Below are 56,059 nucleotides of genomic sequence, written 5' to 3'. Positions count from 1 at the left end.
CATCGCGCCGGTGAACTGGGCGCTAGGCGCGCTCGGCATCATCCTCAAGCTTGGTTTGTGGGAGACCATCGCAGTTATCGTGCTCGGCAATCTGGTCGGATGCGCGATCTTCGGCGCGTTCACGGTGATGGGACACAAGACCGGCGTAAACCAGATGGTCCTCAGCCGCTCTGCGTTCGGTGTCCGCGGCGCCTATCTGCCGAGCATCCTGATGTTCCTGATGACGCTGTGCTGGATCGGCGTGAACACCTATTTTCCGGTCAAGATCGCCGTCGCCATTCTCGGCCAGTTCGGTATTCCCGACACCTGGTTGGTCGAAATCGTCATCATCACACTGGTAATGGCGCTGCAGGTCGGAATCGGCGTGTACGGCTTCTATGCGATCCGGACCTTCGAGAAATACACCGTGCCGGTCACGATTGTGATCATGGTGTTGATGAGCGTTCTCGCCTGGACGCGTCCAGGCGTCGTCAATTGGGGCCTCACAAGTTCGCTGCCCCCGGGTGCACATCTGGCGATGATCACGCTGTTGATGACGGCGATCGGTGTGGGCTGGGGCATCTCCTGGGTGACCTGGGCGTCGGACTATTCGCGTTTCGTGCCGCGCAGCGTCTCGTCGAAATCCGTGTTCTGGTACAGCTATATCGGGATGTTCGTCCCGACCGTCTGGCTGGCCATCCTCGGCGCGACCATCGCCAGCACGACGCTCGACACCGATCCAGCCAAAATGGTCAGCGCGGTGTTCGGTGGAACCACCAGCATCCTTGTGCTGCTGCTGGTGCTGCACGGGCCGATCGCTTCCAATATTCTCAACGTTTACTCAGCAGCGCTCGCAGCGCTGAGCGCGGGCCTCAAGTTCTCGCGACTTGGCCTGGCGACAATCGTCGGCGTCGCCGGCTATCTGACGACACTGTACTTCATATTCGCTCCGTCGTTTGCCAAGGCGTTCGACAACTGGATGATCAGCCTTCTGCTTTGGATGAGCCCCTGGGCAGGCGTCGTGCTGGCCGACTTCTTCATCAAGCGAAAGGGCAAGATTGAGGTCGCGGAATTGTATAAGGGCGCGGAGACGAGCGTCTATGGCGATATCAACTGGGGTGCCATGATTGCATTCTTCCTGGGTCTTGCCGCCGGATGGTCGGTGGAGGACGGCCTCGTCGGTCCTTTGCAGGGCCCGATATCGCTCGGACTCCTCGGTGGCGCGGACCTGAGCTGGCTGTTCGGGATCGTCATATCTGGCAGCGTATATCTCATTCTCTCAAAACGCGTCACGGCGCCTGTCGCCATGGCGACTGGCACAGGCCGCTGACAGGATAACGACTTGGAGCAATCAGAAATTCCACGCACCGCCCTCCCCGAGGACCCACGGCAACGTTGGTCCTCGCTCGACCAGGCAGCCCGCGACGCGGCATATGACAACAACGCCGCCGTCGCGGTCAGCCAGCGCTGGATCGAACAGCGCAGTGGTGACTCCGCGAACTACCGGAAAACACACGACACAAAGCTCGATCTGCCTTACGCGGACGTTTCGGAGCGAACGGCGTTCGATCTTTATCCATCCGCTGAACCCACCGCGCCATGTCTGATCTTCCTTCATGGCGGCTACTGGCAACGCAACTCCCGCGAGGCGTTTGCTTGCGTCGCGGAAGGCCTCGGCGCCGCGGGATGGTCGGTTGCGATCCCCGGCTACTCGCTGGCCCCGCAGGCAAGCCTCAGTGAGATCATCGCGGAGATCGGCCTCGCGATCGATTGGCTCTCGGCACATGGCGCCGAGCACGGAATCAGCGGCCCTCTTATCCTCGCGGGATGGTCGGCCGGTGCGCAACTGGCGGCATTTCATCTCAACCACCCCGGGGTTGCGGCCGGGCTTGCCGTATCGGGCGTCTATAAATTGGCACCAATCCGCGACACAGGTCTGAACAAGGCGCTCCAGCTCAGCCATACGGAAATCGAGGCCCTGTCACCGTTGCGTCTTGAACCGGCGCGTAAGCCGCTCACAATTGCGTACGGCAGCAACGAACTGCCATCCCTCATTCATGACTCGCTCGCGCTGTTCGCCAAACGCAAAGCCGCCTGCGCTCCGGCATCGCTTCTCCCTGTTGCAGGTGCGGATCACTTCTCGATTCTGGGCGAGCTCTCGAAACCGGATGGCGCGCTGACCAAGGCCGCTATCGATTTGCTTTCCAGCCTTTAGGGATCGTTAACGGACCGCCCACGCCGGTCGCGACCATCCTAAAATCGACGAACGGAGTTGTGCAAATGAACAGGCGGGAATTCTTGCAATCAACGGCCGTAACCGGCTTCGCAACGCTAGTGGACGCTCCGGAGGTTCGCGCGCAATCCAGGCAGGATAGCCTCCTCGTCATCTCCGAGGGCGGTCCGAACACTCTTGACGTCCAAGGGGTCGGCGCCAACCGCCCCGCATACGAAGTTTCCTGGAATTGCTACGACCGTTTGGTCAGCTACGGGATCAAGACTCTGGCTGATGGCTCCCGGTCCTATGACCAGAAGACGATCGCACCAGAGCTGGCCGAGCGATGGGAGGTCGATGCGAAAGGCGTCACTTTCCACCTGCGCCGCAACGCGACCTTCCACGACGGCACGCCGGTCAAGGCCGCGGACGTGAAGTGGTCCTTTGATCGGGCCGTATCGGTCGGTGGATTTCCAACCAGCCAGATGGCGGCAGGCAGCCTGCTCAAGCCCGAGCAGTTCGAGGCGATCGGGGATAATGCGTTTCGGGTGAATTTCGTCCGGCCGGACGCCCTGACGCTGCCGGACATCGCCGTCGTGGTTCCCGCGATCTACAATTCGGAGCTGGTAAAGAAGAACGGCACCGACAAGGATCCGTGGGGCCTCGAGTTTACCAAGACGAATACTGCCGGCAGCGGTGCCTTCAAGGTCGAGAAATGGACCCCCGGCACGGAGGTTATCTACACACGCAACGACGATTGGAAATCCGGACCGCTTCCAAAACTGAAGCGCGTGATCTGGCGGCAGGTACCGTCGGCTGGCAACCGAAGGGCTTTGATCGAGCGCGGCGACGTCGATATTTCTTTCGATCTGCCGACCAAGGATTTCGCCGAGTTGAAAGCAAAAGACAGCGTCGCCGTCACATCGACGCCGATATCGAACGGAATGTGGTGCATCGAACTCAACGTAACAAAACCGCCATTCGACAATGTGAAGGTTCGTCAGGCTGTCGCCTATGCTGTGCCGTACCAGAAGATCATGGATGCCGTGCTGTTCGGCGAGGCCAAGCCGCTGTACGGGGCGGCGTCCAACACACCGACCGACTCGGCCTGGCCGAGCCCGACCAGCTACAAGACGGACATGGCGAGGGCAAAAGCGCTGCTGTCGGAGGCTGGAATGGCCGACGGCTTTGAGACGACGATCTCGCTCGACGCAGGTCAAGGCACGCTCAGCGAACCGATCGCGCTTCTCGTGCAGGAAAGTCTCGCAGCATTGAACATCAAGACGACAATCGACAAGATTCCGGGATCGAACTGGCGCGGCGAGATGCTGAAGAAGACTATGCCGCTCATGATCAATTTCTTCTCGGGCTGGCTCGACTATCCCGAGTATTTCTTCTTTTTCACCTACCACGGTCAAAATGCCGTCTTCAACACCATGGGCTACCGCAACCCGGACCTCGACCAACTCATCGAAGCGGCGCGAGGGCAGGCGGCAAGCGGAGATCAATCAGCCTATCAAGCGACCGTCGCTAGGATGATCACGCTTGGTTATGACCAGGCACCGCGGATACCGCTGTTTCAGCCGTTTCTGAGTGTCGCCTCGCAGAAGAGCATTGAGGGGTATGTCTACTGGTTTCACCGTCAGCTCGACTACCGCTCTCTGACGAAAATGGCATGATACCAAAAGGGCGCTGGGCAACGTTCAAACGTAAGCGCTTAGCCGGAACCCTTGCTTCGGGATCGGGATAGCTGTGCGAAGAAGCCTCCGGCTTGGACGGAGGTTTGGGATGGGATTGGACAGCAAAAAGGACGTCCATTTGGACGGCTCATCGGCGGGGGCGGTGAGCCGGCTGGAGGTTCTTGAAGGGCCATCGGGGCGCCGCGTGCGTTCGGAAGCTGAGAGAGCCCGGATCGTCGCCGAGAGTCTGCTACCCGGCGCCCAGGTGTCCGAGGTGGCGCGCAAGCACGGAGCGACGCGCTGGCAGATTTACGATTGGCGACGACGCTTTCGACAGCGAGGCATGTTGGCGCCGTGCGAGGTATCGCAGTCGACATTCGCACCGCTGGTCGTGGAAAGCGCGTTGAAGGAGCGTCACGTTCCGGCGATCAAGCTTGAGATCTCGATCGGTGATGTCGTGCTGCGGACGGACACAGCCATAGATGGCGAGCAGCTGTCCCGGGTGATCCGCGCAGTGCGAGCGTCACGATGATCGCGGCCGGTGCCGATCTGAAGATTTACATCGCGACGCGGCCGATCGACTTCCGCTGTGGCCACGATGGGCTTGCGGCGAAGGTGCAGGAGATGCTTCGTCTCGACCCGTTCAGCGGCGCAGCCTTCGTGTTCCGATCGAAACGAGCGGACCGGATCAAGATTTTGGTCTGGGATCGAACGGGCCTGGTGTTAGTGCACAAGCGTCTCGAAGGTTGCAGGTTCGTTTGGCCAACGATTGCAGACGGCGTGATGCGCATATCGCCGGCGATGTTCGCAGCCCTGTTCGAGGGGCTGGATTGGAGGTTGGTCCGCCCGGAAGAAGCGCGACGTCCCCAGGCGGCTGGATAGCTGCGGCAGAATGACTCGGCAGCTATTTTGAATGTGGCACGTGCGGCGGCGATGTGCTCGAAATAGCGCATGAGCATCGCGGCGCTGCGCGACGAAAATGAACAACTCAAAGCGCTTTTGGCGCAAACGCAGGCGGCGTTGAGCGAGCATCAGGGGGCGCTGGCGGCGTCGGAGGAAGCGCGGCGTCGGCTGGAGGTCATCCTCGGCGAATTGCGACGCGAGAAGTTCGGCGCGAAGTCCGAGAAGCTGCGGCCAGATCAGTATCACTTACCGCTGGAAGACGTAGAGATCGCGCAAGGCATCCTGGACGCCGCGCAGGAGAGAGCCGAGGCTGTGATCAAGGGCCGATCGCGGAGCGTGCCGGATCAAGGTTCTCATCGCAATCGCGGCTGCTTGCCTGCCCATTTGCCGCGGGTGGAACGGATCATCGAGCCTGCGAGCACGCTCTGTCCGTGCGGTTGCGGCGCCATGACGAAGATCGGCGAGGACGTCAGCAAACGCCTCGACGTGATCCCGGCGCAATGGCGGGTGTTGGTCACGCGCCGCCCGAAATACATCTGTCGCCGCTGCTCGGGCCCTGTCGTGCAGGCGCACGCACCGGAGCACGTCGTGCCCAGCGGGCTGCCGACCGAAGCGGCCATTGCGCACGTGATCGTCTCCAAGTTTGGCGACCATACGCCGTTTTACCGTCAGGCCGAGATCTATGCGCGCCAGGGGATCCGGCTTGATCGGGCAACACTGGGCAACTGGTCCGGCCGCGCCTGCTTCCATCTTCAGCCCATCGCGGACCACATGCGCCGCCGCCTGGCCATGGCGGATCGTCTGTTCATGGACGAAACCACGGCGCCGGTGCTCGATCCCGGGCGAGGCCAAACGAAGAAGGGCTACTTCTGGGCGATCGTCTCCGACGACCGCGGCCACAGCGGCCCAAGTCCGCCGATCGTGCTGTTCCGATATGCCCCCGGTCGCAGCGGTGCCTTCGCGGAGCAGTTCCTGGACGGCTTTGGCGGACGCTTCCTGCAATGCGATGCCTATGACGGTTATGACCGGCTGACCGAAGTCGCTCGACCGCAAGGGCCATGGACGCTCGTGCATTGCTGGAGCCATTTGCGCCGGCGCTTCGTTAAATTGGCCCGTAACAGCAAATCGCCGATCGCCGAGGCCGCCGTTCGGCACATCGCGCAGCTTTACGCCATTGAAGCCATGGTACGCGGTGCATCGCCGGACACGCGGCTGGCCGCCCGCAAGGAGCATTCGTCGCCCCTCATCGCTGCTTTAAAGCCGTGGTTTGAGAAACAGCTTTCTATGATCTCCAGCGGTTCGACGCTCGCCGAGGACATCCGCTACGCGCTCAATCACTGGCAAGGGCTGACCCGCTTCCTCGAAGACGGGCGCCTCGAGCTCGACACGAACCCTGTCGAGAACGCCATCCGGCCAGTCTGCCTGACCAGAAAAAATGCGCTCTTCGCGGGCCATGAAATTGGGGCTGAAAATTGGGCCTTGCTGGCGTCGATCGTTGCCACCTGCAAGCTCAACGACGTCAACCCGGCTGCCTACATCGCCGAAACACTCGAGGCGATCATCGACGGCCATCCCCATAGCAGAATCGAAGACCTCATGCCGTGGCGATTCCGCAAAACGTCAAGCCTGCCTCAATAGGGTCCCGGCTGAGCGCTTACGTTCAAACCTAGTGGTCCACCGCCGATCAGGAAGCTTGTCGAGGTGGCGGTCCTGAAGCTCGAAGCGAGAACAAGACTGTAAACTGTGGTGCAAATGGCGTTCGTTTCACAAGCCAAGCTCGCGAAGCTCCTCCTAAAGAAAAGCCGATGGCGCTTCCCCATCGCTCCGACCACGCTCGCCAGTTTGACGTACCGTTGAGCAGATCCGCCCAAATCGAGAGCCACTACGTTGGCTCTTTGGCCATCATAGGATTTTTTTAGACCTCCCGGTGCACACGTCGTGCACACGCCGCCCTCTAACCATTTGAAAAACTTAAACTCTCGCTCCAATCCATCATGGGCAAGTTTGGGCTAGCTCTGGCAAATCAAGTCCAATCTGCTACGGGTGAGCGCCAACACGCTGCGGCTCTGCACCGTACTGGATGAGCCCTCGACTGATCGGAAAGCCCGCACACCACTGCAGGGGATTGGAGTCAGAAGTCCGCTGCATCATGACACCGTTGAAAGCATGCAGATCGTCGAGCACGAAGCGGCTGCGACCCGCCTGGCATTGACCGCGGGTGACGCCCCGGTCGCTCACGCCGCGGCCTCACGCATCATCGCCTTCAGCATCTCCGCGAGCACGCTGGCGATCGCGCTCGTCCCGCGCTCGTGGCCGATCAGCATGAGCGTCTGCGTCTCGTGCGCCAACTCGCGCACCGGCACATAGACGAGACGGCCGACGCGGCGCTCGAACTCGATGTCGAACGGCGTAAGAAAGGTAATGCCATTATCAAGAATGGCAGCGTGGCGCATGATCTCGATGGCGTTGGTTTCGATGATCGGCAGCGGTTCCAGCGAAGCTTTCGCAAATGCCGAATCGAGGTACGGCCGAATCGCGGTCGACCCGTCGGCGATCACCAGCGGATAGTCGACGCAGTCGCTAAGCCGGATCTGGTTACGCTTGGCGAGCGGGTGGCTCGGCGCCATCACCGCGCCGAGCTTGCCGGCAGCGCGGGCCAGCACCTTCAGATGACTGCCGCGGGTGAAATCGAAGCCGATGCCGAGGTCGGCCTCGCCGCTGCCGACCGCGGATTGAATGTCCTCGCCCGTGGTCAGCAGCGTCAGGCAGAGCCGCACCCGGGGATTGGAGACGCGAAACTGCTTGACGGTGCCCGGCACGAGGTTCGAGGCGAGACCGCTCATCATCGCCACCGTGATCTCGCCCCGGCGCAAACCTTTCAGTTCCTCGATCTTGCCCTGGGCGCGGGTCAGCTCCTTGAGAGTCTGGCGAATGTGGCCGACCAGCACCTCACCCGCCGCAGTCAGGATCAGCTTGCGCGGCAGCCGTTGGAAAATCGGCGTGCCGAGCTCGGTCTCAAGCGCAAGAATCTGGCGACTGATGGCGGAGGCCGCAACGTTAAGATGGCTCGCAGCCTTGCGGATCGATCCGGTTCGCGCCACCTCGTCCACATAGGTCAACAGGCGGCTATGCAGCATCACTTTGCTCCTGCTCGAAAAAACGCATCGCCCCGGAGCATGCTGTCACGTTGCCTAAAAGGCAACAATGTTTGCGAAATAAAGCGCTTTTATGCAAGCCATGCGGCGTGCTGAATCCATCGTGGCTCGTCGCGCGCACGCCCCGCACCGTCGGACCGACCGCAATCAGGAGTTTCCTTCATGGCGTTCAGCGTCGAAAACCTCGCTCGGTCCAAGGCCTTCCGCATCTCGCCGACGGACACCAACTATTTCGTGATGCTGTTCGATCATGAGAGCGACCGGATCGACAACATCTTCGTCATCGAGATCTTCCGGCCGGGCGGCGCGACGCCGCCCAACGAGCATGCGGCCGCGCACGAATTCTTCCATGTGCTGCACGGCGAAGGCGTCGCACGCTGCGACGGCAAGACACTGCCGATCAGAAAGGGCGACTCGCTGCTGCTGCATCCGGGCTCCGAGCACGTGATCGAGAACACCGGGGCCGGCAAGCTGTATTGCCTGACGGTGATGACGCCGAACGAAGGCTTTGCCGAATTGATCCGCGGCGGCGAACCGGTCGAGGTGGAGGCCGACGATATCGCTGTGCTGCAGGGGCGCGACGTCGCGGTTCCGCGATGACCGACATCCGCCTTCAACCGGTCGACGATCTCACGCCACTCGGCGCCAGCCCGCGTAACCGCTGGTCGGTCTCGGCGACCCAGGCAAACCTTGTCCGGCCGCCGGTCGTGCCGCAGCCGGTGACGATCGATGCCGGCGCCAAGCTCGTGACGTTCGATCTCGCGCGCACCGCCATCATCGTCATCGATATGCAGAACGACTTCTGCCATCCGGACGGCTGGCTCGGCCATATCGGTGTCGACGTGACGCCGGCACGGGCGCCGATCGCGCCGCTGCAACGGCTGTTGCCGATGCTGCGCGGTCTCGACGTGCCGGTGATCTGGCTCAATTGGGGTAACCGGCCCGATCGGCTCAACCTCAGCCCAGCGTTGCTGCATGTCTACAAGCCGTCCGGCACGGGCGTCGGCCTGGGTGACCGGCTGCCGGGCTCCGGCGCGCCGGTGTTGGAACGCGGCAGCTGGTCGGCTTCGATTGTCGAGGAGCTGACCGTCGAGTCCACCGACATTCATGTCGCCAAGTATCGCATGTCAGGGTTCCAGGACACCGAGCTCGATAGCATCCTGCGCAACCTCAATGTCACGACCCTCTTGTTCGCCGGAGTCAATGCCGACCAGTGCGTGCTCTGCACGCTGCAAGATGCCAACTTCCATGGCTACGACTGCATGCTGCTGCGCGACTGCGCAGCCACCACCTCACCGGACTACTGCATGGCTGCGACCGTCTATAACGTGAACCAATGCTTCGGCTTCGTGCTGGAGTCTTCCTCCGTCCTTGCTGCCGCCCTCGCCGGTCGCGGGCCGCAATCGCCGAGGTCAAGCACGCCATGAACGATCTCGCCCCCTTTGACGTCGCATCCAACCGGCATCCGTCGACGGACAAACTCACATCGCTGCTCGCCGATCTCGGCGATATCCCGGTCGTGACTGATCCTACCATCGTGCGCCGGCGCTCGCGCGATTTCTTCTGGTACAGCCCGGTCCTCAACGACCAGCTCAACGGCAAGTCGGCGGATCTGATCGTCACGCCACGCGACGAGGCCGATATCATACGCGTTGCCGCGGTCTGCGCGCTTCATCGCGTGCCGCTGACAGTGCGGGCCGGTGGCACCGGCAATTATGGCCAGGCTGTACCGCTCGCCGGCGGCGTACTGCTCGACATCACCGCACTTGACACGATCGAATGGATCAGACCCGGGCAGATCCGTGTCGGCGCCGGCGCCAAAATGAATGCGATCGACGCCGCGACACAGCCTTCGGGCTATGAGCTGCGGATGCATCCCTCTACCAAGCGCACCGCGACCATTGGCGGCTTCGTCGCCGGCGGATCCGGCGGCATCGGCTCGATCAATTATGGCGGCTTGCGCGAACGCGGCAACATCCTCGCCGCGCGCGTCGTCACCATGGAGCCGGAGCCTCGCATTATCGAGCTACGCGGCGACGCGGCGCAGAAGATCAACCGTGCCTACGGCACCACGGGCATCATCACCGCGCTCGAGATGCCGCTGGCGCCGGCATGGCCATGGATCGACGTGGTGGTCGCTTTCGACGATTTCATGGCCGCGGTCGAATTCGGCCACGCGGCGGCGCTTGCCGATGGCATCGTCAAGAAGCTGCTGGCGCCTATTACATGGCCGCTGCCGTCCTATTTCGGTGCGCTGAAATCCTGCTGTCCCGAGGGCAAAAGCATCCTGATCGCGATGATTGCTGAGCCCTCGCTGGAAAGCTTCAGGAATCTCCTCGGCGGCCGCGGCACCATCACCCTGGAGATGCCGACCGACGACGGCCCCAGCAAGGTGCCACTGTACGAATACACCTGGAATCATACCACCCTGCAGGTGCTCAAGAGCGATCGCACCGTGACCTATCTGCAATGCCTGTACCCCCATGACCGGCTGCTCCAGAAGGTTGAGGAGATGCGCACGATGTTTCCGGACGAGGTGTTGCAGCACCTCGAATTCATCCGTTTCAACGGCCAGCTGACCTGTAGCGGACTGCCGGTGGTGCGGTATAGCGACGCGGAGCGGCTGAACGAGATCATCCGCCTGCACGAGGCGCACGAGGTCCATATCGCCAATCCGCACGTGTACACGGTCGAGGACGGCAGCCGCTACAAGCGCGTCGATGTCGATCAGCTCGGCTTCAAGCATGAGGTCGATCCCTACGGCCTGCTCAATCCAGGCAAGATGCGCAGCTTCGTGGCGGAGCGGTGACGTGCGCGTGCTGTACGTCTATTGCCATCCGCTGGACGACAGCTTCCATGCCGCGATCCGTCGCGAGGCGCTGGCCGGACTCACGCAGGCCGGGCATGCGGTCGACTTACTCGACCTCTATGCGGAGGGGTTCGATCCCGTGCTCACGGCGGAGCGGCGGCGCGACTATCACGATCCCGCGCGCAACCGTGCCAACAACCAGGCCCATGTCGACCGGCTGATGGCAGCGGAGGCACTGGTGGTGCAGTTTCCGACCTGGTCCTTCGGACCGCCGGCCATGCTGAAGGGCTGGTTCGATCGGATGTTCGGCCCCGGCATCGCGTTGGACCTGTCCGACCCGGCACATGCGAAACCGCTGCTACAGCACATCAGGCGTATCAGCGGCATCTCGACCTACGGCCGCCAACGCTGGAAAGCCATCGCCATGGCCGACCCGCCGCGCAAGATCATGACGCGCTACCTGCCCTGGTTCACCGGCTTCAAGGCCAGGGTGCGCTATCATGCGCTGTACCACATGAACACTGCGACCGCGGTCAGGCGCCGCCGTTTTCTCGGAGAGGTGCGCCGAGCGATGGAGCGGTTCTGAGCTGCTCGCTGCAATCGCAGCTGCAATGACGAATCCTGCCTATGAAAGATGATTTTCCAGGTGAAAGTGGATTCGCGACCACCGACATTCAAGGACATCACGATGGCGACGATATTCGGCGAGACGAACTGGCGATCGATGAGCCAGGAGCAGCGCGACCTCGGGCTCAACAACAGCGCCGCCGTCCCGGGCAGCGCCGAGCTAGTCGCGAGCTGGGAGCAGCGCTCCGCCGCCATGCGGGACAAGCATCCCGCGCATCTCGACTTGAGCTACGGTCCACGCGACCGCAATCGCACCGATTTCCTCAAGGCCGCCGACGGCGGCCCGACGCTCGTACTGATCCACGGCGGCTACTGGCAGATGCGCTCGAAGGAAACCGTCACCTGGTTTGCCGAGGGACCGATGGCTCACGGCATCAATGTCGCGCTGATCGGCTACACCCTGGCGCCGGAAGCGACCTTGGACGAGATTGTTGCCGAGATCCATCGGGCTCTCGACGCGCTGGTTGAACGACTTCCCGCGCTCGGTGGCGATCCTGGCCGTATTGTCGTATCCGGCTGGTCGGCAGGTGGACATCTGGCGGCGATGGCGCTGTCGCATCCGCATGTAAAGGCGGGCATTGCGATCAGCGGCATCTTCGATCTCGAACCGATCCGCCACAGCTTTCTCAACGTCAAGCTCAAGCTCGACGAAGCGACGTCGCGACGCAATTCGCCGCTGCTGCACTCAGCAGGCCCTTCGGCGCCGCTGGCGCTGGTGGTTGGCGGGGCCGAACTGCCGATACTGCGCCAGCAGACCGCCGACATGGCCGTGCACCGCGCCGTCAATGGATTGCCGGTGAGCTATGAGGAGATTCCCGGCGCCGACCACTTTTCGGTGATGCTCGCGCTGGGCTCGCCGACTGCGCGGATCACGACCTTGGTCCGGCAGTTGTTCGAGCGCGGTTGATCAGCGCGGCAGCTTCGCCGCCTTCACGTCGTACAGGAGCTTGATGAATTCCTCCGAGCCGTGCTCGGCGGTGAGACGGCCCTTGTCGGCGGTTGCCTTGTGCGCTTCGCCGACCGCGCCGGCGGGATTGAGATCCCCGGCGATCCAGGCATAGGCAATGAACCCGGTCGGTCTGAGATGGTCGAAGGCCGCTTCGTCGTCCTCGGCAACGGACCGGAAGTCCTGTGCGCGCGCCATATCGACCAGTTCCGGGCGGAAATGCAGCATCAGCGAGGTCTCGACGTCACCGCCGTGGATACCGAATTTTAGCTCGCGCTCGCTGTACAAGCCGGCAGGCTTGCCGAGCCGCGACCAGGCAGACTTGACCACCAGCATGTCGGCGCGCACCCGCAGTTCGCGCGCGACGATGCCCATCACCTCGTCGTTGCCGCCGTGCGAGTTGACGATGACGAGCTTCCGCACGCCGGCGCGCGTGACCGACAATCCGAGCTCAGTCCAGGCCTCGATCAGCGTCACCGCTGGCAAGGTCAAGGTGCCGGGCATCCGCAGATGCTCGTTGGATTTTCCGACCTGCTGAACCGGTAGTATCCGGATGTCGAGATCATCGGGCAGATGATCGATGAGTGTCTCGAGCATGCCACGGTTGATCGCCGCGTCGACGCCAACCGGCAGATGCGGCCCGTGCTGCTCGATGGCGGCGATCGGCAGGACAGCGATGGTGCTCTCTGGATCGAGGCTTTCGAATTCACGCGAGGCGTATTCGTCCCACCAGACCCGGCGGCGCGGCTTGTCCATGTTCAGTTCCTTTTCACGGCGCACCGCGCGGTTGCGGCGCGCACGACCATGATGTCCGACTATGGCATCGCGGAGCCGTTGACAATGGTGCACGCAGGGGCCTGACCCTGGCTTTTATGCGTTGCCTAAAAGGCAACGTATGCCTCGAATCAAAATGCTTCCGGATGACAGACGGCGCGTGCATCTTTTGCAGTGCCGGGAACGCTGCCACCGGGATTCCGCTGCCATCGGAATTCCATCCGATCGAGATCACACCGAGGTTGCCATGAACGCCATCATGACCATCGTGTCCCGCGCCCTGCTCGTCACCGCGGCTTGCCTTGCCTTCGTCGCTCCGTCGACCGCCGCCGACAAGGTGACATTTCTGACCAGCTGGTTCGCCCAGGCCGAGCATGGCGGCTTCTACCAGGCCAAGGCGACCGGGCTTTACGAAAAGGCCGGGCTCGACGTCACCATCAAGATGGGTGGACCCCAGGTGAACGGGTCACAGCTCCTGCTGGCCGGCGAGGCTGATTTCCTGATGGGCTACGACATCCAGGTGCTGAAGGGCCGCGAACAGGGACTGCCGCTGGTGACGGTGGCGTCCTCATTCCAGTTCGATCTGCAAGGCATCATGGCCCATGACGACGTGGCAGACCTCGCTGCCTTGAAAGGCAAGCCGATCCTGATCTCCGGTTCGTCGCGGACCACGTTCTGGCCGTGGCTGCGCGCCAAATACGGCTACACCGACGACCAGATCCGCGCCTACACTTTCAACCTGCAACCGTTCTTTGCCGTCCCACGGTGTCGCAGCAGTCCTATCTCTCGTCCGAACCGTTCCAGGCGCAGCAGCAGGGCGTCAAGGTAAAATTCTTCCTGTTCGCCGACGGTGGCTATCCGCCCTACGGCTCGACGATCGTGACCACCGACAAGATGCTCGCCGAGAAACCCGATGTGGTGGCGCGTTTCGTCAAGGCATCGCTCGAGGGCTGGCGTGACTACCTCAAAAACCCGGAACCGGCCAACGCCCTGATCAAGGTCGACAATCCGAAAATGACCGACGCCCAGATCGCATTCGCGATCGACAAGCTGAAGCAGACCAAAGCGCTCGACGGCGGCGACGCCGCCACCGGCGGAATCGGCATCATGACGGCTGCGCGATGGAAGCAGACCTATGACTTCCTGGTTGCCGCCAACCTGCTCGATCCAAAGACTGAATGGCAAAAGGCGTTCACCGACCGCTTCGTCAAGGATCTGAAGATCGGCTTCTAGTACGGAACTTGCAGCGGTCCTGTGACGATGACCCCACGAAGAAGCCTATCATGAATGCTCCCTTGCCCAGCGACCCTCTGGACGCGCAAACCACGCGTCGCGCCGGCGATCGTCCGCCGGCCGTCGAGGTGCTCTCCGCGGAAAAGGTCTTCGCCAACGGCACCCGTGCCCTGGCACCGATCGACCTCACGATCGCCGAGGGTGAATTCCTCACATTGATCGGCCCGTCCGGTTGCGGCAAAAGCACGTTGCTCAAGCTGATCGCCAATTTGATCCAGCCGTCGGACGGCCGCCTTTTGTGGTGGCGCGGCGATTTCGGAAAGGTCGGCCAGGACGGCCGCGGCCTCGCCTTCGTATTCCAGGAGCCGACCCTGATGCCCTGGGCGCGGGTCGATACCAATGTGCGGCTGCCGCTCGACCTCGCAGACGTGCCACGCGGCAAGGCCGATCCCCGGGTCAGCGACGCCATCGCCCGGGTCGGCCTCTCGGCCTTCGCGCGGCATTTCCCGCGCCAGCTTTCCGGCGGCATGAAGATGCGGGTGTCAATCGCACGCGCACTCGCCACCGAGCCGAACCTGCTGTTGATGGACGAGCCATTCGGCGCGCTCGATGAATTCACCCGCAACAAGCTTGACGATGATCTGATCAAATTGTGGTGGGAACGCAAGCTGACCACCGTGTTCGTCACCCACTCGATCTATGAAGCCGTATTCCTGTCGACGCGGATCGTGGTGCTCGCCGCCAACCCCGGCCGCATCTTCCGCACCATGACCATCGATGAACCGCAACCACGCGGCCAGGATTTCCGCGACAGCGCCCGGTTCGCCGCCTACTGCCGCGAACTGTCGACCTGGCTTGCCGAAGCGTCGTTGCCGTCGGCATCGGGAGCCACGCCATGAAGCCGCTGTTGCAATCGGAGACTTTCGTACGAATCGCGGCGCCGCTCGCGGTCGGCGTGGTGCTGCTCGCAGTCTGGGAAATCGGCTGCCGCCTCGGCTCAATCCCGGTCTATCTGCTTCCGAAACCGAGCGACATCTTCGCCAGCCTGGTCAAGAATGGTCCGTCGCTGCTGCGCGCACTGCTGATCACCCTACGCATCACCCTGCAGGCGTTCGCCGCTGCCGTTGTGCTGGGAACGCTGATCGCCTTCATGTTCGTGCAAAGCCGCGCCATCGAGGTCAGCCTGTTTCCCTATGCGGTGCTGCTGCAAGTGACGCCGATCGTGGCGATCGCGCCGCTGATCATCATCCTGGTGAAGAACACGCAACTCTCACTGACCGTGTGCGCAACGCTGGTAGCGCTGTTCCCCATCATCTCCAATACCACGCTGGGCCTGCGCAGCGTCGATCCCGGGCTCGCCAGCTATTTCCGCATGAACCGAGCCAGCCGATTGAAAACGCTGGTGCGGCTGCGGATTCCCGGCGCTCTGCCGTACTTCTTCGGCGGCCTGCGCATTTCCTCCGGGCTCGCTCTGATCGGCGCAGTGGTCGCCGAGTTCGTCGCCGGCACCGGCGGCCGCTCATCAGGACTTGCCTACGAGATACTCGATGCCGGATTCCAGCTGGACATTCCCAGGATGTTCGCCGCACTGTTCCTGATCACCGTTACCGGCGTGTTGTTGTTCGGCGCGATGGTGGGACTGTCCAGGCTCGCGCTGTCGAATTGGCACGAGAGCGAGATCGGAGCCGAAGCATGAGCGCATTGCTGATCGAGAACGCCGAGGGGATTTTCACTGGCCTTGCCGGCGACGCGATGCGCGCCCGGGGATCGATCCGGATCCGTGACGGTGTCATCACGGCGATTGGCGCGCTCACGCCGGAGAGCGGCGAACGAAGGCTGGATGCCTCCGGTTGCGTGATCTATCCAGGTTTGATCTCCACCCACCACCACCTATTCCAGAGCGTGTTGAAGGGCGTGCAGGCCGGCATCAATCGGCCGCTCGCCGGCTGGCTGCGGTCAGTGCCCTATGCGTACTGGTCGAAGATCGACGAGGAGGCGCTGGCGGTCGCGGCCCGGATCGGCCTCACCGAGCTGCTGCTGTCCGGCACGACGACCGTGGCCGATCACCACTATCTGTTTAGCGATACCTACCGTTTCGATCCGGCGGCGGTGATCTTCGAAGTCGCCCGCAGCCTCGGGCTGCGCCTGGTGCTTTGCCGCGGCGGCGGCACCAAGACGAGCCATGTCGGCGGCGGCGACGGAGCACCGACGCCGGTTGAACCGCTCGAGCGCATGCTGGCCTCGGTCGAAGCCTGCGCCCAGCGTTTTCATGATCCCTCTCCCGCCGGTCTCACCAAGGTTGCGATGGCGCCGACCACGCCGACCTGGTCACTGGACCCGGGTGAACTTCGCGAAGTGATTGCCGCTTCGCGGCGCATGAACCTGCGGCTGCACAGCCATCTGTCGGAAACGTCGGACTATGTCGACTTCTGCATGTCGGTGCACGGCAAGCGCCCGGTGCACTGGCTTGCCGACCACGACTGGCTTGGCCCCGATGTCTGGTATGCGCACATGGTGCATCTCGACCATGACGAGGTGAAGATTCTCGCCGACACCGGCACCGGCATGGCGCACTGCCCGCAGTCGAACTGCCGACTCGGCTCCGGTATTGCGCCAGCCGACTCCCTCGCGGCGCTCGGCGGCGCGGTGTCGCTGGGCGTCGACGGCGCCGCGTCGAACGAGGCCGCCGACATGGTCTGCGAGATGCACAGCGCCTGGCACACCCATCGCGCGGTGAAGGGCGCGAATGCCGTCACCGCCGAAGACGTCGTGCACTGGGCCACGGCCGGCGGTGCGCGCGTGCTGGGCCTGCCGCAGGTCGGCACGCTTGCGCCCGGCCAGCAGGCGGACATCGCCGTGTTTGATCTCGACCAGCCGCGCCATTTCGGCATGCATGATCTGCTGGTCGCACCGGTGACCTGCGGCGGCGCCCGTGTGCGTCATCTGCTGATTGGCGGGCGGACCGTCGTTGACGACGGCGCCATCCCCGGCCTCGACCTTGCACGGCTCCGCTCTGACGCGGCTCACGTCGTGACGCGCATCGCCGGCTGAATTTTTGGGAGACACCTCATGCTGGCCACCAAACAACCGGTGCTTCGCCGCTTCTGGTACGCGATCATGCGGATCGAACAACTCGAGAGCGGACCGCAGCCCTTCACGCTGCTCGGCGAGCCGATCGTGCTGTTTCTCGATGCCAAGGGCGAACCCGCGGCGCTGGAGGATCGCTGCTGCCATCGTACCGCAAAACTCTCCAAGGGCTGGTGCCGCAACGGCAACATCGTTTGCGGCTATCACGGCTGGGAGTACGACCGCGACGGCAAGCTGGTGATGATCCCGCAGTTTCCGTTCGAGCAACCGATCCCCGACGCCAGGGCGCGCGCCTTCCGCACGAAAACTCGCTACGGTTATGTCTGGGTTGCGCTGGACGAGCCGCTGCGCGACATTCCCGACATTCCAGAGGATAGCGATCCCGCCTATCGCCGCATCTTCCAGTTCTACGACACCTGGAATACGGCGGCGCTGCGGCTGATGGAGAACTCGTTCGACAACGCGCACTTCGCCTTCGTGCACAAGAACACGTTCGGCGACATCGACCAGCCGCGACCGGAGAAATACGAGATCGTCGAAACCGACTACGGCTTCGAGGCGGAAACCCTCGTCACCGTCAAGAACCCGCCCATGGCGGCGAAGATCTCCGGCACAACGGAGCCCCATACAAAGCGACACATGCGCAACAAATGGTTCATGCCGTTCTGCCGCCGGCTCGACATGGAGTATCCCTCCGGCATCCGGCATATCATCTTTAACTGCGCAACGCCGATCGCCGACGGCAAGATCCAGGTCGTGCAGCTCCTGTTCCGCAACGACACCGAGGCGGACTGCTCCACGCAGGAACTGATCGACTGGGATACCGCCATCATCGCAGAAGATCGGGACATCCTGGAATCGACCGACCCGGACGCGATCGTCGACATGGGCCGCAAGATCGAGAAGCACATGCCGTCCGATCGCCCCGGCATGTTGATGCGCAAGCGCCTGCTCGACCTGCTACACGAGCATGACGAGGAAGAAGTCCCGAAAATGCAGGACACGATGTCGTTGACCGCTCAGAATTAAACGCCAGGGAGGACATTCGGCCATCGGTGCGCGAACAACCGACCTTCATATTCGCGCGCGAACTTCATCAGCCAGCCATCATGACCGGAGCCCGCGATCACTTGCAGCCCAACAGGAAGCGCGCCGTCGGGGATGATACAGGGAAGTGATATGGCGGGCAGGCCGAGCGCATTCGCGATCGCCGTGAACACGGCATGGCCGCGCGGCCCGACCGACTGGCCGTCGATGACGGCGGGATGGGATTCGGTGGCCGGCCACGGCATCGCTGCGGCAGACGGCGTGATCAGGAAGTCGTACTGCGCGAACAACGCATCGAAAGACCGGCGCAAGGCCGCGACCTGGTCGAGCGCATCCAGATAGTCGCGCGCCGTCAAGCGGCGCCCGGCCGCCTCCATCTCGGCGATGGCCGAACCAACCTGGCCCTGCCAACCCGGATGCCGATCCAGGAGCCATGCGACGCCAGTCTGGCTGACCACAGGCCACACGGCATCTAGCGGATCGGCCAGCGTGAACGGCGAGAGGGTCTCGACGTCGAGGCCGAGCGCCCGAGCCCGCGCGATCGTGCCTTCGATCACGTCACGAATGAAAGGGTCGACAGGCGCTCTGCCAAATGTCGACACATAGGCGACGCGCGACCGCGGCGTGAGCGGCTCAGCCATGAGGCGCGACCACGCAGGCGCAGCAATCACGTCCATGGCAGCGAGGACATCCTCGGCACAGCGTGCGATCGGGCCGATGACCTCGAACTCACCCAGGATCGCCGGGAAACCTTTGCCACGCGCCACAGTGTCGCGTGAGGGTTTGAAGCCGACGAGGCCGGTGTGGGCGGCCGGGCGCCGGATCGAGCCGCCGCCATCGGTCGCGAGTGCGAGCGTGCACATTCCGCTGGCTACCGCTGCCACCGCACCGCCGCTCGAACCACCTGGCGTCAGAGCCGGATCCCAGGGGTTGCCGGTGGTACCGAACAGCGCATTGTCGGTGTAACCGTGCAGGGTCAATTCAGGCACGTTGGTTTTGCCGAGAATGATGGCGCCGGCCTCGCGCAGCCGACGCACGGGCAATTCGTCCTCATCGGGCACGAAGTCGCGATAGAGCTTTGAGCCCCAGGTTGCGCGCAGCCCCGCGACAAGGATGTTGTCCTTGACCGTGATCGGCACGCCGTCGAGTGCGCTTGCGGGGCGCCCGTCGCGCCAACGCCTCGCGCTTGCATCTGCCGCAGCGAGCGCGCCGGCCGCATCGAGCGTGACGATCGCATTGAGGCGCGGATTGGTCGCTGCGATATGCGAGAGCGTCGCCTCGATCACCGCGCGTGGCGAAAGGCCGTCCGCAAAGGCGCGCACGAACTCGCACGCGGACATGGCCCAGAGCGGAGCGCGATCGTCCATCGATCAGGCGAGCTTCGGGTAGGTGGCCTTGTCGAAGAAACTCGCGCCCGCGACATATTTGCGGCCCGGCGACACGTCCGGCTTCTCCTCGCCTTCCCCGAAGGATTCGAAGGTCAGCTCGAGCTGCACGCCGGAGGGATCATAGACGAAAAGCTGCCACAGCGAAGTGCCGGGCACGATGAACTCGCGCCAGTCGAGGCCGGCCGCCTTGAAGCGCGCCACGTAGGAGCGATAACCGGAACAGGACAGCGAGACGTGATCGATGGCCGCCGTGCCGGCCGGCGCCTTGCCTTCGGGGCCGAGCGCGGGACCGCCGGCATAGACATGGATGATGCCGAGCCCGCCCGGCTGAGGGCAGCCGAGCCAGGCGCCGGGATAGCCGAAATCAGGCCGGGGAAATTCGCGTAGCCCGATGATGGCGGTCCAGAACTTCCTGGTCGCGGCGAGATCATCGGTCTTGATTGCAATGTGATAGAGACCGTGGACGGTCGCGAGCGGCAGATCGGTCATCTCAATATCTCCTCACGCTTGACTGCCGTCGATCGGCAGGCCGATTTGACGATACAGCGCCTTCAGATTGTTGCGAAACGGTTCGTCGCTCTTCTTGCGCGTGCCCGCGACAGGATCCCCGCCGGCGAGAATCGTGTCGCTCGCGGCCAGTGAAAACTCCATGACGAAGCGCATACGATCAGACCGCAGCGCCTCAATCTCCGCAAGCCACCGCACGACGTCGCGCGCGCCGGCCTGGTGGCGTTGCGTGATCAGCGCCGCCGCAAAGGCGGCATCCTCGATCGCCTGTGTCGCCCCCTGGCCCAGGGTCGGCACCATGCCATGAGCGGCGTCGCCAAGATAGAGCACGTTGCAGTCGGCGGCACGGTACAGCAAGTCATGCTCCTGCATCCGCGCCCAATGCGTGTCGGCGACGCCATTGCAAAGCTGGTCGACGAGCCAGCGCGCCTGGTCGCTCGGCGGCGCGTGAGCCGGCGCATAGGCGGCGCGCAGCGCATCGGGCGTCTTGCGGGCTTCCGGGATCTCCGATTCGATCGGGAACGTGCCGGCCAGATAGACATGATCCGGCGGCACGCGGAACGCCAGCAACCGGTTCGGCCCGTTGAACCATTGCTCATAGTCGTCGATCAGGCCGCGCGAGGTGTCCGGCACCAGGAGACGCGAGATCGCGACGCCCGTGAGACGCACCGGCGCCCCGCCGGAGATGGTCCGCCGCACATCGGAGTAGCGGCCGTCCGCCGCAATCAAGAGATCGATGCTGTCGAGCCGATGCTCGCGGCCATCCTGACGCCAGGCGACCTTTGTCTTGCGCGGATCGGCGGCATCGCGCGCGATTTGTGTGATCTCGCAGCCATAGTCGACACTCGCGCCGGCCGCCTCGCGCAGCACGCGATAGAGCTCCGACCAGCGGATCCGCCAACCCGGACCTTCGGCGACGTCCTTGAGCGGCAGATCGAACAGCACAGTGCCGTCGGTGAGCGAAATACGCCAATTGGCCCAGACGAAGCTCGCCTCGGTGATGCGCGCGGCAAGTTCCGGATCGACCGCGCGCAGCCCCTTCACCGCATTCGGCCCGACATTGAGCCCGGTGCCTGCCTCGGAATGGTCGTCGCGGCTGACGCGCTCGAGACAGGTCACTTCGACGCCGTCGAGAGCTGCGAGCCGCCGCGCCATCACGCATCCCGCGACACCAGCGCCGATGATGACAATCCGCATCTAGCCAGCCCCTTCCTGCGACGCGATCACGGCGATCAGGCCGCCGCCATCCGGCCCCTGATGCTCGGCACCGCCCGAGACGAAAATGCGTCCATCGCCGATCACGCCGGCAACGAGGCCGGCAACCGCGCCGCGGATGTGGCGCTGTGCGTTGATGTCGGTGTCGTCGAGCATGGTGTGGCGGTGACCGCGGATCCGGCCGCGCCGGTCCGGCTCGCATTTGACCAGCACCGAGGCGATGCGCGTGGCATCGGCAGCGGAAACCTGCGGGCTGGCCGCGAAGCCGAGATCGGCGAGCACGTCGACGACCCCACCGATATCGAGTGCATCGCTCATTGGCCGGTGCGCGATGCGCAAATCGCCCGCCCAGTTCGGGCTGTTGCCGAGCACCACGACCTCGTTGCTTTCGACCTCGACGCCCGAGGAAATGCTGGCACGCGGCGACTGGATCGCAAAATCTGCGAGCAGCGAAGCATCGGTAAAGTCGTCCGGCTTGATCTCGGACAGCCCGAGCGCAACGCCAAAGGCGCCCGCGGCGCGCGCAAAGGCCATCGACTTGTTGGGGTCGCTGGTCAGCGGCGTCTTGCCGGCGGCGATGGCCGCGGCCGCCCGCGCCACCGTCACGCAGGGGCATTTCACCTGCACGAAATGCACGTCCTCGGCCCTCTCGATTCCGGCGCCGAGAATCGCTGCGCGCACGGTCGCCGCCACGCTCTCGACATGCGCGCTCCGGCCAACATCCTCGGCCGGAACCGGCGCGCTGAAGGCGGTGCCGATCGCGAGCGCCGAGGGATACCGCTTTGCGGCTTCGCCCTCGCTGACGCAGAAGACGCTGTAATGCGGGCTCATCACGCCCTCGGTGCCACCGGACAGCACGCAGGGAACCTCGCGGACGAGCTCGGCGGCCGGCCTTCCGAGATGCTTCGACAGCAGCGCCATCAGCGTCTGGGTAAAGTAGCCGCGGGTGAAGTCGTTGACGCCGCCATTGCCCTCGGTCTTGCCGATGATGGCCGCGACGTCGGCCGCCTTGATCGTGCCACTCACAATCAGATCGTCGAGCTCGGAGAGATCGCCAGGATGGGCCATCGAAAGGCGAAACACGCGTGCCGTTCTCATGGGGCCTCCTGTCGTGTCAGCTCGAACAACCGGCTCGGGCTCAGCGGAATCTCCAACAGCTCGAGCTTGCGCGAGGTGAGCTGGAGCGCATCCTCGATCGCCTGCGCGAACACGGCCCCCACCGGAATGGCTCCCGCCTCACCTGCGCCCTTGATGCCGAGCGGATTGAGCGGCGACGGCGTCACCGTATGGTCAAGCTCCATGCGTGGCACGTCGAGCGCGGTCGGCAGCAGATAGTCGGCGAGCGAAGCATTGAGAAGCTGGCCCTGATCATCGAAGGCGAGCTTCTCGAAGAAGGCGTTGCCGATACCTTGCGCGACGCCGCCATGGATCTGGCCTTCGAGGATCATCGGATTGATCACCGTGCCGCAATCATGGACCACGACATATTTGAGCACCTTCAGCTCGAAGGTCAGCGGATCGATCTCGACGATCGCGGCATGAACGCCGTTGGCGGTCGCGCCGGAGGGCGGGCCGAAATATTGCGTGGATTCGAGCCCCGGCTCGGTGCCCGGCTTCACCGCACCGCGCATCGGATTGGCGCGCTGCGCAAGCTCGCCGAGGCGGATGAACTTTCCCGGAATCCCCGCGATCGACACTTTTCCGTCGGCCAGGACGAGGTCCTCCTCGGCGCATTCGAAGGCGTCGGCCGCGAGCTTCAAGGCCTTCTGCCTGACCACGGACGACGCCGCGCTGACGGCGTTCCCCGCCACCACCGCGCCGCGGCTCGCAAATGTACCGGCGCCCCAGTAGAACTGGTCGGTGTCACCGGTGACAATATCGACGTCAGCCGGATCGACGCCGAGCTGGTCGGCGACGATCTGGGCGAAGCTCGTGAAATGCCCCTGCCCCTGGGTGCCGATGCCGGTCGCCACATTCACCTTGCCGTTGGTCTGCACCTGCACCTTGGCGCCCTCATACGGGCCGATGCCAGTGCCCTCGACGTAGCAGGCGATGCCGATACCGACGCAGCGTCCTTCCTCGCGGAGCCTGGGCTGCTCCTCCTTCAGGAAGTACTGATATCCGATCGCGTCGAGCGCCTTGGCGAGCACCGGCTCGTAATTGCCGCTGTCATAGCTGAGCGGCGCGAAGTCCTGGAAGATGATCTCGTTGTTGTATGGAAAGGCGTCCGGCGGAATCAGGTTGCGCCGCCGGATCTCCGCGCGATCGATGTTGAGCTCCCGCGCGGCGAGATCAAGCAGCCGCTCAATCACGAAAACACCGTGCTGTCTCCCAGCGCCCCGATAGGGCGTGACGATCGGCAGATTGGTGAACACGGCCGTGAACGTGCTGTCATAGGCCGGGATCACGTAGGGGCCGAGCAGCGTGCACTGGCTGTTGATCGGCACTGTCAGGCCGTAAGGGTTGTAGGCGCCGGTGTCGTGCAGGAAGACGTCCTTGACGCCGAGGATGCGGCCGTCGGCCGCGACGGCGATCTCGGCGTCGTGAATTTGGCCGCGTTCATGCGTGGTCGCAACGAAATGCTCGAGTCGGTCTTCGATCCACTTGACCGGACGGTTGAGCCGCATGGAGATCCAGGGCAGCGCCACCTCTTCCGGATAGAACATCATGATCTTCGGCCCAAAGCCGCCGCCGACGAAGGGCGCGATGACGCGCACCTGCCGCTCGCCGAGGCCGAGCATGGCGGCAAGACCGTTGCGGATGAAGACCGGCGCCTGGGTCGTATCCCAGATCGTCATCTGCTGACCGCGCGCATTCCACTGCGCGACCACGCCGCGAGTCTCGATCGGCGAGGAGATGCCGTGCTCGTAGCGAAAGCGGCGCTTGAGGATGATGTGCGCGTTCGCGGCAGCCTTGCGATAGTCGCCTTTGACCTGGTGGACATGGGCTGCGACATTCGAGCCGAGATCGTCGTGGACCCGCGCCGATGAGAACGTCAGCGCCTGCTCGATGTCGACGACCGCGGATAGCTGCTCCAGCTCCACATCGATATCGTCCAGCGCATCCTCGGCGAGGTAACGGCTCTCAGCGACGACAACGGCCAGCGGCTCGCCGACATAGCGCACCTTGTCCCTGGCGAGCGGCACCTGGGTTCGCGGATTGAAGGTGCTTCCCGGAATCGGCGGCGGCTGCACCAGAAGCGGACCGGGCTGCCAATAGTCGCCATAGTCCTCGGCAACATAGACCGCGACGATGCCCGCCCGCTTCCGCGCGCGCGATACGTCGATATGCTTGAGGCGGGCATGAGCAACCTGACTGCGCAGGAAAGCGACATGCAGCATGCCCGGCAGCTCGACATCGTCGATGAACAGCGCCTGTCCGGTCAGGAGCTTCCTGTCCTCATTGCGCTTGACCGGCGCGCCGAAGAAGCGGGTGCTCATGGCGCCGCCTCCCGCATCCGCGCAGCCGCATCCATCATCGCATCGACGATGTTCTGATAGCCGGTGCAGCGGCAGAGATTGCCGGACAGCGCCTCGCGCACCTCGTCCTCCGATGGTGACGGATGCTCCGCCAGATAGGCCGTCATGGTCATCAGGATCCCGGGCGTGCAGTAGCCGCATTGCAGGCCGTGATGCGCGTGCATTGCCTGCTGCACCGGATGCAGTTCGCCGCTCGCGGACGCCAGCCCCTCGACCGTCGCAAGCGCGCGGCCATTGGCCTGCACCGCGAGCATCAGGCAGGAACGGACCGGATGGCCGTCGAGAAGGATGGTGCAAGCCCCGCACACGCCGTGCTCGCAGCCGACATGGGTGCCGGCGAGCCCCAGCTCATGACGCAGGAAATCGGACAGCAGCATGCGCGATTCGACCATGCGCCGATAATGGGTGCCATTCACCGTAAACTCGATCTCATGCTGGTCAGGCTGCATGGCCAATCCGTTGATGAGCGGTGCGGATGGCGCGCTGGACCAGCACGCCGGCCACATGCCGCTGGTAGTCCGGGCTGCCGTGAACGTTGCCGGACGGCGCGATGAGCTCCCGCACGCCAGCGGCGACCGCGTCGATCACCTCGCCCGTCACACGGCTGCCGAGCATCGGCGAGGTGGCGGCACCGGCATCCACCGGCGTCTCGCTGACACCGCAGAGCGCGAGCCGGACGCTCGCACAGCGGCGCTCCTCGTCTAACGTCACAATGGCCGCGACGCCGGCGATGGCGAAATCGCCGCGGCGGCGCGCGATTTCCATGAAACAGGCGCCGCTGCGTGGGGCCAGGACGGGAAAGGTGATATCGACCAGCATCTCGTCGCTGGCGAGATCGGTGGTGAGCAGGCCGGCGAAGAAGTCGGACGCCGCCACCGTTCGCCCGCCTGCCGCCGACCTGATCCGCATCTCCGCCTGCATGGCGACCGCGAGCGCCGGCAGTTCCGAAGCCGGATCGGCGTGGGAGAGATTGCCGCCGATGGTGCCACGGTTGCGGATCTGCGGATGCGCGATATGCGGCAGCGCGTCAGCGAACAGCGGGCACGCCCTTAGAAAATCGCCATCCCGCTCAAGCGCCCGGTAGCGCGTCAGGGCACCTACCCTGACCTGACCCGTCTCCGAGCGATCGATGCCGGCAAGCCCGGTGAGCGCATTGATATCGATCAGCACCGAAGGCCGCGCCAGGCGAAAATTCATCGCCGGGATAAGGCTTTGGCCGCCCGCGAGAAACCGCGCTTCGTCGCCATATTCGGCCTTCAGCGCAAGTGCGTGGTCGAGCGACGACGCCGCGACGAATTTGAAGGGAGCAGGCTTCATATGGCTCGCATATCGAGGGCTCGCGCGCTTGTTGCGAAAGCGAACACGAAACTATCTGCTGTGAACGAGGCAAGTCAAAAGCCACCCGCGCGTCAATTGCTTCGAAATCAGACAAAAACCTGCTTATTATGCTTCCCACCTGCGCAAACATTGGGCGCGCCACGACAATCCTCATTTGCGACAATATTTCGCATCGCCATGCCAAAGCCAAGTCTTTCCATACCCGACGAACCGATCGCGGACCACGCCCCAAGGCGGCTCGTCGTCGATGCGCAAAGTATCTCGCTGACGTTCGACACGGCCGACGGCCGGGTCGAGGCGCTCTCCGACGTCAATCTGCAAGTCGCCGAGGGCGAGTTCGTCTCCTTCATCGGTCCGTCCGGCTGCGGCAAGACCACGATGCTGCGGGTGATCGCCGATTTGCAGCAGCCCTCCTCCGGCACGCTCACGGTGAACGGCATGAGCGCGGAAGGGGCGCGTCTTGCCCGAAGCTACGGCTATGTGTTCCAGGCGCCGGCGCTGTTCCCCTGGCGGACCATCGAGAAGAACCTGAAGCTGCCGCTGGAGATCATGGGCTATTCCGAGATCGAGCAGCAGCAGCGAGTCGAGCGCTATCTGTCGATGGTCAACCTCACCGGCTTCGAGCGCAAGTTTCCCTGGCAGCTCTCCGGCGGTATGCAGCAGCGTGTCTCGATCGCGCGCGCATTGTCCTTCGATCCGGCGCTGCTGCTGATGGACGAGCCGTTCGGCGCGCTCGACGAAATCGTGCGCGATCACCTCAACGAGCAACTCCTCCAGCTCTGGAAGTCGACCGGCAAAACCGTGCTGTTCGTGACCCATTCGATTCCGGAAGCGGTGTTCCTGTCGACCAGGATCGTGGTGATGTCGCCGCGCCCGGGCCGCATCATCGATGTCATCGACTGCGATTTCCCGGCCGAGCGGTCCTTGGAAATCCGCGAGACGCCGGAATTCCTGAAGGTGGCGCAGCGCGTCCGCAACGGCCTGCGCGCGGGGCACTCCTATGACGAGTAGCTCGCTCGCTTTGCCCTTGCGTCCCGCGCGCACGCTTAGGGATCATCCCCTGGTCGCACGTTACGCGCCGGTCCTCACCATGGTGCTGGCGCTGGTCGCGGTCTGGTACGTCGCGGCCGTCGCCATGAACTGGTCGCTGGTCCGGGACGGCTTCGAGCGCGAAGAGACGCCGTATGCCATGAGCGACGTGCTCGCTGGCACGATGGATGCCGAGCGGCCACTGCTGCCGGCACCGCACCAGATCGCCTCGGCGTTCCTCGATTCCGTGTTCGGCTATCCGCCGCTGGCGCCGCGCAGCCTCGTCTACCATTCGCTGGTGACATTGTCGGCGACCTTGCTCGGGTTCCTGCTCGGCGCGCTGTTCGGGATCGTGCTGGCTCTGCTGATCGTACACAGCCGAGTGCTGGAGCGGAGCTTACTACCCTGGATCATCTGCTCGCAGATGGTGCCGGTGCTGGCCTTGGCGCCGATCTTCATCGTGGTGCTGGGGGCGCTGGGACTGCACGGATTGCTGCCGAAATCGATCATCTCGGCCTATCTGTGCTTCTTTCCCGTCGCCATCGGCATGGTCAAGGGCTTTATCTCGCCCGATCCCCTGCAGCTCGAACTGATGCGGACATGGTCGGCGACGCCGCGCCAGGTGCTGTGGAAGCTGCGCTGGCCGGCGTCGGTGCCTTATCTGTTCGCGAGCCTCAAGGTCGCCGTCACCATTTCGCTGATCGGCGCCATCGTCGCCGAATTGCCCACCGGCGCCGAAGCCGGCATCGGCGCGCGGCTGCTCTCAGGCTCCTACTACGGGCAGACAGTGCAGCTCTGGTCGGCGCTGGTCGCCGCCGCCGTTCTCTCGTCCGCCTTGATCGCGCTGATCGGACTGATCGAGCGCGAAACTGGCCGGCGCATGGGGGCTCATTGATGGATCCGCGCAAGCTGAGGCTGGGATTCATCGCCGCAACCGCCGCGCTGGCGGTCGCTTTCTTGCTTCCGCTCGCGCCGCAATCGCCGCCTTTATCGGCTTATCCTATTGTCTGGCCCATTGTCGGTGCAGCCGGCATCTTGTTCCTGCTGGCCGCCTGGCTGTCGGACCAACGAGCGACACTTCCCGGTCTTGCCGGCGCGACGCTTGCCGCCGCCGCCTCGCTGGTCCTGCTGGACGATCCGGCCGTGGCGGGGGCGGCACGCGCCGGCTTCTGGATGATCGTGATGGCCTGCTGGCTGTCGGCAGCACTCGGCGTGGTCAATCTTGCCGGGACACATCAGGTCCGGGGCAAGCTACAACGCGCGCTCGATCTGCTGGTCCCGCTCCTGTTCGGTCTCACCGTGTTCTATCTCTGGGAGGTCGCGGTGCGCGGTTTCGGTGTGCCGCCGGTGCTGCTGCCGTCGCCGAGCGCGGCGGCGACGAGATTCATCCATTCGCTGCCGACCCTTGGCGCCGACTTCGTCCAGACCTTCATCCGCGGCGTGCTGGCGGGCTATTTCATCGGCTGCGGCGCCGGGCTTCTGGTCGCGATCCTGGCGCACCGCTACGCCTTCCTCGGCCGCGGGCTGCTGCCGCTCGGCAATTTCTTTTCGGCGCTTCCACTCGTCGGCGTCGCGCCGATCATGGTGATGTGGTTCGGCTTCGACTGGCCCTCGAAAGCCGCCGTGGTCGTGCTCGTGACCTTCTTTCCGATGCTGGTGAACGCCATCGCCGGGCTGAATGCGGCCGGCCATATCGAACGCGACCTGATGCGCTCTTACGGCGCCACCCATTCCCAGGCGCTCACCAAGCTTTATCTGCCCGCCGCGCTTCCGTTCATCTTCAACGCGCTCAAGATCAACGCCACGCTCGCCCTGATTGGCGCGATCGTTGCAGAGTTTTTCGGAACTCCGACGCAGGGTATCGGATTTCGCATCTCCACCGAGGCGGGCCGCATGGCCATCGACATGGTCTGGGCGGAGATTGCATTGGCCGCCCTGGCCGGAATGGCTTTCTACGGCTTTGTCACGCTCGCCGAACGCGCGACAACGTTTTGGCATCCGTCCTACCGGACCTAGGTCGGCAAGGTCCACTTCGAATTTGGAGTCTTGCATGAAGCACGCATTGGCACTGGCCGCAGGTCTTTCGCTCGGCCTGACGCTTTCGAACGCACAAGCAGCCGAAACCGTCACCATCCAGCTCAAATGGGTCGCCCAGGCGCAATTCGCCGGCTACTTCGTCGCCAGGGACAAGGGCTTCTACAAGGAGGCCGGCCTCGACGTCACCATCAAGCCGGGTGGCCCTGACGTGGCGCCCCCGCAGGTGATCGCCGGCGGCGGCGCCGACGTGACCGTCGACTGGATGCCGTCCGCGCTCGCCTCGCGCGAGAAGGGCGTCCCGCTCGTCAACATCTCGCAGACCTTCAAGAAGAGCGGCCTGGAGCTGACCTGCCGCGCCGACACCGGCATCAAGAAGCCTGCTGACCTCAAGGGCAAGACGCTCGGCGTCTGGTACGGCGGCAACGAATATCCGTTCCTTTCCTGGATGTCGAAGCTCGGCTTCAAGACCGACAGCTCGCCGGGCGGCGTCAAGGTGATCAAGCAGGGCTTCAACGTCGACCCGATCCTCCAGAAGCAGGCCGACTGCGTCTCCACGATGACCTACAACGAATATTGGCAGGTGATCGACGGCGGCTACAAACCGAGCCAGCTCGTGGTCTTCAAATACGAAGACGAAGGCGTCGCCACGCTGGAGGACGGCCTCTACGTGCTCGAAAAGAATCTGAAGGATCCGGCCTTCGTCGCCAAGATGGCGAAGTTCGTGAAGGCCTCGATGAAGGGCTGGGAATACGCCAAGGCGCATCCCGATGAGGCCGTGAAGATCATCCTCGCCGCGGACTCGACCGGCGCCAAGACCGAGAAGGACCAGAAGCGGATGATGGGCGAAATCGGCAAGCTGCTCGGCGACGCCGACGGCAAGCTCGACGTCAAGGACTTCGACCGCACGGTCGCAACCCTGATGTCGGGCGGTTCCGATCCCGTCATCACCAAGAAGCCCGAAGGCGCCTACAGCTTTGCCATCTATGAGGCGATGAAGAAGTGACCCCTGGGAGGACGGGGCGCGCCCGTCCTCCTTTCACCACCGCCGCTCGATCAAGCCAACTCTGACGGACCATTCCATGAACTGGACGACCAAGAACCTTTCGACGACCTGCCGGTGACAGCTCTTGCGGGCCGTCGCGTCCGCGGCGAATTCAAGACCTCCCGCGACTTGTTCGCAGAGACACCACCAAAGCGGATTACGCCTGGATGACGTTGGCGCGGATCATGTCGTTCACAAAAGGATCGCGGTATCATCGCGACCAATCCGTGCGAACGAGGCGGGCGCCTCTACGTAGCAGACCGCAGGACCAAGATATTGAGGGCCCTCAACGCTTCTCTCGGTGCAGCAATCCACCTCCGATTCGACAGCCGACGCTAGTCTTCGATGGATTTATCTCCGTCTCCCGGCGCACACGCGGCTCTCTAACACAACTGAGAAACCTGAACTCTCGCTCCGATCCATGATCGGCAAGTTTAAGCTACTTTCGGCCAAGAAGATCGGGACCGAACAAGGGTAGTCCGCTTTGGCCATAGGTTGCCTTCGCCGGCGGATACGCTCCTGTAAGTCGCGAGGTCCCTGGCCGCCAGGCGGCCCGAGGCCAGGGTGGGCACATCACTTCACCAACTGTTCCTGATGAGCCTTTACGAGATCATGCATGCTGTTGAACCTGAAGTCTACGTGAGGCATCTGCCCCGGTTTCATAGTTGCTCCGAATCCCTGCTGGGCGTGACGACGATAGATCCAGCACGACTTCAAGCCGTGCTCGTTCGCCGGCTTGTGGTCGTGGAACATGCTCTCGGCCGTGTGTAGGATCCTCTCCTTCTTCACGCCGATCTCTCCCAGCTTTTCGATCATGTAGTCGAAGTTTCGGGACGACGGTTTATAGGATCCAATGTCCTCCGCGGTATAGATCGCGTCGAATTCCACCTGAAACCTGCGGTTGCTCGCTTGAAACGTCTCGTTGTCCAGTTCGACAGGATGACGAGCTTGAAATACTTCTTGAGGTACTGGAGCGCTCCCGGTGAATCCTCGAACGCTGGCCAATTTCCGACGGACCGGCCGTATTCGGCACAATCTTCGTGTGTGACGTGCACGCCCCACTCCTCGGCGAGGCGCTTGTAGACGATAGGCAGCAGATCCCGATATGGCCTCGCCGGGGTATACTTCTGTTGGCTCGATTCATGACGAGCATGCGCTTCCAGAATCTCGTCGCGCGCGATGCTGGTCGCGTCCCCGGTCGCTTTCGTCGGGTTCTATCTCCACCAACGCTGGAAGTCGCGGCACGATCTCTTTCCGCTGCTCGAGACCGACCTGTTTGGCGACCGCGCGTTCAATGTCGGCGCGCTTCTGATCCTCATCTTCTGGGCATCCACGACACCCTTCAGCTTCTCCTACGTGCTGCTCATGCAGACGGGCTACGGGTACTCGCCACTGGCCACAGCAGCGAGCCTGGCAATACTCGGTGCAGCGTTCGGAATCGTTTCGCCGATTGCAAGTCGGCTTGCGGCGCTTGGGGTGCGCCGTATCATGATGGCAGGCGTGCTCGTGGACTTGACCGGGATGCTTCTGGCGCTGGTCCTGTGCTGGACGATCGATCCGCTTCCGGCCGCATGGCTTCTTCCGTCCCTGTTGCTCGTCGGCACCGGTATGGGCCTTTTCATGACGCCCATCCTGAACGTGGTGATGAGCGGTATCCACGACCGCCATGTCGGATCCGCATCCGGGGTCCTGACGACGATGCAGCGCGGCGGCAATGCATTGGGGGTAGCGGCACTGGAGGTACCTTTCTTTCTGACGCTGTCTGGTGCCGGATCGAGAGGCCTCAACCAGACGGCATCCTATGTCCAGGCGTTTGGTGCAGTCGCTCTTTGCAACGTGCTGATGCTGCTCGCAGTCGTCGGGCTGCTTCTCCTCCTGCCCGACAGGACATCAGGTCCGTCATAGCCCGCCGACGCACGATCGTTCGCGTGGTCCTCACGTGGATGCGGGTCGGGTGGTGGTGGTATGGTGGGCGTCGCCGTTGCGAGCGCAAGCGTGGCAACGTTCAACAGGATGATCGCTGCCGCACCGATATCGACTGCGAGACTGAGCCCCCTCGCCGTCGCAATAGCACCCAGAACGAGGGCGAGCGCACCCATCGACAGATAACCCAGGAGATAGAGGGCGGAGAGTATGCCGCCGCGGTTACGCTTGGGAGCCACCGCGCTGATCCGTTGCAGGCCGCCGACAAACAACAGGCTGTAGGCCCCTCCCGCGGCGGAGGTCGCCAGCAAATAGGTGACCAGATCCCGCAGGCTGACCGCCAGGACGAGCAGCGCCATGCCCGAACACGAGATCAGCGCGCCGACGATCAGCGCCGCCCGCGGCGAGAGAGTCCGGGCGATGATCCCGGTCGTTCCCATCACGATGGGAAACAATGAAAGAACGGCGCTGTTGAGAAAGGCGTTGGGTGAACCGATGAGGTCGCGCTCAACTTGGCCGCCGAGCGAGAGGACCAAAACGCCGAATGTATAGGCCGCCACCATGGCGGTCGATGACACCGCAAAAGCCCGACGTAGATGCTTCGGAACGGATGGCATCCACGAGCGCCGGTCACCGCCCGTATCGCCGGGTGTGTGACGGGGCAAGAACCACGTCCCGATCAGAAGAACGATGAGAAAAAGTGCGAGTACCCAAAAGCAAAGGCGCGTCGGCCATGGCCCGTATTGCGTCAAGGCGCCGCCGAACAGCAAAGCCGTGACGAAGCCGATGGCCTGCGCCCCCATCGTGAGCGAGGCGGCGCTCTTCGCGTGCTCCGGGTTCGTGAACTCCAGAATCGCGGCGGTCGACGGGCTCGCCGCCAGGCCGACGCCGATGCCCATCAGGGCACGCCCCGCGAATACCCACCACACGTTAGGCGCGACGGCAAACAATAGCGCACCGACGAGCGAGGCAAAGAGGCCCGCCAACATCGTCACGCGGCGGCCAATCTGGTCGGAAATGCCGCCGAAGCCGATCAGCATGACGACGACGGTCATCGGATAGATGGCGAAGATGGCCGCCGTCATCGTATGGGTGAGATGCCACTCCTCGGCATAAAGCCCGTAGGTCAGTGCGGGCGCCGCACTTGTCCAAAGCGTATGACCCACCACGCCCGCCGATACCAACAGACTCGCGCGACGCCCGAGGACGAATCGCCCTCCCATCGAAGGCTGGGTCCGGTCCGCCACGTTACGGCGAACGGACGCAGGCGCTACCTTGATCATCGCTGTCATCCTCGCGAATTCCACAAGGTCTCTGGAAGTTTACGAAGCGGTTTTGCCGCCATTCACGGCGATGATCTGGCCGGTGATGAACGACGCCTTGGCGGAAGCGACGAACACGATGGCATCGGCGATCTCCGTAGGGGTGCCGACACGCTTGAGAGGCACTCCCGCGACCAGTCCGGCTTTTCTCTCGGGCGTGCCGGTGAACCGGTCCAGCATTTCCGTTTCAACGGGCCCGGGCGCGACCGCATTGACGCGAATGCCCGATGCCGCACCTTCGAGCGCCGCGGATTTCGTCAGCCCTTCGACCGCGTGCTTGCTGGCGGTGTAGATCGATGCACCCGGCGCGCCGCGGTGTCCCATGGTCGACGAGAGGTTCACGATGCTGCCGCTGCCCTGCGCCTGCATCACGCGCATTTCATGCTTCATGCTGAGCAGCACACCGAGCACGTTGGTGTCGAAAGTGGCCGCGTAGCTTTCGGCGGTCTGTTCCGTCACCGGACCGGGCTTGCCTTCAGTGCCGGCGTTGTTGACGGCCACATCGAGTCGGCCGAACCGCGCTACGGTCTTGTCGATCAAGTTGCGGACTTCGTCTTCGTGGCGAACGTCAGCGCGAATGAATTCGGCTTCCACGCCGAGGCTGCGGAGCTCCTGGGTCAGGGCATGTCCCGCCTCATCGCGGCGGCCGGAGACGACAATCCGGGCACCCTCCTGCGCGAAGGCCAGGGCGGTGGCACGGCCAATACCGGCCAAGGCGCCGGTGATCAGGACAACGGAGGTGGTCATGGAGCTTCTCCTGTAAGAACGAGCAGTATTGCTGGAAAGCCTTGCTTGGCAGAGACTACTCCTGAGAGCCCAGGCGGGCGGCGCATTCCAGATACCTTCAACAGAAGTGATTTAGGTGCCCATGGCGGAAAGGAGAAAGACTTTGTAGGGTCCGTCCCATACTCTAAAGGTATGGACAGAGCATGGAGCTGCGTCATCTGCGCTATTTCATTGCGGTGGCTGAGGAAGGAAGCCTCACGCTGGCGGCCGAGCGGCGGCTTCACACCGCCCAGCCGTCCCTGAGCCGGCAGATCCGTGATCTCGAGTTGGAGGTCGGCGCCCAATTACTGATACGCAATCCGCGTGGAATCGAACTCACCCCGGCAGGCCGCGCCTTTCTCGATCACGCGCGCCTGGCGCTGGCGCAGGTCGAGGTCGCCGGCGAATCGGCGCGGCGGGCGGCACAGGTCGCCAAGCCGTCTTTCGTTCTTGGATTTCTGACCGGGCACGAGGTCACGTGGCTTCCCGAAGCCCTGAGGATTCTCCGCGACGATCAATCCAACATTGAAGTCATCGTGCACAGTCAGCTATCGCCCGACCTCGCAAGGGGGCTGCTTCAGGGCAAACTCGATGTGGCCTTTCTCCGGCGGGAAGACCAGATGCCGGGCCTGGCATTCAAGTTTCTGGCGAAAGAGCCCCTCGTCGTCCTGCTACCCCGCGATCATCGCCTCGCCAAGCACGATGCCATTCGCCCGCAAGACATCCCGCGCGAAACCTTCATCAGTGTTCCCAAGACGACATCACCGGCTCTCAGGGCTGTCATCGACGATTATGCCGCGCGCATCGGAATCGATCTCACCCCTGACCAGGAAGTCGACAATATTTCGATGGCGATCTCAATGATCGTGTCCACGCGCGGCCTCGCCTTGTTGCCGCTTTATGCCCGAAATCTTCTTCCACCATCGGTCGTCAGCCGCCCTTTGCAAGGCGAAGCACCGATGATCGATCTTGTGATCGGCTACAACAGGGCAAACACGTCCTCACTTCTCAAGGTGTTTCTCTCTAAAGTGGACGACCTGATCGCGCGTGGAAGCGGAAGCATTTCGTAAAGGGCTGGCCGCTCGGTCTAGCAGGTCACGGAATGATCCGCTCACGCCGAAAGTCTGAAAACATCCGAAAGAACATTTCCTCGGTGTCCACCAGGTCGTGGAATCCGAAACGGCGGGCCTTGCTGGTATCGGAGACGATATCGTAATCGGAAGCGAATACGCCGTCCGGGTAGCCCCAGGCCGCAATCTCTTCGAAGCGGAATTTCTGCAATCCGCTCTTCTCGACGATCTTGTCCCAGATCGGTCCCTTGTCCGCCATGGACCGCGCAAGGTTGATGTGCCGTGGCGGAGCCAGCTCCATCCCGAAGAAGTTCGCGAATCTGGGCCACAGGTTCTGCCACCTGATGAGATCGCTATTGGTGATGTTGAACGCCTGGTTGGCGCATTTCGGATCGGTCGCCATCCACGCGACGGCCTTTGCCAGAAGAGCGGCGTCCGTGCACTGGTAGAGCGCGGTATACGCGCCCGGCTTGCCTGGGAAGCTGAGAGGCAACCCCAGTGCCTTGCAGACGTTCGCATAGACTGCGATCGCCAGGGTCAGGTTCATCGGTCCTCCCGTGGAGAATCCGCAGACCGCGTGCGGACGCCCGACCGACCAGGTCCAGCGCTTTCCTTTCTGGAACTCCTCGAGAAAGTCCTGCTGGTCGTAATAGAAATTCGGCGGCATGTGCCGCGGATCATCTTCCTTGGTCGGAGTCTTGTAGGGACCGAGGTGATTTCCGTACCACCTGGTGCCCTGAGAGAGATGAACATGCTCGAGCACGGGTGACGCAGCCTCGACGGTCTTGACGAGGTTGAAGAACATGTTGGCGTTCGCCGACATCGTCTCGGCGGGATCTGCCCGCTCCGTAATGGCCAAATAGAACAGGTGCGTGATGTTGGTGAGCGGACCGAGCTTGGCCTGGCAGTCGGCCGGATCGAGAAGATCCACGGCGATGTGCCTGTAGTCGCCGGGTATCCGCGGCTTCCGGCGCGACACCGCAACGATATCCCAGCCACCCTGCTCGAGCAGGTGAGCCAGCATGTAGCCGCCGGCCAGGCCGGAGGCACCTGTGACAAGTGCAGTGCGCTTTGTCGTCGACATCTGTACTCTCTCCCTTACGCCGCCTTGATCTCGTCGACGCGATCTGGATAGAAGGCGACGTAATCCTTGATTTGCGCCATCGCTTCAAACGGGGTCTCATAAGTCCACACTGCATTGCGTGAACGATCCCCGCCCGCTGGAATGCTGTAGTAGGAGGCGTCGCCCTTGTAGGGGCAGTAGGTGGTGTGTTCGCTGCGCGCGAGCGCGGCCATATCGACGTCCCGGCGGGGGATATACTGAACCGGCGGATAGGACGCCTCGCGAAGCGTCAGCGCATCACGCGTGTCGGCGATAACTTTTCCGCCGACTTTGACAACGACGCGAGACAGGTTCGCCTCGATCGAAATGGGGTGATCGGGCCCCGGATTCTTTATCGGCCTGTCAGTCATGATGTGTCTCCTTCTGAATGGAAGCGGATCGTGCGAAACCTTAGGCGGTGACCAGTCCAGTCGTGTCTCGATTGTGTTTGGAAGCCGTCACGCCCCGGCCTTCCGGATCCTGATTGTCGGCACCACCCGAAACGCCGCGGTTAGATCGCCGGCCGAGTGCCGCCCGGCCAGCCGACAGCTCCTGCGCGACCTCGGCCACGCGGCGGCCGAGGAATTCCGCGGTCCGAAGATCGGAGGGCGGAGGAGCAACATCGCCGCTCAGATCCATGTCGGCCTGGCCGGCCATCCCGAGCGTGTAGCTGTCGCGGTTGAGGATGTCCTCGTTGGTGTAGGAGCGATTGTTCCCATAGTTCAGCCCGAGATTGATCCAATGCATTTGGTGTTGGGCCGCGAATGTCATCAGTTGGACCAGCGAGTTCTGCTTGTCGCCGCCGCGGGACGCGCCATTGGTGAAGCCGGCGGCGATCTTGCCTTCCCAGCGCTTCTCGGCATATTGAAGGTGCGAGGTCGCATCCATGAATGCTTTGAACGGTGCCGACAGGCTCCCCGTGTAGGTGGGCGCTCCCATGATGATGGCGTCTGCGCCATCGAGAAGGTCCCACCGAGCTGGCGCTTGCTCTGCCGTTACAAGTTCCACGCTCGCGCCACTGACGGCCGTTGCACCACGTGCGACTGCTTCGGCGATCTTCACGGTGTGCCCATATCCGCTGTGATAGACGACGACGATTTTCACTGGAACTGACATGAGTGCTCTTGGATCGGGGGCAGATTTGACAAGCGGCACGAGCGCTGCGTCATCGCGCATCCTCTTCGGACAAGAATGCGGAAACGTGCTGGACGAACCGCTTCGGATATTGGTACTGCGAACCGTGATTGGCGTCTGGATAGAGGACAAGCTGGGCGTCAGGCAGTTGCTGCTGCAGGATGAACGAATTCACGGAGTAGATGATCACGTCCTTGCTGCCGTTCACGACCAGTGCCGGCTGACGGATCGCCTTCAGATATTCGAACGGCTCCTCCCGTGGCGCGCCCCATTCGCTGATCGCCTCGATCTGGGCGGGCGCGACCTTCTCGTTGACCTCGGGATCGCGGTGCTCGGCGCGTAGCCGGAAGCGCTTGAGGAACTCGCGGCCCGCAGCCTGGCTCTTCTCGGACTTCGTGAAATGCACACGAAGCCAGAGATGATCGGGCTCGTCATGGGTGGCGCCGAAGATCTCCTGCGCCTCTGGTGTGAGCGTGGCCATGCCCTCGCCACCGCGCGGACCGGTGCCGACCAAGACCAGTCGCCTCACGAGCGCGGGCGCCTGAAGGGCGATTTCCTGCGCGACAAAGCCGCCAATGGAGAAGCCGAGCACATCGACCTTCGTCAGTCTCAGCGCCTTGATGAATGCCACCGCATTGGCGCCCATTTTCCCGATCGTGGTGGGCACCTCTCCGGAGGAGCTGGATACACCGGCGTTGTTGAACAGGATCACTTCGCGGTCCTTGGCGAGACCGTCGGTCACTGCCGGATCCCAATGGTCCATGGTGCCGGTGAAATGCTGGTTGAAGACGAGCGGCGCGCCGGCCGTCTTGCCAAAGCGGCGATACGCAAAGCGGATGCCGTTGGCTTCGACAAATTGCGTCGGCGCGGTCTGGTGATTGTGCTGGGTCATTGATTCCCTTTTGCGGCGGCTCGAGCCTGGGTACGAAGCGGTCGAAAGTGGCGGCGTCGGGAAGCGCAGCGAAGCTGCGAGAAGGGTTGCCTCGGGACGACCACGCCCGTATTGGCGCGCGGAGTAAGCCTCCGCGCCCAAACAGGATCAGTTGGCGCTGTGTCCGCCGTCGACGTTGAGAACGTGACCGGTGATGAACCTGGCCTCGTCCGAACCGATGAACACGATGCCGTCGGCGACTTCCTCGGAGAGCCCGAGCCGACCCAGCGGAACCTGGACCACCAAGGCCGCCTTGTTCTCCGCCGTGCCGGTGAAGCGGGTCAGCATGCCGGTGTCGGTCGGACCAGGCGCGACGGCATTCACGCGAATTCCCGACTTGGCAACTTCGAGCGCCACCGATTTGGTAATGCCTTCGACGGCGTGCTTGGCGCCGACATAGATCGAGGCAAAGGCCGCGCCCTCGTGCCCATAGGTCGAGGAAATGTTGATGATGCTCCCGCTCCCCTGGGCCTGCATGACACGCACTTCGTGCTTCATGCTCAGGACCACTCCGACAACATTGGTCTCGAACGTCGCCGCAACGGTTTCGGCGGTCTGGTCCGTGATCGGGCCAACCTGGCCTTCGGTGGCGGCATTGTTCACCGCGACATCGAGACGACCAAACCGCGCGATGGTCTTGTCGACCATGGCGCGAACGTCATCTTCCTTGCGGACGTCGGCCTTGATGAACTCAGCCTCGGCACCCAGAGAACGAAGCTCCTTGACCAGCTCCTTGCCGATCTCATCCCGCCGGCCGGCAACGGCCACCTTCGCGCCCTTCTTGGCGAAGGCGACGGCGGCGGCGCGCCCGATGCCCGTGAGGCCACCGGTGATCAAAACAACTTGCGTGCTCATTCTACGATCCTTTGTTGGCCGCCCGAAACGCGCGGCACTTCGTCCATGCGTGATCGCACCGTCGCGTGACGATGATCGTCAGCGTTGTTCGATCTCAATCATCAAGACGAAGGTAGCGGCGGGATGCTCCCCGCATTAGACGCGAGAGGGGACTATTAGATATTCTGACCAAGAATGAATGGCCCGCGCGCCTTACCTCACGCGGTCAGTGGTCTCTTCAGTGACTCGCTCGGTGTGGTCGGAATACAAGTCTCGACAAATGAGGCGAACTCTCTCGCCTTGGCGCTCGCCATCCGCCCGGTCGGATAAACTGCCCAGAGCTCCAGGCTGGGAAGCTCCCAGTCATTCATAACGGATTTGACGATACCTGACGCAAGTTCGGGAGCGAAGTTCCACTCGGATGTAATGGCAATGCCGAGGTGAGCAAACACCGCCTCCCGCAATCCCTCGGCAGCGGTGACCTTCAACCTGCCCCCGACCGCCACCGACGTCTCAGCCGATCCTTGACGGAACGTCCAGGACACGCCGCCCCCATCCGGAGTGTAAATGACGGTCTGATGCGCGATCAACTCTGCCGGACTTTTGGGCTCTCCGTATTTCGCGAAGTAGTTCGGGGTCGCCATGACCTGCCGGCGCGCCTGACCAAGCTTTCGTGCCACCAAGGTCGAATCCGCCAGCGAGCCGCTGCGGAAGGCAACATCGATGCCTTCCTCCACCAGGTTGATGGGCCGATCATCCAGCACCATATCGATCTCGAGTTCGGGGTTCTTCTCCAGAAAACGATCAAGTTGGCGCATGATGTGAAGGCGCCCGAAGCAAACGGAAGCGGCGATGCGCAGCTTTCCAGTCAGTGCGGCTCCGGCGCCGCGCGCTGCCAGAACGGCTTCTTCAGCCTCCTCGATGGAGCGTTTTGCCCTGACATAGAAATTCATCCCCGCTTCGGTAGGGGTCAGGCTGCGCGTCGATCGCAACAGAAGACGAACACCAAGCCATTCCTCAAGCTGAGCAATCGCTTTGGAGACCGCTGGCTGCCCCACTCTCATCTGGCTCGCCGCGGCAGAGAACGATCCCGTGTCAACAACGCGAACGAACGTCTCCATCGCAAGGTGCCGGTCCATATCCATTCTCCCGTGGAATGAGCATTATCACCCCGAGAAGGGTGTTATCAGCGCGATAGATCGCCCATGGTGTGGCGCGTCGACCTGCCCGAGAATAGATGGTGACCAGATTGATATGGTCAAACGACGGATCCGACCCACCTGGTCTACCCGCCGGGCGCGGACGCTCGTCTGATAACACCGATACGCTGGGTCGCGGCTTGCGCGCCGTGCGAGCGGGGAAGAAGGCCCCTGACTTCCGCCTTCGCGATCAACACGGCCGTCGCGTCGCGCTGCGCGAGCTGTTGCTTCGCAGCGCGGTTGTTCTTCGATTCTGCCGCAATGAGAATACGGCAAGCTGTGTTCGCGAATTCAACTCTTTGTCGGCGCTCCAAGGCGGTGTGGAGCGATTGGGGGCGGCGCTGGTCGTTATCGCAGTCGAACCGTTCGATCCTCGTCCCTTGGGCAAAGACGCTGCGTCCTTTCCCTTTCCCATCCTGGCCGACAAAAAGGGAGACGTGGCCCAGTCTTACGGATTGACCTTCCAGGTGTCGGCACCAAATGGCCCAGACATTGATGACACAAACGGCAATCCACAGGAACGCGAGATTGGATCCGCCCCCGCGACTTATGTCATCGATCAAACGGGACTGATTGCCCTGGCTTTCGTTGACGTGGAGTGCCGCAGTTTGATGGACCATGGTCAGATTCTGATGGCACTCGAATGCCTCGCCAGGCGGAAGCAACAACCTCTGCATGTTGAATCCAAACCTGGGAGGTCGTAGCGCCATTCAAGTTTTAGTGACGGGTCCGGCTAGATCATTTCGTACAAGCGTCGAAATATTTGCACCGCGCCGATGTTTCTTATGCTGATGACAGAAACACCAGAATTCCCGATGCCCCCGGCTGCACTGGTCTCCCTGGCGACGTCGGTGCCTCCCCACGTGTTTTTGCAAGAGGACGTGCTGACGGCGGCATGGGATGTCTTCGGCACCCGCTTTCCCGAATTCGAGAGGTTCTCAAGCATCTTCTCGAACACCGGAATCGTGAAGCGTCACGGTGTCAAGCCGTTCGACTGGTATCTCGAACGACGAGGCTGGCCCGAACGCACCGAGGCCTTTCTCGAAGGAGCTGAGGCGCTATTTGTCGATGTCGCCGAGAAGGCGCTGGCGAGCGCGCAACTTGCCGGCGGCGATGTCGACACTGTCGTGACCGTCTCTTCCACGGGAATCGCGACACCAAGTCTCGAGGCGCGCGTTGCCCGCCGGATGGGCTTCCGGTCCGACGCGATGCGCGTACCGGTGTTTGGTCTTGGCTGTGCGGGCGGGGTTTCGGGTTTATCGATTGCATCGCGCCTCGCCCAAGCGCGGCCCGGCACCAACGTGCTGCTGGTCACGATCGAGCTCTGCTCGCTCGCTCTTCGCCTGGACGAACTTACCAAAGCCAACATCGTCGCTGTCAGCCTGTTTGGCGACGGCGCTGCCGCAATCGTGTTGCGCGCGGGCGATGGCGGCGCGACGCAAATCGAGGCGGCCGGCGAACACCTTTGGCCGGATACGCTCGGCATCATGGGATGGAGTGTCGACCCGGAGGGATTCGGCGTCATCTTTCGCCGCACCATACCTGACTTCGTCACGAGGCATTTCAGCTCCGCCGTGACCGAAATTCTCTCCAGAATGCACCTTTCGATGGAAGACATCGAACGGTTCATCTGCCATCCCGGCGGCGCGAAGGTTATCGGTGCATTGGAAAGCGCGCTCGCGCTCGACCAGGGAACGCTTTCCCATGAACGGCAGATTATCGCCGACTTTGGCAACATGTCGTCACCCACTGTATTGTTCGTGCTCGAGCAGGCTCGCGCGAAGGGGCTGCCGGCGCGCTCGCTGTTGACGGCGCTCGGACCCGGCTTCACCGCGAGCTGTGTCACGCTACGGCATACTGCGTGACGTTTGCTGAACTCATTCTCGGCGCCATCACGCTGCAGCGCGTGGGCGAACTCGTCATTTCGCGCGCTAACACGCGAAAGCTCCTGGCGCGGCGCCGTCGAGGTGGCACCCCGGCATTATCCGTTGATCATCGCGGTTCATGCAGCCTGGCTGTTGTCGCTGTGGGTGTTCGGACGCGACCAACCGGTGAATGTCGTCGCCCTGGCCAGCTACCTTGTCCTTCAGTGCCTTCGCTTCTGGGTCATCTGGACGCTCGGCTCACGATGGACGACGCGGATTATTGTTCCGTCCGAACAACCGCTCGTGTCAGCGGGACCCTATCGATTTCTGTCGCATCCCAACTATGCCGTGGTAGCCGGCGAGATCGCCGTGCTCCCTTTGGTTCTGGATCTGCCGCTGCTGGCCGTCATCTTCACCATCCTCAACGCTGCGGTTCTCGCGATCCGCATACAGACCGAAAACCGTGCCCTCGCCGCGTCCCGTGTGTGCGTGGCGCACAATGTCTGAACCGGTTACCGAGCCGAATGCGGCTACGTGGCTTGGCTTCGTCCTGATGTGCCTCGGCATGTTCATGGCGATCCTCGACATTCAGGTCGTCGCCACTTCGCTACCCACGATCCAGAGTACACTCGCCATATCGCGAGAGGCGATGAGCTGGATTCAAACCGCGTATCTGATCGCCGAGATCATCGCCATTCCACTGACCGGGTGGCTTACGCGCGCTCTGACGCTGCGATGGCTGTTCGTTATTGCGATCAGCCTCTTTACCCTCGCCTCCATCGGTTGCGCGTTCAGCAGCAGTTTTACGACGCTTGTCAGCTTCCGCGTGCTTCAGGGCTTCTCTGGCGGCGTGCTGATCCCGGCGGTTTTTTCCGCTGTCTTCCTGCTGTTTCCGATCCGTTTGCATCCCGTTGCCACCACCATGGCCGGCATTATGGCCGTGCTGGCGCCCACGGTCGGGCCGGTGGTCGGTGGCTGGATCACCGACACCTGGTCCTGGCATTGGCTGTTTCTGATCAATGTCGCCCCCGGCGTGGTCGCCGCACTCGCCACGCCAATGCTGCTGCCGCGCGAACGACCCCGGCTTTCTGATCTGGCCACACTCGACGTGCCGTCTCTCGCACTTCTTGCGGTTTCGCTTGCATGCCTGGAGATCGGCCTGAAGGAAGGCCCGCAACGCGGGTGGCTTTCTCCATTCTGCTCCATCCTGATCGTCCTGAGTGCAGCTGCAGCAACTGTCTTCGCGATCCGAACACTCAGGGCCGCGCATCCGGTGGTCGAACTGTCGACATTCAGATCTCGCTCGTTTGCGATCGGTTGCGCATTGAGCTTCTGCCTCGGAATTGGATTGTTCGGCTCGGTCTATCTCATGCCGGTCTTCCTCGCTTATGTCCGACATCATGACGCATTTGAAATCGGCACGATCATGCTCGTCACCGGCGTTGCGCAGCTTGCCACCGCGCCGGTTGCGGGCCTGCTGGAAAGCAGGTTTGATCCCCGTTGGTTGTCGGCAGCGGGGTTTGGTCTGTTCGCGATCGGACTGGGTTGCAGTGCATTCGAGAGCCGTGTCGCCGACTTCCAGGAAATGTTCTGGCCGCAAGTCTTGCGCGGCGTTGCGATCATGCTTTGCCTGCTGCCTCCGACCCGGCTGGCGTTGGGTTCGCTGACCGCATCACAGGTACCCGACGCAAGCGGCCTGTTCAATCTGATGCGAAACGTCGGGGGCGCAATCGGTATCGCGCTGATCGATACGATCCATTATGGGCGCACCGGCGGGCACGCAGACGCTTTGCGCGATCGTCTGATTGCAGGCGATGTGACCGCGGCTCAGGCGATCGGGCTTGACCTGACGTTGTTTGCCCACCGCCCTGCTGGGGTATCCGATGCCACGATCGAAGCCTATCTGCGTCCCATGGTCGAAAAGGCCGCGTTCGCGCTCAGCGCCAACGAAGCCTGGGCCCTCCTCGCATGCGTAGCGCTGTTCGGACTGCTGCTCATTCCGTTCGCGGCCGGTCCATCGGAAGGCATTGATGCGGGAACGAACCAGCTTTGAACAACGCTACTGCCCATGTCTGATCAGCACGTCTCGACAAGCCGGATGTAGCCTGGTGCGATTTTCCTTCAGGCAGGCCAGAATGGTAAAATCGCCTTGATCCTTCCACTTGCTACATAATCGCTCAACGTCGTGGATGCAGGCCTTCTCGTCTTGATCGGTACCGGCGTGCTGGGCAAAGGTCTCGGTCGACAGGCTCGCGAGTAACGCGAGGGCCAGGAGAGCTTTATTCATTTGCGTTTCCTTCCTCTTCGGCAGTCGTCTTGTTCAACAGTCGTGAAGCCCGGCAAATGCAGCTTCATTCCATGACCATCGCATGGTCGCTACCTGCCTGCGACGCAGCACGCCGCAGCAACAGCACAAGGGGAATGGCGCCCAGCGAGAGAACCATCATCAGTTTGAAGTCGTCGATGTAGCTGATGATGGAGGCCTGGTTCTGGATGACCTGATCAAGAGCAGCCCGTCCTGAGGCGGTCCATGGACTCCACGCGTGTGCGATGACGCTGTTCCTGAAGCCGGGATTAACCGCCGTGACATGGCTTGCGATGATGGCGTGGTTGATCTGGCCATTCCTGGTCAAGAGATAGGAAACGACGGAGATTCCGACGCTGGAGCCGACGTTTCGCGATAGGTTGTACAGACCGGTTGCGTCGGGCCGCTGCTCTGGGGCAAGCGTGGCAAAGGTCACCGTGGTCAGCGGGACAAAAAGAAATCCAAGTCCCGCGCCCTGGATGAAACCGGTCACCGCGATCGTCCATTGCGAGACGTCGGGAGTCCAACCGGTCATGTCATACAGCGCCCACGCTGTCAGCAGTAGACCAATCACGAGGAGGACCCTGGTGTCGATCCGCCCGATCAGCTTGCCGACCAGGAACATGCAGACCATGGTCCCAACACCGCGCGGTCCCATGACGAGCCCAGCCGTGACGACGGGGTACCCCATCAGCGTTTGCAAATAGGGCGTCATCAGCGCCAGCGAAGCCAGATAGGTGATGCCGACGATGAAAATGAACAACATTCCCACCGTGAAGTTGCGGTCGAGGAACAGCTTCGGATCGACGAACGAATCGTCGGCCGTGAAGGTATGAACCAGGAAGACGTAGAACGCCGATACCGCGACGACGGCCTCGATCAGGATCTCGAAGGAGGAAAACCAGTCGAGCTGCGCGCCCCGATCCAGAAAGACCTGCATGGCAGCGATGGCGATACTCAGGCTGCCAAATCCGACCCAATCGAGCCTGGCGGCTGCGCTGGTTTTGGTTTCCCGCAGGAAGAACGAGATGCCGGCAAAAGCGATCGCGCCAATCGGCACGTTGATATAAAAAACCCAGCGCCAGCTGTAATGGTCCGTCAGCCAGCCGCCGATCACGGGGCCGAGCACCGGCCCGACCATCACGGACACGCCGAACAGCGCCATCGCCGATCCCCGCTCTTCGGGGGTATAGATATCGAGCAGGATCGACTGTGACACCGGCACCAGCGCCGCGCCGAAGAAGCCTTGCAGCAGGCGGAACGCCACGATCTGGACCAGCGACTGCGCGAGGCCGCACAGGACGGACGCAATAACGAAGCCGGTGACCGCCGCCAACAGGACCCGCCGGCGCCCGAACTTGTTGACGAGAAAGCCGGATGGCGGAGTCATGATCGCCGCGGCCACAATGTAGGATGTGAGCACCCAATTGATCTGATCCGCGCTGGCCGAAACGCTCCCCTGCATATACGGAAGCGCGACGTTGGCGATCGTGGTATCCAACGCCTGCATGATCACGGCGAGGATCACGCAGGCCGTGATGGCCGGCCGGTTGATCGGCCGAGCCTCGACGGCCGTGGAATCAGTCATTTTCGCTTTCCGGGGACGAGGAGCTGAACAGGTCAGTGATGAAGCTGGGCAGTCCGCGCTCGTGTCCGGTATCGATGTTCAATTCCACGCTCATGCCGACCCGCAATGACGGCTTGTCGGGCGCATTGTTGACCCGGATGCGCATCGGAATGCGCTGGACGACCTTGACCCAGTTGCCGCTGGTATTTTCGGCCGGAAGCAATGAAAAGCTCGATGCCGACGCCGGGCTTATGCTTTCGACCGTGCCAATCCACCGCTTGCCAGGATAGCTATCGACGTCGACCGTCACCTTCTGTCCGGGCTTGACATAAGTCAGCTCGGTTTCCTTCGGGCTGGCTTGAATCCAGACATGATCGGTCGACACAATGTTGAATGCCGTTGCTGCGGCAGCGAGATATTGGCCAGGCTGCAACGACGGCACGTTGGTTACGATTCCGGCGAAGGGGGCTTTGACAACGGTATGGGACAGCTGGCGAGCGGCCTCGTTCCGTGCAGCCAGCGCATCCTTGTAGCGCGGATGATCCTCGATCGGCGCATCCGGATTGTCGTTCAGGTTTGCGGCAATTCCGGCAAGCTGCGCTTCCAGCGAGGCGAGCTTTTGCTGTGATGCTTGCAGCGTATTGCGGGCCGCGTCGAACGTCGCCCGCGGCGTGAAGTCGTTGGTGATCAACTGCTGCTGGCGCTTGAAGTTGACATTGTTGAAATCGACATCTGTTTTGGCTTGTTCGACCTGGCTCTGCATGTTGCGGTAGCTGGTCTGCAGCGCGACAAGATCATTCCGGGTGTTTCCGATCTGGGCTTCAGCCCGATCCAGCGCCAGCCGAAATGGCAGGTCGTCCAGCTTGAACAGCATATCGCCCTTCGCGACCTTCTGGTTGTCGTGGACGAGTACGTTGGTGACAATCCCGGAAACGTCGGTAGACAATCCGACCATGTCGGCCTGGACGTAGGCGTTGTCGGTCGACATGACAGCGCCCCCCGTCACATAGAGATAGCCGCCGACGATCAGTGCGACCGGCAACATGGCAAACATCAGAATCCGCTTTCGGGATTTTTTTGGTGCTCCCGGAGCGGCCGACGCAGGCAGGTGATGCGGTTCGCCAGACGACTTGCGATCGTCCGACCGCTCTTTCGCTGTCGGCTCGGCGGCTGCGTCTGTGCCTTGATCGTCCGTCGTCTCCGGCGGATGGCGTGCTAAACGATAGATCTTGTCCTCAGCGCCCTGTGGATCATTATGGGGGATGGCCTTTTCGCTGTCGGCACCGTGCCGTTTAGGATTTACTTCGCCGGTACTACCCATGACTTGCTCGCTTCTGCTTTTCCTCCGAAGTCGCACGCTTCGGTGAGGTTGATTTTCAGAACTTTGAGGGTCTCCAGCAGGTGCAAACCTTCCGCCTCGGATAGACCCGTCAACGCCTCGCGGCGGGCGGTCTCACCGAGCCTGCGCGCCTGCATCAGCTTTGGCCGGCCAGCCGGCGCAAGCCGGAGGATCCGGACCCGCCGGTCCGACGAATCCTGATGTCGCTCGATCAGCCCGCAAGCCTCTAGCTTGTCCAGCATGCGCGAAAGCGTGATCGGCTCGATCTCGAGGAGTTCTGCCAATCCGCTTTGGTTGATGCCTTCGTTCTGAGCCAGATAGGCCAGCGCCTGCCATTGCGATCGCGTCAGCCCGGATTCGCGGGAAATCTGCTCAAACCTCTTCCTGAGCAGCCGCGCGACATCGTGCAGCAGAAAACCAAGGGTGGGGGATTCGGCTTCCAAGGCTCTCGGTACTCCTACGTAAGCTTATGATGAGCTTGCTTATGAATTTGATAAGCTTGCTTATGAAAAATGCAAGCGCGCCGCCGCTGGAAACACGCCATCGTGAAAAGGGGCTGGTCAACGTCTGAAGGAATCGGAACAAGCGCGAAGTACTTGCTCGGAGCGTGACCCGAGGACGCGAGAACGGAGCGCTGTGATATCGACGTCGCCAGGGTATTGGGGCGAAACGGGCACGATGCGGGACATCGGCAAGGGCGCACCTTTCTCGACGCTTCAACGCCGGAGAAGGCTTCGTGTTGGGGCGCAACTACCGATACCAAAATTCGCTTTTTGTCGATAATTGAAGAAAATCGGAGCTGGTGGTGGCGCCTGCTTGAACGCCGGGAAAGATTCCACTCGCCGGCAGCATAAACATCAGGATGGAGGCGAGCGGTGACGGCCCCTCGCCTGCGGCACACGGCTTGGTGATCGGCAACTATGTGATGCAGTCGTCGCTGTGCGATCCGACATTGACGAGGATGCGTCGCAAGCGATCAATGATGAAATGCTCAAGCGCGTGGCTACTCACGAACACCCGCAGAGACGTCCGCATCACAGGATGATCCGAAAGCAAGCCGCCGGTCGTGATGACGGTCATGCCTCCATACGGTGGGGTGGAGTCCGCGCAATACCGTCCTGCCGACGCAGCCATTTCATGAGATTCTCGCGCGATGCCACAAGATGTGCGCGCATCAGACGCTCGGCGGCGTCCGGATCCCTTTGTTCGATCGCCTCGATGATCGCGCGGTGTTCGCGATTTACCGCCTTGCCGCGATGCTTCTGGCTCGCCGTGACAATCATGCTTTGAAACCGGCAGATTCGCAGAAGCGGATAGAGCTCGCTGCAAATAATATCGATCAGCCAACGGTTTCGGCTGCCTCGCGCGATCTGGATGTGCAGATCATTGTCCGCCGCGCCATTGCGAAAGACGCCGCTCGGGCCCTCCTCGAGAAATTTCCTCTCAAGTTCCGCAAGCGACTGAAACAGCTGCCGCGTCTCATGCAGCGTCATGTTTTCGGCCGCCTGACGGCACGCCATACCCTCGAGCGCCTCTCGCGTCACCAGCAATTGTTCGATGTCGTCGACCGTCAATTGAACGACGCGCACGCCGGCAAAGGGTACCCGCTCGACGAGACGTCGCCCCTCCAGACTGCGGATCGCCTCGCGGAGTGGCCCACGACTGATCCCAAAGCGCGACGACAGCGCCTGCTCGGACAGCTTGTCGCCGGGCTTCAACTCCCCGCGAAAGATCAAATGCTCAAGTTGGGATACGGTCTGATCGATCAGCGCACGGCCCGGGCCTTCAGCTGCGTTCATGTCAATTCCGCCACCTAGAAGCTCAATCATCGAGACAGCCTAGGGCGATTCAGCTTTGAGTTCAACAGATTGACGACAATAATTTCATATTGTTGACAATCCTTCGGATTGTATTCAAAGATGAGGCCGTCATCGCGCCTTGGGAACGTGCGCGTATCGGGAGGACGGTCATATGCAGGCGCTCATGCAGGCCGCGGTCGGTACGACCACGTCGGTGCCGCACGACGCGCGGAGCGCTGCGCTCATCGGGGCCCGCATCGATCGCCTTCCTGAATCGCCGACCATCTGGCGACAGATCGTTTTGCTTGCGCTCGCGGGGATCTTTGAGGTCTACGACCTCGCGCAAACCGCCTATGTCCCCGTTGGTCTCGTTCGCGACGGCATTTTCGCCGACGCGGACAAGGCGGTCTTCGGCCTTTCGGGCCAGGCGACCTTCGCCGCCGCAACATTTCTCGGTCTTTTCATCGGAGCGACCGCCTTTGGGTCGGTGGCCGATCGCTTCGGTCGCAGACCTGTATTTGTCTGGGCGCTGGTCGGCTACAGTATCGCGACCCTGGCAATGGCACTGCAGGTGAGCGCCCCCGGCATCTACGCGTGCCGTCTGCTTGCAGGGATTGGACTGGGCGTCGAACTTGTAACCATAGACGCCTACCTGATTGAAATCGTACCGAAGCATATTCGCGGCAAGGCGGCGGCTATCGTTCATTCCATCTCCTACCTCGCCATCCCGCTGCTGGCCTTCCTTGCCTATCTGATCATACCCATCGACCCTCTGGATATCGCCGGGTGGCGCTGGCTCGTTCTGATCGGCAGCACCGGAGCGATCGCGATCTGGTGGCTCCGCAGGGGGCTACCGGAATCGCCACGCTGGCTGGCCGACCGGGGTGACCTCGAAGAGGCGGAAAGAATTCTCGGATTACTCGAGACGAAGATCGAAGCGGAAACCGGACGTGCGCTCCCTGCACCGCAAATCAGTATCGTCGGGATCGGCCGTCAGGGGACGTTCGCCGAGATCTGGCAGCCGGCGTATCGCTCGCGTACTGTGATGCTGATGGTCTTCAACTTCTGCCAGACCATCGGATTCTACGGCTTCACCAACTGGCTGCCGGCGCTGCTCGCCGCCCAGGGGCATTCGATCGCCAAGAGCCTGCTCTATTCCGCAGCGATTGCGGTCTCGTTCCCGCTATGGCCGCTGTTGTGGAGTTTCACCGTCGCCGACCGGTTCGAGCGAAAGTGGCAGATCGTCGTCGCGTCCGGCGTGACAGTCGTTCTCGGCCTGTTGTTCGCCTTCCAATCCCGGCCCGAATTGTTGATCCTGCTCGGCATCCTGATCACCGGCGCGAATACGCTGATGTCGTTTGCCTACCATCCGTATCAAGCAGAGCTTTATCCGACACCGATCCGCGCCCGTGCCGTCGGCTTCGTTTATTCCTTCAGTCGGCTCTCCACCATCTTTACCAGCTTCATGATTGCATTTTGCCTTCAGCACTTTGGAACGGTGGGCGTCTTCGTCTTCATTTCCCTCAGCATGCTCGTGGTGATGCTGTCGATCGGCATCTTCGGACCGCTGACCCGCGGACGCTCGCTGGAGGATATTGCGCATGAGGCGATCGAGCGGCTCTCGCCGAGAGAAAAGACCTGAGGTCGCAGGATGATGTTGGGCGTGCAAAGGATGATCGAAAACATGACCGAGAGAGACAGGCTTCCGGGCGAGATCAAGATCATCGTCCCGACGGGAATGCTTGGCGGGGGCGTCCACCGTCATCACGTGCATTATGGCATCGCCTGCGGCGCTCACGCGATCGCTGTGGATTCCGGATCGACCGACAGCGGCCCTTCGTATCTCGCCCGCGGCGTCTCGAAGACGAATCGGGAATCCATCAAGCATGACCTGGAAGTGCTGATGAGCGAGGCGAACAGGGCCGGGATCCCTCTGCTGGTGGGGACGTGCGGCACCAGCGGCACCGACGCCGGCGTAGACTGGACACGGGATATCGCCATCGAAGTGGCGGGCGAGCTCGGGATCACTCCGAAGATCGCCTGCCTCTACAGCGAGCAATCTCCAGCCGAACTCATTCGCAGAAATCAACAAGGCAAGATCACGCCATTGCCGCCGCTCGGACCACTAAACGACAGCGCACTCGAGTCTTGCGAGCACATCGTCGCATTGATGGGTCCCGAGCCTTATATGGCAGCAATCGCGGCCGGAGCCGACATCGTGCTGGGCGGCCGCACCACCGACACCGCCGTGCTGGCCGCGATTCCGCTCTTGAAGGGCGCCGGCGCCGGTGCCGCATGGCACGCCGCGAAGATCGCCGAGTGTGGTGGACAGTGCACGGTCAATCCGCGCCACGGCGGAGTGCTCATGCGCGTTGGCGAGGATGCCTTCGACGTGGAGCCTCTCGATCTCGGCAACCAATGCTCGCCGGAGAGCGTCTCGGCGCATCTCCTCTATGAGAACAGCGATCCGTTTCGTCTGACGGAACCTGGCGGAGTTCTTGATGTGAGCGAGGCCGACTATCGATGGGTCGACAACCGCATTACGCGCGTGACCGGGTCGAAATGGGAGCCCATGCCCTACACCATGAAGCTCGAAGGCGCGCGAAGCGGCGACTTCCAGACCATCATGCTGATTGGAATAGAAGACCCGCAGGTGCTGGCAAATCTGGACGAATTTCACGACCGTATGCAACGCGTGCTGACGGATCGGATCACCGAGACGTTCGGTGCAGCGATTCGCTTTGATCTGTCGCTGCGGCTCTACGGGTGGAACGGAACGTCTGGACGGCCGGTCCCGGCCGGCACAGCGCCACCGCGCGACGTCGGCGTCATGTTCGTCGTCACGGCACCGACGCAGGATCTCGCCAACCGCATGGCCAAGGCCTGCAATCCGTACTTCTTCCATACACCGTTACGCCCGGGTATCGAGATGCCGAGCTACGCGTTTCCATTCACGCCGGCGGAGATCCCCCGCGGACAGGTATACGAGTTCGTCCTAAATCACGTGGTGCACACGCATGACGGGTTCGAACTCGTTCGCACCGAGTGGACCGACCTCGCCGAGAAGGCCTAAAGATGCCCAAGATCAAGGATGTTTGCCGTCATGTCCGCTCCAAGAACGCCGGTCCGTTCTGGGTCACCGTGGATTTCTTCTTCGACGGCGAGGAATCATTCAAGCGATACCGTGACACCGCGGCTCTTGGACCTGAACTGTTCGCACACCTGTTCGGTACTGATGTCGAGCTCGTCAGGCGAGTGCCGGTCGACAGGCTTCGCATGATCAAGATCTCCTATCCACGCCCTCATCCGCAGGGGTGGATGCGCGAGCGGGATATGCACGCCGGACAGCAGTTTGCGCGATTGCTTGAAGTCGATATCGACTAGCGTTTCCACTCAAAGCCAAGAGCGCGCTCAAGAGCGCGCCCCGGTCGGAGCCGTGATTATCGGCGCGGTCGACGGAACAGACTAGGTGGCTGCCGGGACTATGGGATTGCTCGGCTCGCGCCAAACAATCAGTGTGCCTGCCAGCAGCAGACCGCTCAGCATCATGCTCACGGGAAGCGACAGAACGAAACCCGCGATATCGCCGACGTTGGTGCCCCAGGTGCGGATCGCCACGATCGCGGCCCAATAGCTTGCAGCCCCGGCGGATGCCATGTCTGGGCGCGCTTTCTGCGCGAGAATAAGGGCAACGGCTCCGGTCGCGATGATGGCAGAGATCGGTACACCGACCGTGATCGGGTGGATCATGTGACCCATGCCGTCACCGAGCACAGTGCCGAGCGTTCCGGCAGTCAACATGGTCAACCAGTAGAGGCCGTTGGTGGTATGTCACCGGCGGTAACGATGACACGCGGCGCAAGGCAAGGAGCGCGACCAGAAGCGCGGCCACGCAAGCCGAGACCGTGATGTAGTCCAGATGCGTGCGGTGGATTCCGATGTCGGCCAAGTTGGTCGCGGCGGCTCGTAGAACGAGGATTGCCAGCCAGTACAGGGCCTCATTTCCACGTCTGCTCAATTGATTTGCCAACGCAATGACGGCGAACAACAGTGCAAGCATCAAGAGGCCGCCCAAGTCGCTCAACTTGAGCATATCGGGTATGAAATCACCCATGTTCGCTCCACAGATGCTGGCGATCATAATACCAACCCAATAGCGTGGCCCTATGGCCGGGACGATTTTGAAGTGCATGGATAGCCTTTCTCGGTGTCTTCGCGCCTGGAGCACAAACATGGTTGGGTGACAAAGCTGGATCCTTCGCAGCTCCCAGCCATCGCGGGGTACACTTGGCCGTCGGTAGATTGCCGCAGCATTGCCTGTCCTCCGACCGCAAGGCTTCGGGCTTCATCAACGCCATCTCTACAGAGCGGGCGTCATCGCGTCCGGTGGGAGACCGTCCTTCATGTGGTTGAAGTGCCGGCCGGACATGCCGCGGCCCGGAGCGACGGCGGTTTGGCATTTCCATGTGTCGTGAATCTCTCTGCTTGGCATGACGTGCGATGCACGCCGCCAGCGGAGAGCTCCGACTAGATTGCCTCAATGTTGCCGGATCCGGCTTCGCCAGGCGTTGCTTCAGAAGCCTCGGGAAAGCGGAGGGTGGCCGTCGTCCCGCATCCTGGCGTCGATGTGACGATCAGCGTCCCTCCATGGGCCGCCATGATCTCCTGGACGATAGACAGGCCGAGTCCGTAACCCTCTTTTGACGGATTGCCGGTTTGAAACGGCTCGATGCGCCCGGCGCTTGGAAGGATTCCAGCCCCGTCGTCGCAGATCGAAACGCTGCCGCGATTGAGGTTAGCCACGACGCGTCCGGCGCCGTGCGCATGGACTAATGCGTTGCCGACCAGATTGGCCAGGGCGCTCCGAATCGCAGCTTCGACGCCGTGCACCACGAGGGTGCCTTCCCCGACCTGCTCCAGCGAGAGTTCGATTCCGGCATCCAGCGCGGAGGGGCTCAAATCCGCAAGGACGTCCCGCGTTACAGCTCCCAGATCAACGGGCCGCTTTTCGAGCGCATGATTTTGCAACCGCGCCAGGTCCAGCATGGCTGAGACCAGCGACGAGAGGCGACGAACATCGCGCACCAGTTCAACCTTCAGGTCAGGTTCGGTCACGTCGTCGATCTTGGCACGCAGCAGGGTCAGCGGCGTTCGGAGCTGATGGGCCGCATTGCCGATAAATCTGCGTTGCCTCTGGATGTAGGCGTCGATCTCATGGAAGGCGCGGTTAAGCGCTCTAACCAGCGGCTTGAGCTCGGACGGGACCTCATCGAGCGAGATCGACGCCTGGGGCGCGGTCGGCTCGATTGCGAGCGCCAGCCTGGTCACGCGTTCGATGCTGCGGGCCACGAAGCGCGCAGACAGGAACGCGCCGGTCGCGACCGTCAACGCGAAGGCGATGGCAAGCAGCAGAACGGAGAAAAGATTTCGTCCGACGAACGACCTTACGATCTGGCCGAGCCTGACTTGCGCACCTCCGACTATCATAACGAGTTCGGAAGCACCGCTGCGGACCACGGCTAGGCAGAAGGAGCTGTTCTGGTCAAGCGTATTGAGAACCGAGAAACCGATCGGCCCGGTATAGGGTAGTGAGAACGGGAGGGCGGGTCTGAGTTCGCGTCCGAACTCGACCATCAAGCCATTGTAGGACACGACGTACCACAGGTTGGGGCTATTGGATTTCAGCTCCCGGATGCCGTCTATGGAACGGATCGTCAGTTCCTGTCCGGAATCGACCACCGTGGCGCGATCGAGAATTGCCGCGGCTGCCTGGCAAAAGGCTTGCTCGCGTTCGCGCGTCATATCCAGCCAGATCACGATGCTGAGCAAGACGAGGAAGATTGCCGCTGCAGCCAGGCTGAGCGAAAGCGTCAGCGTTCTGGTGATCGACGTCATCGGGTCTGCGTCATCCTCAGAATGTAGCCAATGCCCCGCATGCTCCGGATCTCGACGTCTCCGCCGAGCTCGGTCAGCGTTTTGCGGAGCCGGGATACCTGCGCTTCGAGCGTATTGGATTCGATCTCGTCATCGAACCCATAGATCTCCTCCATCAGGGCCGCGCGCGTGATGACGCGGTCGCGCCGCATCAGCAATGCCCCGAGGATCAGAGCTTGACGTCGCCGCAGCAGAACCTTCTTGTTGGCCACGATGGCCTCATTGGTGCCGACGTGCAGCTCGACGTTTCCGAACGACAGGACCGACGGAGCGAGGAGCCGAGGCCGCCGCAGCACGGCCCGCACCCTGGCGATGAATTCCTGCGGCTCGAAGGGTTTGCCGAGATAATCGTCTGCTCCGCTGTTGAGGCCGTCGATCACGTCTTCCTTGGCATCTTTAGCCGTCAGCATGATGATCGCCGGCCTTTCGGGCAGCTGGCTCAATGCTATGACGATCTTGAGCGCGTCGCCGTCAGGCAGCATCC

The 56,059-nt window shown here is 62.4% G+C and carries 58 protein-coding genes (2 of these 58 running past the window's edge); 30 read left to right on the top strand and 28 right to left on the bottom strand.

What is annotated here, in order from left to right; translation table 11 throughout:
• The 6 genes from V1280_RS46635 to tnpC all read left to right on the top strand — a co-directional run.
• A protein-coding gene (locus V1280_RS46635) for a cytosine permease (protein ID WP_334538070.1) crosses the window boundary here: on the top strand, positions 1–1,309 show its 3' portion. 107 nt of this gene lie to the left of the window's left edge; the window shows 1,309 of its 1,416 coding nt (coding positions 108–1,416); the start codon falls outside the window, past its left edge; its stop codon occupies positions 1,307–1,309.
• A gap of 12 nt (positions 1,310–1,321) precedes the next feature.
• Positions 1,322–2,194: an alpha/beta hydrolase gene (locus V1280_RS46630; RefSeq protein ID WP_334538068.1), complete on the top strand. Its 873-nt coding sequence runs from the start codon at positions 1,322–1,324 to the stop codon at positions 2,192–2,194.
• A 65-nt stretch (positions 2,195–2,259) separates the two neighbouring features.
• Positions 2,260–3,870 carry an ABC transporter substrate-binding protein gene (locus V1280_RS46625; protein ID WP_334538066.1) on the top strand — a complete coding sequence of 537 codons (1,611 nt, stop codon included), beginning with the start codon at positions 2,260–2,262 and terminating at the stop codon, positions 3,868–3,870.
• A 109-nt stretch (positions 3,871–3,979) separates the two neighbouring features.
• Positions 3,980–4,402, top strand: a complete 423-nt coding sequence (gene tnpA / locus V1280_RS46620; protein ID WP_334518652.1) for an IS66-like element accessory protein TnpA — start codon at positions 3,980–3,982, stop codon at positions 4,400–4,402.
• Positions 4,399–4,752: an IS66 family insertion sequence element accessory protein TnpB gene (tnpB, locus tag V1280_RS46615; RefSeq protein WP_027545641.1), complete on the top strand. Its 354-nt coding sequence runs from the start codon at positions 4,399–4,401 to the stop codon at positions 4,750–4,752. Before tnpA ends, tnpB begins: the two co-directional genes overlap by 4 nt.
• A gap of 69 nt (positions 4,753–4,821) precedes the next feature.
• The gene (gene tnpC / locus V1280_RS46610; protein WP_334518647.1) at positions 4,822–6,411 is read left to right on the top strand and encodes an IS66 family transposase; all 1,590 of its coding nucleotides are present in this window, start codon (positions 4,822–4,824) and stop codon (positions 6,409–6,411) included.
• Between the two features lie 596 nt (positions 6,412–7,007).
• Here tnpC and V1280_RS46605 read toward each other — a convergent pair.
• Positions 7,008–7,910, bottom strand: a complete 903-nt coding sequence (locus V1280_RS46605) for a LysR family transcriptional regulator (protein ID WP_334538064.1) — start codon at positions 7,908–7,910, stop codon at positions 7,008–7,010.
• A gap of 180 nt (positions 7,911–8,090) precedes the next feature.
• On the opposite strand from V1280_RS46605, the gene V1280_RS46600 reads away from it, so the two are divergent.
• From V1280_RS46600 to V1280_RS46580, 5 genes are all read left to right on the top strand, one after another.
• The gene (locus V1280_RS46600; RefSeq protein ID WP_334538062.1) at positions 8,091–8,528 is read left to right on the top strand and encodes a cupin domain-containing protein; all 438 of its coding nucleotides are present in this window, start codon (positions 8,091–8,093) and stop codon (positions 8,526–8,528) included.
• Positions 8,525–9,355: a cysteine hydrolase family protein gene (locus V1280_RS46595; RefSeq protein WP_334538060.1), complete on the top strand. Its 831-nt coding sequence runs from the start codon at positions 8,525–8,527 to the stop codon at positions 9,353–9,355. The genes V1280_RS46600 and V1280_RS46595 overlap by 4 nt, the downstream gene beginning before the upstream one ends.
• Positions 9,352–10,737: an FAD-binding oxidoreductase gene (locus V1280_RS46590; protein ID WP_334538058.1), complete on the top strand. Its 1,386-nt coding sequence runs from the start codon at positions 9,352–9,354 to the stop codon at positions 10,735–10,737. Before V1280_RS46595 ends, V1280_RS46590 begins: the two co-directional genes overlap by 4 nt.
• A 1-nt stretch (position 10,738) precedes the next feature.
• Positions 10,739–11,323 carry an NAD(P)H-dependent oxidoreductase gene (locus V1280_RS46585; RefSeq protein ID WP_334538056.1) on the top strand — a complete coding sequence of 195 codons (585 nt, stop codon included), beginning with the start codon at positions 10,739–10,741 and terminating at the stop codon, positions 11,321–11,323.
• Positions 11,324–11,425: 102 nt separating this feature from the next.
• The gene (locus tag V1280_RS46580; protein ID WP_334538054.1) at positions 11,426–12,271 is read left to right on the top strand and encodes an alpha/beta hydrolase; all 846 of its coding nucleotides are present in this window, start codon (positions 11,426–11,428) and stop codon (positions 12,269–12,271) included.
• Here V1280_RS46580 and V1280_RS46575 read toward each other — a convergent pair whose 3' ends face one another.
• Positions 12,272–13,066 carry a creatininase family protein gene (locus tag V1280_RS46575; RefSeq protein ID WP_334538053.1) on the bottom strand — a complete coding sequence of 265 codons (795 nt, stop codon included), beginning with the start codon at positions 13,064–13,066 and terminating at the stop codon, positions 12,272–12,274.
• Between the two features lie 265 nt (positions 13,067–13,331).
• Between V1280_RS46575 and V1280_RS46570 the strand changes: the two genes are divergently transcribed.
• The 6 genes from V1280_RS46570 to V1280_RS46545 are packed head-to-tail and all read left to right on the top strand — an operon-like array spanning position 13,332 to position 18,433.
• Positions 13,332–13,913: an ABC transporter substrate-binding protein gene (locus tag V1280_RS46570; RefSeq protein WP_334538051.1), complete on the top strand. Its 582-nt coding sequence runs from the start codon at positions 13,332–13,334 to the stop codon at positions 13,911–13,913.
• Positions 13,850–14,317, top strand: coding sequence for an ABC transporter substrate-binding protein (locus V1280_RS46565; protein WP_334538049.1), 468 nt, complete (start codon positions 13,850–13,852; stop codon positions 14,315–14,317). The genes V1280_RS46570 and V1280_RS46565 overlap by 64 nt, the downstream gene beginning before the upstream one ends.
• A gap of 50 nt (positions 14,318–14,367) precedes the next feature.
• Positions 14,368–15,216 (top strand): ABC transporter ATP-binding protein, encoded by an 849-nt coding sequence (locus V1280_RS46560; RefSeq protein ID WP_334538047.1) that lies wholly within the window; start codon positions 14,368–14,370, stop codon positions 15,214–15,216.
• Positions 15,213–16,013, top strand: a complete 801-nt coding sequence (locus V1280_RS46555; RefSeq protein ID WP_334538045.1) for an ABC transporter permease — start codon at positions 15,213–15,215, stop codon at positions 16,011–16,013. The genes V1280_RS46560 and V1280_RS46555 overlap by 4 nt, the downstream gene beginning before the upstream one ends.
• On the top strand, positions 16,010–17,368 hold the full coding sequence (locus V1280_RS46550; protein ID WP_334538044.1) for an amidohydrolase family protein: 1,359 nt from the start codon (positions 16,010–16,012) through the stop codon (positions 17,366–17,368). Before V1280_RS46555 ends, V1280_RS46550 begins: the two co-directional genes overlap by 4 nt.
• 18 nt (positions 17,369–17,386) lie before the next feature.
• Positions 17,387–18,433: an aromatic ring-hydroxylating dioxygenase subunit alpha gene (locus V1280_RS46545; RefSeq protein WP_334538043.1), complete on the top strand. Its 1,047-nt coding sequence runs from the start codon at positions 17,387–17,389 to the stop codon at positions 18,431–18,433.
• Here V1280_RS46545 and V1280_RS46540 read toward each other — a convergent pair.
• From V1280_RS46540 to V1280_RS46510, 7 genes are read right to left on the bottom strand one after another with little or no spacing between them, the layout of a single operon-like run.
• On the bottom strand, positions 18,430–19,818 hold the full coding sequence (locus V1280_RS46540) for an amidase (RefSeq protein ID WP_334538042.1): 1,389 nt from the start codon (positions 19,816–19,818) through the stop codon (positions 18,430–18,432). The two genes, V1280_RS46545 and V1280_RS46540, sit on opposite strands and share 4 nt — an antisense overlap.
• Positions 19,819–19,821: 3 nt before the next feature.
• Positions 19,822–20,328 carry a VOC family protein gene (locus V1280_RS46535; protein WP_334538041.1) on the bottom strand — a complete coding sequence of 169 codons (507 nt, stop codon included), beginning with the start codon at positions 20,326–20,328 and terminating at the stop codon, positions 19,822–19,824.
• Positions 20,329–20,340: 12 nt separating this feature from the next.
• The gene (locus V1280_RS46530; protein ID WP_334538040.1) at positions 20,341–21,543 is read right to left on the bottom strand and encodes an FAD-dependent oxidoreductase; all 1,203 of its coding nucleotides are present in this window, start codon (positions 21,541–21,543) and stop codon (positions 20,341–20,343) included.
• A complete protein-coding gene (locus V1280_RS46525) occupies positions 21,544–22,659 on the bottom strand; it encodes a ring-opening amidohydrolase (RefSeq protein ID WP_334538038.1) in 1,116 nt (371 codons plus the stop codon).
• Complete coding sequence (locus V1280_RS46520; protein ID WP_334538037.1) at positions 22,656–25,001, bottom strand: xanthine dehydrogenase family protein molybdopterin-binding subunit; 2,346 nt, start codon at positions 24,999–25,001, stop codon at positions 22,656–22,658. The genes V1280_RS46525 and V1280_RS46520 overlap by 4 nt, the downstream gene beginning before the upstream one ends.
• Positions 24,998–25,489 carry a (2Fe-2S)-binding protein gene (locus V1280_RS46515; RefSeq protein ID WP_148771689.1) on the bottom strand — a complete coding sequence of 164 codons (492 nt, stop codon included), beginning with the start codon at positions 25,487–25,489 and terminating at the stop codon, positions 24,998–25,000. The genes V1280_RS46520 and V1280_RS46515 overlap by 4 nt, the downstream gene beginning before the upstream one ends.
• The gene (locus V1280_RS46510; protein ID WP_334538036.1) at positions 25,479–26,357 is read right to left on the bottom strand and encodes an FAD binding domain-containing protein; all 879 of its coding nucleotides are present in this window, start codon (positions 26,355–26,357) and stop codon (positions 25,479–25,481) included. The genes V1280_RS46515 and V1280_RS46510 overlap by 11 nt, the downstream gene beginning before the upstream one ends.
• A 198-nt stretch (positions 26,358–26,555) precedes the next feature.
• Here V1280_RS46510 and V1280_RS46505 point away from each other — a divergent pair, with 198 nt between their 5' ends.
• The 4 genes from V1280_RS46505 to V1280_RS46490 are packed head-to-tail and all read left to right on the top strand — an operon-like array spanning position 26,556 to position 30,447.
• Positions 26,556–27,389, top strand: coding sequence for an ABC transporter ATP-binding protein (locus tag V1280_RS46505; protein ID WP_334538035.1), 834 nt, complete (start codon positions 26,556–26,558; stop codon positions 27,387–27,389).
• Entirely contained in the window at positions 27,379–28,302 is a 924-nt protein-coding gene (locus tag V1280_RS46500; RefSeq protein WP_442895212.1) for an ABC transporter permease, read from the top strand. Before V1280_RS46505 ends, V1280_RS46500 begins: the two co-directional genes overlap by 11 nt.
• A complete protein-coding gene (locus V1280_RS46495) occupies positions 28,302–29,423 on the top strand; it encodes an ABC transporter permease (protein WP_334538034.1) in 1,122 nt (373 codons plus the stop codon). The genes V1280_RS46500 and V1280_RS46495 overlap by 1 nt, the downstream gene beginning before the upstream one ends.
• 34 nt (positions 29,424–29,457) lie before the next feature.
• Positions 29,458–30,447, top strand: a complete 990-nt coding sequence (locus V1280_RS46490; protein ID WP_148771684.1) for an ABC transporter substrate-binding protein — start codon at positions 29,458–29,460, stop codon at positions 30,445–30,447.
• 612 nt (positions 30,448–31,059) lie between these two features.
• Here V1280_RS46490 and V1280_RS46485 read toward each other — a convergent pair.
• Complete coding sequence (locus V1280_RS46485) at positions 31,060–31,374, bottom strand: hypothetical protein (RefSeq protein ID WP_334538033.1); 315 nt, start codon at positions 31,372–31,374, stop codon at positions 31,060–31,062.
• A gap of 291 nt (positions 31,375–31,665) precedes the next feature.
• Here V1280_RS46485 and V1280_RS46480 point away from each other — a divergent pair, with 291 nt between their 5' ends.
• Positions 31,666–32,391: an MFS transporter gene (locus tag V1280_RS46480; protein ID WP_334538032.1), complete on the top strand. Its 726-nt coding sequence runs from the start codon at positions 31,666–31,668 to the stop codon at positions 32,389–32,391.
• On the opposite strand, the gene V1280_RS46475 is transcribed toward V1280_RS46480, so the two are convergent.
• Together V1280_RS46475 and V1280_RS46470 are read right to left on the bottom strand one after the other, a co-directional pair.
• Complete coding sequence (locus tag V1280_RS46475) at positions 32,286–33,692, bottom strand: MFS transporter (RefSeq protein WP_334538031.1); 1,407 nt, start codon at positions 33,690–33,692, stop codon at positions 32,286–32,288. The two genes, V1280_RS46480 and V1280_RS46475, sit on opposite strands and share 106 nt — an antisense overlap.
• A 39-nt stretch (positions 33,693–33,731) precedes the next feature.
• Entirely contained in the window at positions 33,732–34,478 is a 747-nt protein-coding gene (locus V1280_RS46470; protein ID WP_334538030.1) for an SDR family NAD(P)-dependent oxidoreductase, read from the bottom strand.
• A gap of 182 nt (positions 34,479–34,660) precedes the next feature.
• Between V1280_RS46470 and V1280_RS46465 the strand changes: the two genes are divergently transcribed.
• The gene (locus tag V1280_RS46465) at positions 34,661–35,566 is read left to right on the top strand and encodes a LysR family transcriptional regulator (RefSeq protein ID WP_334538029.1); all 906 of its coding nucleotides are present in this window, start codon (positions 34,661–34,663) and stop codon (positions 35,564–35,566) included.
• Positions 35,567–35,591: 25 nt separating this feature from the next.
• On the opposite strand, the gene V1280_RS46460 is transcribed toward V1280_RS46465, so the two are convergent.
• The 6 genes from V1280_RS46460 to V1280_RS46435 all read right to left on the bottom strand — a co-directional run bounded on the left by V1280_RS46460 (position 35,592) and on the right by V1280_RS46435 (position 40,706).
• Positions 35,592–36,650, bottom strand: a complete 1,059-nt coding sequence (locus tag V1280_RS46460; protein ID WP_334538028.1) for an SDR family oxidoreductase — start codon at positions 36,648–36,650, stop codon at positions 35,592–35,594.
• Positions 36,651–36,664: 14 nt separating this feature from the next.
• Positions 36,665–37,039 (bottom strand): DUF427 domain-containing protein, encoded by a 375-nt coding sequence (locus V1280_RS46455; RefSeq protein WP_334538027.1) that lies wholly within the window; start codon positions 37,037–37,039, stop codon positions 36,665–36,667.
• Between the two features lie 40 nt (positions 37,040–37,079).
• Positions 37,080–37,784: a flavodoxin family protein gene (locus V1280_RS46450; RefSeq protein WP_334538026.1), complete on the bottom strand. Its 705-nt coding sequence runs from the start codon at positions 37,782–37,784 to the stop codon at positions 37,080–37,082.
• Between the two features lie 49 nt (positions 37,785–37,833).
• Positions 37,834–38,694, bottom strand: a complete 861-nt coding sequence (locus tag V1280_RS46445) for an alpha/beta fold hydrolase (protein WP_334538025.1) — start codon at positions 38,692–38,694, stop codon at positions 37,834–37,836.
• Positions 38,695–38,841: 147 nt separating this feature from the next.
• Complete coding sequence (locus V1280_RS46440; RefSeq protein ID WP_334538023.1) at positions 38,842–39,588, bottom strand: SDR family NAD(P)-dependent oxidoreductase; 747 nt, start codon at positions 39,586–39,588, stop codon at positions 38,842–38,844.
• A gap of 197 nt (positions 39,589–39,785) precedes the next feature.
• Positions 39,786–40,706, bottom strand: a complete 921-nt coding sequence (locus V1280_RS46435) for a LysR family transcriptional regulator (RefSeq protein ID WP_334538022.1) — start codon at positions 40,704–40,706, stop codon at positions 39,786–39,788.
• Positions 40,707–40,804: 98 nt separating this feature from the next.
• On the opposite strand from V1280_RS46435, the gene V1280_RS46430 reads away from it, so the two are divergent.
• From V1280_RS46430 to V1280_RS46415, 4 genes are all read left to right on the top strand, one after another.
• Positions 40,805–41,470 carry a redoxin domain-containing protein gene (locus V1280_RS46430; protein ID WP_334538021.1) on the top strand — a complete coding sequence of 222 codons (666 nt, stop codon included), beginning with the start codon at positions 40,805–40,807 and terminating at the stop codon, positions 41,468–41,470.
• Between the two features lie 81 nt (positions 41,471–41,551).
• Entirely contained in the window at positions 41,552–42,631 is a 1,080-nt protein-coding gene (locus V1280_RS46425) for a type III polyketide synthase (protein WP_334538020.1), read from the top strand.
• A 123-nt stretch (positions 42,632–42,754) separates the two neighbouring features.
• Positions 42,755–43,138, top strand: coding sequence for an isoprenylcysteine carboxylmethyltransferase family protein (locus V1280_RS46420; protein WP_334538019.1), 384 nt, complete (start codon positions 42,755–42,757; stop codon positions 43,136–43,138).
• 46 nt (positions 43,139–43,184) lie between these two features.
• Positions 43,185–44,684 carry a DHA2 family efflux MFS transporter permease subunit gene (locus V1280_RS46415; RefSeq protein ID WP_334538018.1) on the top strand — a complete coding sequence of 500 codons (1,500 nt, stop codon included), beginning with the start codon at positions 43,185–43,187 and terminating at the stop codon, positions 44,682–44,684.
• A gap of 6 nt (positions 44,685–44,690) precedes the next feature.
• Here V1280_RS46415 and V1280_RS46410 read toward each other — a convergent pair whose 3' ends face one another.
• The 6 genes from V1280_RS46410 to V1280_RS46385 all read right to left on the bottom strand — a co-directional run bounded on the left by V1280_RS46410 (position 44,691) and on the right by V1280_RS46385 (position 49,641).
• Entirely contained in the window at positions 44,691–44,918 is a 228-nt protein-coding gene (locus tag V1280_RS46410) for a hypothetical protein (protein WP_334538017.1), read from the bottom strand.
• Positions 44,919–44,982: 64 nt separating this feature from the next.
• Positions 44,983–46,524 (bottom strand): DHA2 family efflux MFS transporter permease subunit, encoded by a 1,542-nt coding sequence (locus V1280_RS46405; protein WP_334538016.1) that lies wholly within the window; start codon positions 46,522–46,524, stop codon positions 44,983–44,985.
• Entirely contained in the window at positions 46,517–47,824 is a 1,308-nt protein-coding gene (locus V1280_RS46400) for an HlyD family secretion protein (protein WP_334538015.1), read from the bottom strand. The genes V1280_RS46405 and V1280_RS46400 overlap by 8 nt, the downstream gene beginning before the upstream one ends.
• Complete coding sequence (locus V1280_RS46395) at positions 47,803–48,285, bottom strand: MarR family winged helix-turn-helix transcriptional regulator (RefSeq protein ID WP_334538014.1); 483 nt, start codon at positions 48,283–48,285, stop codon at positions 47,803–47,805. Before V1280_RS46395 ends, V1280_RS46400 begins: the two co-directional genes overlap by 22 nt.
• 475 nt (positions 48,286–48,760) lie before the next feature.
• A complete protein-coding gene (locus tag V1280_RS46390) occupies positions 48,761–48,922 on the bottom strand; it encodes a hypothetical protein (protein ID WP_334538013.1) in 162 nt (53 codons plus the stop codon).
• Positions 48,919–49,641: a GntR family transcriptional regulator gene (locus tag V1280_RS46385; RefSeq protein WP_334538012.1), complete on the bottom strand. Its 723-nt coding sequence runs from the start codon at positions 49,639–49,641 to the stop codon at positions 48,919–48,921. Before V1280_RS46385 ends, V1280_RS46390 begins: the two co-directional genes overlap by 4 nt.
• 172 nt (positions 49,642–49,813) lie before the next feature.
• Here V1280_RS46385 and V1280_RS46380 point away from each other — a divergent pair, with 172 nt between their 5' ends.
• From V1280_RS46380 to V1280_RS46370, 3 genes are read left to right on the top strand one after another with little or no spacing between them, the layout of a single operon-like run.
• Positions 49,814–51,283 carry an MFS transporter gene (locus V1280_RS46380; RefSeq protein WP_334538011.1) on the top strand — a complete coding sequence of 490 codons (1,470 nt, stop codon included), beginning with the start codon at positions 49,814–49,816 and terminating at the stop codon, positions 51,281–51,283.
• 42 nt (positions 51,284–51,325) lie between these two features.
• Positions 51,326–52,714 (top strand): acyclic terpene utilization AtuA family protein, encoded by a 1,389-nt coding sequence (locus V1280_RS46375; RefSeq protein WP_334538010.1) that lies wholly within the window; start codon positions 51,326–51,328, stop codon positions 52,712–52,714.
• Between the two features lie 2 nt (positions 52,715–52,716).
• Positions 52,717–53,025 carry a DUF4387 domain-containing protein gene (locus tag V1280_RS46370; RefSeq protein WP_334538009.1) on the top strand — a complete coding sequence of 103 codons (309 nt, stop codon included), beginning with the start codon at positions 52,717–52,719 and terminating at the stop codon, positions 53,023–53,025.
• Between the two features lie 81 nt (positions 53,026–53,106).
• Here V1280_RS46370 and V1280_RS46365 read toward each other — a convergent pair whose 3' ends face one another.
• The 4 genes from V1280_RS46365 to V1280_RS46350 all read right to left on the bottom strand — a co-directional run.
• On the bottom strand, positions 53,107–53,391 hold the full coding sequence (locus V1280_RS46365) for a hypothetical protein (protein ID WP_334538008.1): 285 nt from the start codon (positions 53,389–53,391) through the stop codon (positions 53,107–53,109).
• Positions 53,392–53,404: 13 nt separating this feature from the next.
• A complete protein-coding gene (locus V1280_RS46360; RefSeq protein WP_334538007.1) occupies positions 53,405–53,833 on the bottom strand; it encodes a hypothetical protein in 429 nt (142 codons plus the stop codon).
• Positions 53,834–54,168: 335 nt separating this feature from the next.
• Positions 54,169–55,536 carry a sensor histidine kinase gene (locus V1280_RS46355; RefSeq protein ID WP_334538006.1) on the bottom strand — a complete coding sequence of 456 codons (1,368 nt, stop codon included), beginning with the start codon at positions 55,534–55,536 and terminating at the stop codon, positions 54,169–54,171.
• Positions 55,533–56,059: the 3' portion of a response regulator transcription factor gene (locus tag V1280_RS46350; RefSeq protein WP_334538005.1), read on the bottom strand. It continues 154 nt past the right edge of the window; the window shows 527 of its 681 coding nt (coding positions 155–681); its start codon lies beyond the right edge, outside the window; its stop codon occupies positions 55,533–55,535. Before V1280_RS46350 ends, V1280_RS46355 begins: the two co-directional genes overlap by 4 nt.

The sequence above is a fragment of the Bradyrhizobium sp. AZCC 2230 genome, from assembly GCF_036924495.1.
Taxonomy (GTDB): Bacteria; Pseudomonadota; Alphaproteobacteria; order Rhizobiales; family Xanthobacteraceae; genus Bradyrhizobium; species Bradyrhizobium rifense.
This window is presented reverse-complemented; position numbering and strand designations above follow the sequence as displayed.

Bases quoted from the DNA above. Each gene is read 5' to 3' on its own strand.
- V1280_RS46515 (WP_148771689.1), bottom strand. From the start codon at position 25,489: ATGCAGCCTGACCAGCATGAGATCGAGTTTACGGTGAATGGCACCCAT.
- V1280_RS46475 (WP_334538031.1), bottom strand. From the start codon at position 33,692: ATGATCAAGGTAGCGCCTGCGTCCGTTCGCCGTAACGTGGCGGACCGG.
- V1280_RS46445 (WP_334538025.1), bottom strand. From the start codon at position 38,694: ATGACCCAGCACAATCACCAGACCGCGCCGACGCAATTTGTCGAAGCC.
- V1280_RS46355 (WP_334538006.1), bottom strand. From the start codon at position 55,536: ATGACGTCGATCACCAGAACGCTGACGCTTTCGCTCAGCCTGGCTGCA.
- V1280_RS46360 (WP_334538007.1), bottom strand. From the start codon at position 53,833: ATGCACTTCAAAATCGTCCCGGCCATAGGGCCACGCTATTGGGTTGGT.
- V1280_RS46540 (WP_334538042.1), bottom strand. From the start codon at position 19,818: ATGGACGATCGCGCTCCGCTCTGGGCCATGTCCGCGTGCGAGTTCGTG.
- V1280_RS46495 (WP_334538034.1), top strand. From the start codon at position 28,302: ATGGATCCGCGCAAGCTGAGGCTGGGATTCATCGCCGCAACCGCCGCG.
- V1280_RS46550 (WP_334538044.1), top strand. From the start codon at position 16,010: ATGAGCGCATTGCTGATCGAGAACGCCGAGGGGATTTTCACTGGCCTT.
- V1280_RS46480 (WP_334538032.1), top strand. From the start codon at position 31,666: ATGCTGGTCGCGTCCCCGGTCGCTTTCGTCGGGTTCTATCTCCACCAA.
- V1280_RS46490 (WP_148771684.1), top strand. From the start codon at position 29,458: ATGAAGCACGCATTGGCACTGGCCGCAGGTCTTTCGCTCGGCCTGACG.
- V1280_RS46575 (WP_334538053.1), bottom strand. From the start codon at position 13,066: ATGGACAAGCCGCGCCGCCGGGTCTGGTGGGACGAATACGCCTCGCGT.
- V1280_RS46510 (WP_334538036.1), bottom strand. From the start codon at position 26,357: ATGAAGCCTGCTCCCTTCAAATTCGTCGCGGCGTCGTCGCTCGACCAC.
- V1280_RS46455 (WP_334538027.1), bottom strand. From the start codon at position 37,039: ATGACTGACAGGCCGATAAAGAATCCGGGGCCCGATCACCCCATTTCG.
- tnpC (WP_334518647.1), top strand. From the start codon at position 4,822: ATGAGCATCGCGGCGCTGCGCGACGAAAATGAACAACTCAAAGCGCTT.
- V1280_RS46530 (WP_334538040.1), bottom strand. From the start codon at position 21,543: ATGCGGATTGTCATCATCGGCGCTGGTGTCGCGGGATGCGTGATGGCG.
- V1280_RS46570 (WP_334538051.1), top strand. From the start codon at position 13,332: ATGAACGCCATCATGACCATCGTGTCCCGCGCCCTGCTCGTCACCGCG.
- V1280_RS46595 (WP_334538060.1), top strand. From the start codon at position 8,525: ATGACCGACATCCGCCTTCAACCGGTCGACGATCTCACGCCACTCGGC.
- V1280_RS46470 (WP_334538030.1), bottom strand. From the start codon at position 34,478: ATGACCACCTCCGTTGTCCTGATCACCGGCGCCTTGGCCGGTATTGGC.
- tnpB (WP_027545641.1), top strand. From the start codon at position 4,399: ATGATCGCGGCCGGTGCCGATCTGAAGATTTACATCGCGACGCGGCCG.
- V1280_RS46380 (WP_334538011.1), top strand. From the start codon at position 49,814: ATGCAGGCGCTCATGCAGGCCGCGGTCGGTACGACCACGTCGGTGCCG.
- V1280_RS46425 (WP_334538020.1), top strand. From the start codon at position 41,552: ATGCTGATGACAGAAACACCAGAATTCCCGATGCCCCCGGCTGCACTG.
- V1280_RS46465 (WP_334538029.1), top strand. From the start codon at position 34,661: ATGGAGCTGCGTCATCTGCGCTATTTCATTGCGGTGGCTGAGGAAGGA.
- V1280_RS46365 (WP_334538008.1), bottom strand. From the start codon at position 53,391: ATGATCCACCCGATCACGGTCGGTGTACCGATCTCTGCCATCATCGCG.
- V1280_RS46435 (WP_334538022.1), bottom strand. From the start codon at position 40,706: ATGGACCGGCACCTTGCGATGGAGACGTTCGTTCGCGTTGTTGACACG.
- V1280_RS46390 (WP_334538013.1), bottom strand. From the start codon at position 48,922: ATGACCGTCATCACGACCGGCGGCTTGCTTTCGGATCATCCTGTGATG.
- V1280_RS46440 (WP_334538023.1), bottom strand. From the start codon at position 39,588: ATGAGCACGCAAGTTGTTTTGATCACCGGTGGCCTCACGGGCATCGGG.
- V1280_RS46520 (WP_334538037.1), bottom strand. From the start codon at position 25,001: ATGAGCACCCGCTTCTTCGGCGCGCCGGTCAAGCGCAATGAGGACAGG.
- V1280_RS46385 (WP_334538012.1), bottom strand. From the start codon at position 49,641: ATGAACGCAGCTGAAGGCCCGGGCCGTGCGCTGATCGATCAGACCGTA.
- V1280_RS46580 (WP_334538054.1), top strand. From the start codon at position 11,426: ATGGCGACGATATTCGGCGAGACGAACTGGCGATCGATGAGCCAGGAG.
- V1280_RS46415 (WP_334538018.1), top strand. From the start codon at position 43,185: ATGTGCCTCGGCATGTTCATGGCGATCCTCGACATTCAGGTCGTCGCC.
- V1280_RS46400 (WP_334538015.1), bottom strand. From the start codon at position 47,824: ATGGGTAGTACCGGCGAAGTAAATCCTAAACGGCACGGTGCCGACAGC.
- V1280_RS46460 (WP_334538028.1), bottom strand. From the start codon at position 36,650: ATGTCGACGACAAAGCGCACTGCACTTGTCACAGGTGCCTCCGGCCTG.
- V1280_RS46625 (WP_334538066.1), top strand. From the start codon at position 2,260: ATGAACAGGCGGGAATTCTTGCAATCAACGGCCGTAACCGGCTTCGCA.
- V1280_RS46535 (WP_334538041.1), bottom strand. From the start codon at position 20,328: ATGACCGATCTGCCGCTCGCGACCGTCCACGGTCTCTATCACATTGCA.
- V1280_RS46430 (WP_334538021.1), top strand. From the start codon at position 40,805: ATGGTGACCAGATTGATATGGTCAAACGACGGATCCGACCCACCTGGT.
- V1280_RS46370 (WP_334538009.1), top strand. From the start codon at position 52,717: ATGCCCAAGATCAAGGATGTTTGCCGTCATGTCCGCTCCAAGAACGCC.
- V1280_RS46555 (WP_334538045.1), top strand. From the start codon at position 15,213: ATGAAGCCGCTGTTGCAATCGGAGACTTTCGTACGAATCGCGGCGCCG.
- V1280_RS46600 (WP_334538062.1), top strand. From the start codon at position 8,091: ATGGCGTTCAGCGTCGAAAACCTCGCTCGGTCCAAGGCCTTCCGCATC.
- V1280_RS46500 (WP_442895212.1), top strand. From the start codon at position 27,379: ATGACGAGTAGCTCGCTCGCTTTGCCCTTGCGTCCCGCGCGCACGCTT.
- V1280_RS46505 (WP_334538035.1), top strand. From the start codon at position 26,556: ATGCCAAAGCCAAGTCTTTCCATACCCGACGAACCGATCGCGGACCAC.
- V1280_RS46605 (WP_334538064.1), bottom strand. From the start codon at position 7,910: ATGCTGCATAGCCGCCTGTTGACCTATGTGGACGAGGTGGCGCGAACC.
- V1280_RS46410 (WP_334538017.1), bottom strand. From the start codon at position 44,918: ATGAATAAAGCTCTCCTGGCCCTCGCGTTACTCGCGAGCCTGTCGACC.
- V1280_RS46405 (WP_334538016.1), bottom strand. From the start codon at position 46,524: ATGACTGATTCCACGGCCGTCGAGGCTCGGCCGATCAACCGGCCGGCC.
- V1280_RS46590 (WP_334538058.1), top strand. From the start codon at position 9,352: ATGAACGATCTCGCCCCCTTTGACGTCGCATCCAACCGGCATCCGTCG.
- tnpA (WP_334518652.1), top strand. From the start codon at position 3,980: ATGGGATTGGACAGCAAAAAGGACGTCCATTTGGACGGCTCATCGGCG.
- V1280_RS46525 (WP_334538038.1), bottom strand. From the start codon at position 22,659: ATGAGAACGGCACGCGTGTTTCGCCTTTCGATGGCCCATCCTGGCGAT.
- V1280_RS46545 (WP_334538043.1), top strand. From the start codon at position 17,387: ATGCTGGCCACCAAACAACCGGTGCTTCGCCGCTTCTGGTACGCGATC.
- V1280_RS46375 (WP_334538010.1), top strand. From the start codon at position 51,326: ATGACCGAGAGAGACAGGCTTCCGGGCGAGATCAAGATCATCGTCCCG.
- V1280_RS46450 (WP_334538026.1), bottom strand. From the start codon at position 37,784: ATGTCAGTTCCAGTGAAAATCGTCGTCGTCTATCACAGCGGATATGGG.
- V1280_RS46560 (WP_334538047.1), top strand. From the start codon at position 14,368: ATGAATGCTCCCTTGCCCAGCGACCCTCTGGACGCGCAAACCACGCGT.